The sequence below is a fragment of the Stenotrophomonas sp. AN71 genome, assembly GCF_050435725.1.
Classification (GTDB): Bacteria; Pseudomonadota; Gammaproteobacteria; order Xanthomonadales; family Xanthomonadaceae; genus Stenotrophomonas.
Map to the genome: position 1 here is coordinate 1 of NZ_JBNDKU010000012.1, position 56,295 is coordinate 56,295.

At 67.3% G+C, this 56,295-nt stretch carries 49 protein-coding genes and 2 tRNA genes (1 of these 51 only partly in view); 28 read left to right on the forward strand and 23 right to left on the reverse strand.

Annotated elements, in window-relative coordinates:
* Positions 1 to 397: 397 nt before the first annotated feature.
* Positions 398 to 1,729, reverse strand: coding sequence for an exodeoxyribonuclease VII large subunit (gene xseA, locus ABH900_RS16730; protein ID WP_429624261.1), 1,332 nt, complete (start codon positions 1,727 to 1,729; stop codon positions 398 to 400).
* 44 nt (positions 1,730 to 1,773) lie between these two features.
* The gene (queG, locus tag ABH900_RS16735; RefSeq protein WP_429624262.1) at positions 1,774 to 2,844 is read right to left on the reverse strand and encodes a tRNA epoxyqueuosine(34) reductase QueG; all 1,071 of its coding nucleotides are present in this window, start codon (positions 2,842 to 2,844) and stop codon (positions 1,774 to 1,776) included.
* Positions 2,845 to 2,867: 23 nt separating this feature from the next.
* Here queG and ABH900_RS16740 point away from each other — a divergent pair, with 23 nt between their 5' ends.
* From ABH900_RS16740 to ABH900_RS16765, 6 genes are all read left to right on the forward strand, one after another.
* Positions 2,868 to 4,352, forward strand: a complete 1,485-nt coding sequence (locus ABH900_RS16740; protein ID WP_429624263.1) for an NAD(P)H-hydrate dehydratase — start codon at positions 2,868 to 2,870, stop codon at positions 4,350 to 4,352.
* Entirely contained in the window at positions 4,349 to 4,831 is a 483-nt protein-coding gene (gene tsaE, locus ABH900_RS16745) for a tRNA (adenosine(37)-N6)-threonylcarbamoyltransferase complex ATPase subunit type 1 TsaE (protein WP_429624264.1), read from the forward strand. The genes ABH900_RS16740 and tsaE overlap by 4 nt, the downstream gene beginning before the upstream one ends.
* 82 nt (positions 4,832 to 4,913) lie before the next feature.
* Complete coding sequence (locus ABH900_RS16750; protein WP_429624265.1) at positions 4,914 to 6,482, forward strand: N-acetylmuramoyl-L-alanine amidase; 1,569 nt, start codon at positions 4,914 to 4,916, stop codon at positions 6,480 to 6,482.
* Positions 6,483 to 6,580: 98 nt separating this feature from the next.
* The gene (gene mutL / locus ABH900_RS16755; RefSeq protein ID WP_429624266.1) at positions 6,581 to 8,479 is read left to right on the forward strand and encodes a DNA mismatch repair endonuclease MutL; all 1,899 of its coding nucleotides are present in this window, start codon (positions 6,581 to 6,583) and stop codon (positions 8,477 to 8,479) included.
* 11 nt (positions 8,480 to 8,490) lie between these two features.
* Positions 8,491 to 9,420, forward strand: coding sequence for a DUF1684 domain-containing protein (locus ABH900_RS16760; RefSeq protein ID WP_429624267.1), 930 nt, complete (start codon positions 8,491 to 8,493; stop codon positions 9,418 to 9,420).
* 2 nt (positions 9,421 to 9,422) lie between these two features.
* On the forward strand, positions 9,423 to 10,367 hold the full coding sequence (locus ABH900_RS16765; protein ID WP_429624268.1) for a TraB/GumN family protein: 945 nt from the start codon (positions 9,423 to 9,425) through the stop codon (positions 10,365 to 10,367).
* Between the two features lie 74 nt (positions 10,368 to 10,441).
* On the opposite strand, the gene phaR is transcribed toward ABH900_RS16765, so the two are convergent.
* From phaR to gluQRS, 3 genes are all read right to left on the reverse strand, one after another.
* Complete coding sequence (phaR, locus tag ABH900_RS16770) at positions 10,442 to 10,990, reverse strand: polyhydroxyalkanoate synthesis repressor PhaR (protein ID WP_429624269.1); 549 nt, start codon at positions 10,988 to 10,990, stop codon at positions 10,442 to 10,444.
* Between the two features lie 189 nt (positions 10,991 to 11,179).
* Positions 11,180 to 11,920 (reverse strand): acetoacetyl-CoA reductase, encoded by a 741-nt coding sequence (gene phbB / locus ABH900_RS16775; protein ID WP_429624270.1) that lies wholly within the window; start codon positions 11,918 to 11,920, stop codon positions 11,180 to 11,182.
* Positions 11,917 to 12,858: a tRNA glutamyl-Q(34) synthetase GluQRS gene (gene gluQRS / locus ABH900_RS16780; RefSeq protein WP_429624271.1), complete on the reverse strand. Its 942-nt coding sequence runs from the start codon at positions 12,856 to 12,858 to the stop codon at positions 11,917 to 11,919. Before gluQRS ends, phbB begins: the two co-directional genes overlap by 4 nt.
* A gap of 93 nt (positions 12,859 to 12,951) precedes the next feature.
* Between gluQRS and htpX the strand changes: the two genes are divergently transcribed.
* Positions 12,952 to 13,818 (forward strand): protease HtpX, encoded by an 867-nt coding sequence (htpX, locus tag ABH900_RS16785; protein WP_429624272.1) that lies wholly within the window; start codon positions 12,952 to 12,954, stop codon positions 13,816 to 13,818.
* Positions 13,819 to 14,513: 695 nt separating this feature from the next.
* Here the strand turns inward: htpX and ABH900_RS16790 are convergent.
* Positions 14,514 to 15,341, reverse strand: coding sequence for an inositol monophosphatase family protein (locus ABH900_RS16790; protein WP_429624273.1), 828 nt, complete (start codon positions 15,339 to 15,341; stop codon positions 14,514 to 14,516).
* Between the two features lie 120 nt (positions 15,342 to 15,461).
* On the opposite strand from ABH900_RS16790, the gene ABH900_RS16795 reads away from it, so the two are divergent.
* The 3 genes from ABH900_RS16795 (at position 15,462) to ABH900_RS16805 (ending at position 19,334) form a co-directional block, all read left to right on the forward strand.
* On the forward strand, positions 15,462 to 16,232 hold the full coding sequence (locus tag ABH900_RS16795; RefSeq protein ID WP_429624274.1) for an RNA methyltransferase: 771 nt from the start codon (positions 15,462 to 15,464) through the stop codon (positions 16,230 to 16,232).
* A gap of 103 nt (positions 16,233 to 16,335) precedes the next feature.
* Complete coding sequence (locus tag ABH900_RS16800) at positions 16,336 to 17,211, forward strand: phosphate/phosphite/phosphonate ABC transporter substrate-binding protein (protein WP_429624377.1); 876 nt, start codon at positions 16,336 to 16,338, stop codon at positions 17,209 to 17,211.
* Positions 17,208 to 19,334, forward strand: coding sequence for a putative bifunctional diguanylate cyclase/phosphodiesterase (locus tag ABH900_RS16805; protein ID WP_429624275.1), 2,127 nt, complete (start codon positions 17,208 to 17,210; stop codon positions 19,332 to 19,334). The genes ABH900_RS16800 and ABH900_RS16805 overlap by 4 nt, the downstream gene beginning before the upstream one ends.
* Positions 19,335 to 19,468: 134 nt before the next feature.
* Here the strand turns inward: ABH900_RS16805 and epmB are convergent, their stop codons facing one another.
* On the reverse strand, positions 19,469 to 20,509 hold the full coding sequence (gene epmB / locus ABH900_RS16810) for an EF-P beta-lysylation protein EpmB (RefSeq protein ID WP_429624276.1): 1,041 nt from the start codon (positions 20,507 to 20,509) through the stop codon (positions 19,469 to 19,471).
* 98 nt (positions 20,510 to 20,607) lie between these two features.
* Between epmB and efp the strand changes: the two genes are divergently transcribed.
* From efp to ABH900_RS16835, 5 genes are all read left to right on the forward strand, one after another.
* The gene (gene efp / locus ABH900_RS16815; RefSeq protein WP_107230998.1) at positions 20,608 to 21,174 is read left to right on the forward strand and encodes an elongation factor P; all 567 of its coding nucleotides are present in this window, start codon (positions 20,608 to 20,610) and stop codon (positions 21,172 to 21,174) included.
* Positions 21,175 to 21,336: 162 nt separating this feature from the next.
* A complete protein-coding gene (locus ABH900_RS16820) occupies positions 21,337 to 22,680 on the forward strand; it encodes a TRZ/ATZ family hydrolase (protein WP_429624277.1) in 1,344 nt (447 codons plus the stop codon).
* Positions 22,681 to 22,705: 25 nt separating this feature from the next.
* A complete protein-coding gene (gene ubiG, locus ABH900_RS16825) occupies positions 22,706 to 23,422 on the forward strand; it encodes a bifunctional 2-polyprenyl-6-hydroxyphenol methylase/3-demethylubiquinol 3-O-methyltransferase UbiG (RefSeq protein ID WP_429624278.1) in 717 nt (238 codons plus the stop codon).
* Positions 23,419 to 24,114: a phosphoglycolate phosphatase gene (locus ABH900_RS16830; protein WP_429624279.1), complete on the forward strand. Its 696-nt coding sequence runs from the start codon at positions 23,419 to 23,421 to the stop codon at positions 24,112 to 24,114. Before ubiG ends, ABH900_RS16830 begins: the two co-directional genes overlap by 4 nt.
* 11 nt (positions 24,115 to 24,125) lie before the next feature.
* The gene (locus ABH900_RS16835; RefSeq protein WP_429624281.1) at positions 24,126 to 24,830 is read left to right on the forward strand and encodes a squalene/phytoene synthase family protein; all 705 of its coding nucleotides are present in this window, start codon (positions 24,126 to 24,128) and stop codon (positions 24,828 to 24,830) included.
* Between the two features lie 72 nt (positions 24,831 to 24,902).
* On the opposite strand, the gene ABH900_RS16840 is transcribed toward ABH900_RS16835, so the two are convergent.
* Genes ABH900_RS16840 through yidD form a run of 3 tightly spaced genes read right to left on the reverse strand, consistent with a single transcriptional unit; the run spans position 24,903 to position 27,353 of the window.
* Positions 24,903 to 25,751 carry a M23 family metallopeptidase gene (locus tag ABH900_RS16840; protein WP_429624282.1) on the reverse strand — a complete coding sequence of 283 codons (849 nt, stop codon included), beginning with the start codon at positions 25,749 to 25,751 and terminating at the stop codon, positions 24,903 to 24,905.
* Positions 25,751 to 27,097 carry a dihydroorotase gene (locus ABH900_RS16845; protein ID WP_429624283.1) on the reverse strand — a complete coding sequence of 449 codons (1,347 nt, stop codon included), beginning with the start codon at positions 27,095 to 27,097 and terminating at the stop codon, positions 25,751 to 25,753. The genes ABH900_RS16840 and ABH900_RS16845 overlap by 1 nt, the downstream gene beginning before the upstream one ends.
* Position 27,098: 1 nt before the next feature.
* The gene (gene yidD, locus ABH900_RS16850) at positions 27,099 to 27,353 is read right to left on the reverse strand and encodes a membrane protein insertion efficiency factor YidD (RefSeq protein ID WP_005417723.1); all 255 of its coding nucleotides are present in this window, start codon (positions 27,351 to 27,353) and stop codon (positions 27,099 to 27,101) included.
* Between the two features lie 271 nt (positions 27,354 to 27,624).
* On the opposite strand from yidD, the gene dksA reads away from it, so the two are divergent.
* A complete protein-coding gene (gene dksA / locus ABH900_RS16855) occupies positions 27,625 to 28,854 on the forward strand; it encodes an RNA polymerase-binding protein DksA (RefSeq protein ID WP_429624284.1) in 1,230 nt (409 codons plus the stop codon).
* Positions 28,855 to 29,102: 248 nt separating this feature from the next.
* Here dksA and ABH900_RS16860 read toward each other — a convergent pair whose 3' ends face one another.
* From ABH900_RS16860 to cysS, 3 genes are read right to left on the reverse strand one after another with little or no spacing between them, the layout of a single operon-like run.
* A complete protein-coding gene (locus ABH900_RS16860; protein ID WP_429624285.1) occupies positions 29,103 to 30,350 on the reverse strand; it encodes an MFS transporter in 1,248 nt (415 codons plus the stop codon).
* Positions 30,347 to 30,799, reverse strand: a complete 453-nt coding sequence (locus tag ABH900_RS16865; RefSeq protein WP_049458275.1) for a SufE family protein — start codon at positions 30,797 to 30,799, stop codon at positions 30,347 to 30,349. Before ABH900_RS16865 ends, ABH900_RS16860 begins: the two co-directional genes overlap by 4 nt.
* Before the next feature lie 54 nt (positions 30,800 to 30,853).
* Positions 30,854 to 32,230: a cysteine--tRNA ligase gene (cysS, locus tag ABH900_RS16870; RefSeq protein WP_429624286.1), complete on the reverse strand. Its 1,377-nt coding sequence runs from the start codon at positions 32,228 to 32,230 to the stop codon at positions 30,854 to 30,856.
* 188 nt (positions 32,231 to 32,418) lie between these two features.
* On the opposite strand from cysS, the gene ABH900_RS16875 reads away from it, so the two are divergent.
* The 11 genes from ABH900_RS16875 (at position 32,419) to ABH900_RS16925 (ending at position 43,778) form a co-directional block, all read left to right on the forward strand.
* Positions 32,419 to 32,982 (forward strand): hypothetical protein, encoded by a 564-nt coding sequence (locus ABH900_RS16875; RefSeq protein ID WP_429624287.1) that lies wholly within the window; start codon positions 32,419 to 32,421, stop codon positions 32,980 to 32,982.
* Positions 32,983 to 33,301: 319 nt separating this feature from the next.
* Positions 33,302 to 34,312, forward strand: coding sequence for an N-acetylornithine carbamoyltransferase (locus ABH900_RS16880; protein ID WP_108769376.1), 1,011 nt, complete (start codon positions 33,302 to 33,304; stop codon positions 34,310 to 34,312).
* Between the two features lie 82 nt (positions 34,313 to 34,394).
* Positions 34,395 to 35,588: an argininosuccinate synthase gene (locus ABH900_RS16885; RefSeq protein WP_429624288.1), complete on the forward strand. Its 1,194-nt coding sequence runs from the start codon at positions 34,395 to 34,397 to the stop codon at positions 35,586 to 35,588.
* 125 nt (positions 35,589 to 35,713) lie between these two features.
* Positions 35,714 to 36,802 (forward strand): acetylornithine deacetylase, encoded by a 1,089-nt coding sequence (locus ABH900_RS16890; protein ID WP_429624289.1) that lies wholly within the window; start codon positions 35,714 to 35,716, stop codon positions 36,800 to 36,802.
* Positions 36,803 to 36,877: 75 nt separating this feature from the next.
* Entirely contained in the window at positions 36,878 to 38,206 is a 1,329-nt protein-coding gene (locus ABH900_RS16895; protein WP_429624290.1) for an acetylglutamate kinase, read from the forward strand.
* 3 nt (positions 38,207 to 38,209) lie between these two features.
* Complete coding sequence (locus ABH900_RS16900) at positions 38,210 to 38,812, forward strand: GNAT family N-acetyltransferase (protein WP_429624291.1); 603 nt, start codon at positions 38,210 to 38,212, stop codon at positions 38,810 to 38,812.
* The gene (gene argC / locus ABH900_RS16905) at positions 38,809 to 39,762 is read left to right on the forward strand and encodes an N-acetyl-gamma-glutamyl-phosphate reductase (protein ID WP_429624292.1); all 954 of its coding nucleotides are present in this window, start codon (positions 38,809 to 38,811) and stop codon (positions 39,760 to 39,762) included. The genes ABH900_RS16900 and argC overlap by 4 nt, the downstream gene beginning before the upstream one ends.
* A gap of 20 nt (positions 39,763 to 39,782) precedes the next feature.
* The gene (argH, locus tag ABH900_RS16910; protein ID WP_429624293.1) at positions 39,783 to 41,078 is read left to right on the forward strand and encodes an argininosuccinate lyase; all 1,296 of its coding nucleotides are present in this window, start codon (positions 39,783 to 39,785) and stop codon (positions 41,076 to 41,078) included.
* Positions 41,078 to 41,341: a YciI family protein gene (locus ABH900_RS16915; RefSeq protein ID WP_429624294.1), complete on the forward strand. Its 264-nt coding sequence runs from the start codon at positions 41,078 to 41,080 to the stop codon at positions 41,339 to 41,341. Before argH ends, ABH900_RS16915 begins: the two co-directional genes overlap by 1 nt.
* Positions 41,342 to 41,352: 11 nt before the next feature.
* Positions 41,353 to 42,510, forward strand: a complete 1,158-nt coding sequence (gene proB / locus ABH900_RS16920) for a glutamate 5-kinase (RefSeq protein WP_429624295.1) — start codon at positions 41,353 to 41,355, stop codon at positions 42,508 to 42,510.
* A 20-nt stretch (positions 42,511 to 42,530) separates the two neighbouring features.
* Entirely contained in the window at positions 42,531 to 43,778 is a 1,248-nt protein-coding gene (locus ABH900_RS16925) for a glutamate-5-semialdehyde dehydrogenase (RefSeq protein ID WP_429624296.1), read from the forward strand.
* A gap of 131 nt (positions 43,779 to 43,909) precedes the next feature.
* Here ABH900_RS16925 and pgaD read toward each other — a convergent pair whose 3' ends face one another.
* From pgaD to ABH900_RS16975, 10 genes are all read right to left on the reverse strand, one after another.
* The gene (gene pgaD / locus ABH900_RS16930; protein ID WP_429624297.1) at positions 43,910 to 44,380 is read right to left on the reverse strand and encodes a poly-beta-1,6-N-acetyl-D-glucosamine biosynthesis protein PgaD; all 471 of its coding nucleotides are present in this window, start codon (positions 44,378 to 44,380) and stop codon (positions 43,910 to 43,912) included.
* Positions 44,377 to 45,627 carry a poly-beta-1,6-N-acetyl-D-glucosamine synthase gene (gene pgaC / locus ABH900_RS16935; protein ID WP_429624378.1) on the reverse strand — a complete coding sequence of 417 codons (1,251 nt, stop codon included), beginning with the start codon at positions 45,625 to 45,627 and terminating at the stop codon, positions 44,377 to 44,379. Before pgaC ends, pgaD begins: the two co-directional genes overlap by 4 nt.
* A gap of 7 nt (positions 45,628 to 45,634) precedes the next feature.
* Entirely contained in the window at positions 45,635 to 47,521 is a 1,887-nt protein-coding gene (gene pgaB / locus ABH900_RS16940) for a poly-beta-1,6-N-acetyl-D-glucosamine N-deacetylase PgaB (protein ID WP_429624298.1), read from the reverse strand.
* Position 47,522: 1 nt separating this feature from the next.
* Positions 47,523 to 49,550: a poly-beta-1,6 N-acetyl-D-glucosamine export porin PgaA gene (gene pgaA, locus ABH900_RS16945; RefSeq protein WP_429624299.1), complete on the reverse strand. Its 2,028-nt coding sequence runs from the start codon at positions 49,548 to 49,550 to the stop codon at positions 47,523 to 47,525.
* 342 nt (positions 49,551 to 49,892) lie between these two features.
* The gene (locus ABH900_RS16950; RefSeq protein ID WP_429624300.1) at positions 49,893 to 51,098 is read right to left on the reverse strand and encodes a CynX/NimT family MFS transporter; all 1,206 of its coding nucleotides are present in this window, start codon (positions 51,096 to 51,098) and stop codon (positions 49,893 to 49,895) included.
* A gap of 221 nt (positions 51,099 to 51,319) precedes the next feature.
* A tRNA-Pro gene (locus ABH900_RS16955) sits at positions 51,320 to 51,396 on the reverse strand.
* A 140-nt stretch (positions 51,397 to 51,536) separates the two neighbouring features.
* Positions 51,537 to 51,613, reverse strand: a tRNA-Pro gene (locus ABH900_RS16960).
* A gap of 55 nt (positions 51,614 to 51,668) precedes the next feature.
* Complete coding sequence (cydX, locus tag ABH900_RS16965) at positions 51,669 to 51,785, reverse strand: cytochrome bd-I oxidase subunit CydX (RefSeq protein WP_006457009.1); 117 nt, start codon at positions 51,783 to 51,785, stop codon at positions 51,669 to 51,671.
* Between the two features lie 54 nt (positions 51,786 to 51,839).
* Positions 51,840 to 52,991 (reverse strand): cytochrome d ubiquinol oxidase subunit II, encoded by a 1,152-nt coding sequence (gene cydB, locus ABH900_RS16970; protein ID WP_429624301.1) that lies wholly within the window; start codon positions 52,989 to 52,991, stop codon positions 51,840 to 51,842.
* A 15-nt stretch (positions 52,992 to 53,006) separates the two neighbouring features.
* Positions 53,007 to 54,596 (reverse strand): cytochrome ubiquinol oxidase subunit I, encoded by a 1,590-nt coding sequence (locus tag ABH900_RS16975; protein WP_429624302.1) that lies wholly within the window; start codon positions 54,594 to 54,596, stop codon positions 53,007 to 53,009.
* 228 nt (positions 54,597 to 54,824) lie between these two features.
* Between ABH900_RS16975 and cydD the strand changes: the two genes are divergently transcribed.
* Positions 54,825 to 56,295, forward strand: the 5' portion of a protein-coding gene (gene cydD / locus ABH900_RS16980; protein WP_429624303.1) for a thiol reductant ABC exporter subunit CydD. Its footprint extends 275 nt past the window's final position; the window shows 1,471 of its 1,746 coding nt (coding positions 1–1,471); the start codon lies at positions 54,825 to 54,827; its stop codon lies off the right edge, out of view.

Genomic DNA, 56,295 nt, shown 5'->3' on the forward strand with positions numbered 1-56,295 from the left:
CTTGCGAAGCAATGCTTCGCAAGCAAAGCGCCCTCACCCATGTAAGCTCGGTCGCCGCTTGCTCGTGTGCGCAGTCCTGCGCACACGGCAAGACCAGGGTTGGGCGTCCTGCCCAACCCGCCCGAGGCATGCCTCGGGCCCATGCGGCTCACGCCCCCGCAACCGGACCCACCCCGCCTTCGACAGATTCCCACGATCTGCAGTAGATCTAGGCCATGCGTGGATGCGTTTCGATATCTATTCGAAAGATTCGATTCCGATGGAGATTCATCCACGCATGGCGTGGATCTACCGACTGCGGGAAACTGACACCGCCCCGCCATCCCTCGGAATGCCCGCTTCTGACGTTGCTCTGGCTTCGGCAGGTGCAGGGCTGCAAGCCCTGCCGAACAACCCTCTACTTGACCTGCACGTCGATCACGCCGTCGCCGACGCGCGCCTGCAGTGCATCGCCAGGCTGTACCTGATCGACCTTCCGCACCAGCGTACCGTCGTCGCTGCGGGTCAGGATGCTGTAGCCGCGGGCCACGGTGGCCAGCGGGCTGACCGCTTCCAGCGAACGCGCCAGCCCGCGCAGGCGCAGGGCATCGCGTTCCAGCAGGCGTTGCATCGCGACCTGCGGGCGGCCGCGCAGCGCGGCCAGGCGGCGCTGCATCGTGTCGAGCTGGCGCTGGGGATGATGCCCGCGCAGCACGGCGGCGGCATGACGCAGGCGCGCGGCGCGGCGTTCCTGCTGCTGCTTGAACGCCGCATGCAGGCGCCGGCCCAGGTCCAGCTGGCGGCGGCGCAACAGGTCCAGTCGCGCCTGCGGGCTCTGTGCATTCAGACGCAGCAGGGCACGGTCTGCGCGCTGCATGGCCTGCTGCATCGCGTGCCGCTGCAGCTGCACCATGCGCGCGGCCGTGCGGCGCAGGCGCAGCGCCAGTTCACGCTGGTCCGGGACCAGCAGTTCGGCTGCCACCGACGGCGTTGGCGCGCGCAGGTCGGCAGCGAAATCGCTGAGGCTGAAGTCGGTCTCATGGCCAACCGCAGATACCACCGGTGTGCGGCTGGCGGCGATCGCACGCGCCAACGCTTCGTCGTTGAACGCCCACAGGTCTTCCAGCGAACCGCCGCCACGGGTCAGCAGGATCACGTCGTAGCGGCCGCTGGCATCGGCGGCCTGCAGCAGGCGGGTGATCTGTGCGGCGGCGCTGGCACCCTGCACCAGGGTCGGCAGCAGGTCCACCTCCAGCATCGGGAAGCGACGGCCGAGTACGCTCAGCACGTCACGCACGGCGGCGCCGGTGGGTGAGGTGATCACTGCCAGGCGTTGCACGTGTGCGGGCATCGCGCGCTTGCGCGCTGGATCGAACAGGCCTTCGGCCTCCAGCCGTGCCTTCAGCTCCTCGAACGCGCGACGCAGCGCGCCTTCGCCGGCCTCTTCCATGTGGTCCAGCACCATCTGGTACTCGCCACGAGCGTCGTACAGGGTCACCTTGCCGCGCACCAGCACGCGCATGCCTTCGCGCGGAACGAACTTCAGGTACTGCGCCTTCATCCTGAACATTGCTGCACGCAGCTGGGCGCGCGCGTCCTTCAGGGTGAAATAGAGGTGTCCGGAGGCCGGGCGGGCCACGCTGCCCAGCTCGGCCTCGACCCAGATCGCCGGGAAGCTGCCTTCCAGCAGGTCGCGGGCCAGGGTGTTGAGCTGGCTGGGGGTGAGGATGTCGTTGTCGCGTGGCTGCATGGGAACGGCGTGCTGCGGGTGGAACGGGGGCTCAGGATCGCACGTCAGCGCGGCGCGTGCTGGCCCAGCGCCCACTGCACGTGCTCACGCACCAGCGGCGAGGGATCGTCGGCGCGGGTGTGCAGTGCGGCCAGCGTCTCCGCCGTGGTCGGCGCATTGCCCAGCGCCACCGCGATGTTGCGCAGCCAGCGCTCGTGGCCGCTGCGACGGATCGGACTGCCTTCGGTGCGGCGCAGGAATTCGGCTTCATCCCAGGCGAACAGCTGATCCAGCCGCGCCGTATCCAGCTGGTTGCGGGCGCGGAAATCGGCTTCGTCGGTGCGCTTGGCGAACTTGTTCCAGGGACAGACCAGCTGGCAGTCGTCGCAGCCGTAGATGCGGTTGCCGATCAACGGCCGCATCGCTTCGGGAATGGCGCCGTCGTGTTCGATGGTCAGGTAGGAAATGCAGCGCCGCGCGTCCAGCCGCTGCGGGCCGGTGATCGCGCGGGTAGGGCAGACATCGATGCAGCGTGTGCAGGTGCCGCAGTGCGCGGTGGCCGGTGTATCGATGGGCAGCGGGATATCGATGTAGATCTCGCCGATGAAGAACCAGGAGCCGCCATGACGGTCGATCAGGCAGGTGTGCTTGCCGATCCAGCCGAGCCCGGCGTTGCGCGCCAGTGCGCGTTCCAGCACGGGGGCCGAATCGACGAACACGCGGTAGCCCAGCGGTGCCACTTCGTCGTTGATCTGCGTGGCCAGCTTCTGCAGGCGGTTGCGCATCAGCTTGTGGTAGTCGCGGCCCAGCGCGTAGCGCGCCACATAGGCGCGGCCCGGGTCGGCAAGAGTCGCCCAGGCCTCGGTGTCGTCCTTGTGGCTGTAGTCCATGCCGACTGAAATCACGCGCACGGTGCCAGGCAGCAGCTCGGCCGGGCGCGCGCGCAGGGTGCCGTGGCGCGCCATCCAGTCCATCGTGCCGTACAGGCCCTGGCCCAGCCAGTCGGCCAGGTGCGCCTCATCCTCGCCCAGGTCGATGCCGGCGATGCCACAGCGCTGGAAGCCATGTGCACGTGCCAGTTCGCGGATGCGCAGCACGGCCTGGGTCGGATCGACAGGGGGAGGGGCGGGGGACATGTACACCAGTATAAAATCCCTGCATGGCCAACCTTGCCGATCTGTTCGATTCCGCTGCCGCGCGTGTGCTTGATGCGCAGGCCTCGGCGCTGGCTGGTGATGGGGGCTGGGGCTTGATGTCACAGGCCGGCCAGGCTGCCTGGCGCTGCCTGCTGCAGCATTGGCCGCAGGCGCAGCGGATCGGCGTGGTGGTCGGCGCGGGCAACAATGGGGGCGACGGCTATGTGCTGGCCCGCCATGCATGGCAGGCCGGGCGCGAGGTGGCGGTGGTCGCATTGCCGGGGAGATTGTCGACGACCGCATTGGCACAGCGGGCAGCCTCGGAATTCACCGCTGCGGGGGGAGCCGTCTCCGATTTCGACGGCGTGCTGCCCGAGGCCGATGTCTGGATCGACGCCCTGTTCGGGCTGGGTTTCGACCGCGCGCCGACGGGCGCGGCGCAGGCGCTGATTGCCGCGCTCAACGCGCAGGCGGCCCCGGTGCTGGCGCTGGATGTTCCCAGTGGCGTCGATGCCAACCGCGGTGCGGTGCCGGGTCTGGCAGTGCGCGCCGCGTGGACCCTGCAATTCATCGTGGCGCATCGTGGGCTGTATACCGGCGACGCGCTGGATCACTGCGGACAGAAGCTTCTGGCGCCGCTGCAACTGCCAGCCGCTGCATGGGCTGGCGTGTCACCGGCAGCGGAGCAATGGACGCAGGCCCATCTGCCGGCCCTGCTGCCGCCGCGCCGCGCCAACACCCACAAGGGCGAATCCGGCCACGTGCTGTGCGTTGGTGGCAACCACGGCAGCGGCGGGGCCATCGCGATGGCCGCCGAGGCCGCACTGCGCGCAGGCGCCGGGCTGCTGAGCCTGGGTACCCGCCGCGACCATGTCGGTCCGATGCTGGCGCGCCTGCCCGAGGCGATGACCCATGCACTGGAAGACAGCGGAGCCCTGCCGAGGCTGCTGGACAAGGCCAACGTGGTGGCGATCGGGCCCGGGCTGGGCCAGGACGAATGGGCGCATGCACTGTTCGCACGGGTACTGGCCAGCACCAAGCCGCTGGTGGTCGACGCGGACGCGCTGAACCTGCTGGCACAGGATCCGCGCGCGTTGCCCGCGGCCATCCTCACGCCGCACCCGGGCGAGGCCGCGCGCCTGCTCGGCTGCAGTACCGCTGAGATCCAGGCCGATCGTTACGCCTGTGCACAGGCACTGGCCGAACGTTTCCATGCTGTGGTGGTGCTCAAGGGCGCCGGCACCATCGTGGCGGCCTCCGGGCACAGGCCCCGCTTGATTGCGGCCGGCAACCCGGGCATGGCCGTCGGTGGCATGGGCGACCTGCTCACCGGCATCATTGCCGGCCTGCGCGCGCAGGGCCTGGCTGCCTTCGACGCCGCTGCGGCCGGTGCGCTGCTGCACGCGCTCGCCGGTGATGTGGCCGCCGCCAACGGCGCGCGCGGCCTGCTTCCTACTGATCTGCTGGCGCCGCTGCGGCGACTGGCCAACCCGGAACTCTCCACATGACCGAATTCTTCCTCGCCGACAGTGACGCCACCGAGCGGCTGGGGCAGTGGCTGGCGGCCACCCGGCCAGCGCAGGCGCTGATCGAACTGCGCGGCGACCTCGGTGCCGGCAAGTCCACCACGGCCCGTGCCCTGCTGCGCGCGCTGGGTGTGCAGGGCGCGATCCGCAGCCCCACCTACACCCTGGTCGAGCGCTACCCGCTGGCCAGTGGCGGCGAAGCATGGCACCTGGACCTGTACCGCATCGGCCAGGCCGGCGAGCTGGATTTCCTTGGCCTGGATGAGGGCAGTGCGGTGCTGTGGCTGGTTGAATGGCCTGAGCGCGGCGCCGGTGCGCTGCCGCCGACCGATCTGGTGGTCGCGCTGGAAATCGAAGGCCAAGGGCGTCGTGTTCGTCTCACCGGGGCAAGCGACGCGGGAGCTGAATGGCTGGAACGGCTCCCTCAAGGGGGCGACTTGCAGGCCATTTCTGCCGGCTGACGAGAACAAACACCGGCAGGTTACGGATTATTAAGGAAAAAGGTGTTGCATTCCGTTCAGCGCGGTGATTGAATCCTGAGCCATGCGCCCGGGGAACCGTCTCATCGCCATCTGTACTGCCGTCGGACTCGGTCTGGCGAGCATCAGCGCGTGGGCCGGCGAAGTCCGACAGGTACTGCTGGACACCGGCGCCACCGGCACCCGTGCCGAGATCTCGCTGGTCGGCAGTGGCGGCTACAAGACCTTGTCGCTGGCCGGCCCGAATCGGCTGGTGATCGATTTCCCCGACTCCAGCGCGGTGCGCAACCTGAAGATGCCGGCCGCGCAGGGCGTGGTCACGGCCGTCCGCACCGGACAACCGGTGCCGGGCACCTTCCGTGTCGTGTTTGACCTTGCTGAATCGGTGGCGCCGTTCCGCCCGCAGATGCAGCGTGAGGGCAATGAATCCAAGCTGGTGATCGAATGGCCGGGCGATGGCCCGGCCGTGGCCGCCAGCCGTCCGGCCGTGACGCCGACGGTGCCGCCGGTCGCTGCTCCGGCCCCGGCGCCAGGCGCGCAGTCGCGGACCGATGCCGCACGCGCCACCGCCCTGCTGACCGCGCAGGTACAGCAGCAGGCCAGTGCGACGGCCGCGGTACCGACCGCACCGACGCCGGCGCCCTCCACCGCACCGGTGCAGGTGGCCGCCGCAGGCACCACTGCCAGCAGCATGCCGACCAGCAGCACGCCGACGTCCTCGCCGGCCGCGATCCTGGCGGGCCAGCGCACCGCCGCGGTGGTCACCACGCCGCCGGCCACGGTCCCCGCACCGACACCTGTGCCGACGCCGGCTGAGCCGCCGCGCCCGGCCATGCCCAGCGATGCCTCGCGCATGCGCATGCAGCCCGGCATGCGCCACCTGGTGGTGGCGATCGATCCCGGCCACGGTGGGCAGGACCCGGGTGCGATCGGCCCGACCGGCAAGCGCGAAAAGGACGTCACTCTGGCCGTGGCACGTGAGCTGGCACGCCAGGTCAACGCCACGCCGGGCCTGAAGGCCTACCTGACCCGCGACAGCGACGTGTTCATCCCGCTGCCGATGCGTGCGCAGAAGGCGCGCGCCAACAAGGCCGACATCTTCATTTCGATCCATGCCGATGCGGCCGAGAACCGCTCGGCAACCGGCTCTTCGGTCTATGTGCTGTCGACCAAGGGTGCCTCGTCGCAGCGTGCCCGCTGGCTGGCGGACAAGGAAAACGCGGCCGACCTGGTCGGTGGCGTGCGCCTGCAGCAGACCGAGGGCACCCTGGCCAACGTGCTGCTGGATCTGGCGCAGAGCGGCTACATGAAGGCGTCCGAAGATGCGGCGGGCCACGTGCTGGGCGGCCTGAAGCGGATCGGCAACAACCACAAACCGAACATCGAACGTGCCAACTTCGCGGTGCTGCGCACCTCGGACATGCCGGCAATGCTGGTGGAAACCGCGTTCATCTCCAACCCGGATGAAGAGCGCCGCCTGATCGATCCGGCCTACCAGCGCAGGATCGCCGGCGCGGTGCTGGATGGCGTGCACACGTTCTTCAGCCGGCAGCCGCCGCCGGGCACGCTGTACGCCGCACGCGCCCAGGCCGAGATCGACGCGGCCGGTACCATGGCCGGCGGCAGCAAATAGCCCGCCCGACGCGTTGCGCAGGGTAGCGCCGGCCCATGCCCGGCGGACGTGTGCCTCGGCTATCATCACCCCATGAAGTCTGCTGCCCATTCCTTGCCATGAGCGCGCCCGGCCCGCGTCCGATCCGGCCGTTGCCGGACATCCTGATCAACCAGATCGCCGCCGGCGAAGTGGTCGAGCGCCCCGCATCGGTGGTCAAGGAGCTGGTCGAGAACGCGATCGATGCCGGCGCCAGCCGCGTCGATATCGACCTGGAAGAGGGCGGTGTACGCCTGATCCGCATCCGCGACAACGGCAGCGGCATCGCGCCGGAGCAGTTGCCGCTGGCGGTGTCGCGCCACGCCACCAGCAAGATCGCCGATCTGGACGATCTGGAATCGGTGGCCACGCTTGGTTTCCGTGGCGAAGCGCTGCCGTCGATCGCCTCGGTCAGCCGATTCACCCTGGCCTCGCGCCGCGCGCACGACGAGCATGGTTCCGCGCTGCAGATCGAAGGCGGCAAGATCGGCGAGATCACCCCGCGTGCGCATGCGCCAGGCACCACGGTGGAAGTGCGTGAGCTGTTCTACAACGTGCCGGCGCGCCGCAAGTTCCTGCGCGCCGAGCGCACCGAGCTGGGCCATATTGAAGAGTGGTTGCGCTCGCTGGCGCTGTCGCGGCCGGATGTCGAGCTGCGGGTGTCGCACAACGGCAAGGCTTCGCGCCGCTACAAGCCGGGTGACCTGTACTCCGATGCGCGTCTGGCGGAAACGTTGGGCGAGGATTTCGCCAACCAGGCTGTGCGCGTGGACCACAACGGTGCCGGCCTGCGCCTGCACGGCTGGATCGCGCAGCCGCACTATTCGCGGGCCAGCGCCGACCAGCAGTACCTGTACGTCAACGGCCGTTCGGTGCGCGACCGCAGTGTCGCCCATGCGGTGAAGATGGCTTATGGCGATGTGCTGTACCACGGTCGGCAGCCAGCCTACGTGCTGTTCCTGGAGCTGGATCCCACCCGCGTCGATGTCAATGTACATCCAGCCAAACATGAGGTGCGCTTCCGTGATTCGCGCCTGGTCCATGATTTCGTCTACCGCACGTTGAAGGATGCGCTGGCCGATACCCGTGCCGGCATGTCGGCGCAGGAGATCGGTTCCGGTCCGGCGCATGCCGTGGATGCAGCCACAGCGCCGATGACATCAGGCATGGGTGCATCCGGCTTCGGGCTGGTGCGCGGCCCCGCACCGGGTGCAGGGTCAGGTGGCGGTGGCTTCTCCGGGTGGCGGCCACAGCAGCCGCTGGGCCTGCAGGTGGCCGACGCGCCGGCGGCCTACGCTGCGCTGTACGCCGCGCCAGCGGGTGCTGATCGCGCAGCGGGGCTGCCGCCGATGGCGAGCGAGAACGGCCTGCCGGTGACCCGTGCCGACGCCGGCGTTCCGCCGCTGGGCTACGCGGTCGCGCAGCTGCATGGCATCTACATCCTGGCCGAGAACGCCGAAGGCCTGATCGTGGTCGACATGCATGCGGCGCACGAGCGCATCGGCTATGAGCGCCTGAAGAACGCGCACGATGGCATCGGCCTGCAGTCACAACCGCTGCTGGTGCCGATCACCCTGGCCGTGGGCGAGCGTGAGGCCGACACCGCCGAAGGCGAAGCCGAAACACTGGCAGCGCTCGGTTTCGAGGTGACGCGTGCAGGCCCCGGTTCGTTGCATGTGCGCAGCATCCCGGCATTGCTGGCACACGCCGAGCCGGAAGGGCTGCTGCGTGACGTGCTGACCGACCTGCGCGAGCACGGCCAGAGCCGTCGGGTGGCCAGTGCGCGTGACGAACTGCTGTCGACCATGGCCTGCCACGGCGCAGTCCGCGCCAACCGGCGCCTGACCGTGCCGGAAATGAACGCGCTGCTGCGCGACATGGAAATTACCGAGCGGTCTGGCCAGTGCAACCACGGCCGACCGACCTGGGCCCGTTTTTCGCTGGCGGAGATCGACCGCTGGTTCCTGCGCGGACGTTGAGGGGAGCATCGATGCGTTATCGGGGAATGGGCGGCCTGCTGGCCGCCTTGGTGTTGGCTGCCTGCAGCCCGGCGACGCCGCCGGCGCCGACGGTCGCTGAAGATCCTGCCTATGCGGCCGCGCAGCAGCAATGGCGTGTGGCGCGCTACCAGGACCTGACCCGGCCCGATGGCTGGACGGCGCTGGTGGGCCTGCACTGGCTGCAGAACAAATCGCACTTCGTCGGCAGCGGTGCCACCAATGGCATCCGCCTGGCGGTCGGTCCTGACAAGCTGGGCCTGCTGCGCCGCGAAGGGACGCAGTGGTGGTTCACACCTGAAGCGGGCGTTGATGTCAGCCATGATGGCCAGCCGGTACGTGGCCGGCTCCGCATCGACACCGACAAGGACCCGCAGCCGACGCTGCTGGCCTTCGATGGCGGCAAGGGCCAACTCAGCATCATCCGACGCGGTCCGCGCGATGCGCTGCGGGTCAAGCATGCCGATGCGCCCGCACGGCGTGATTTCGGCGGCCTGCAGTACTGGCCGGGCGGCGCCGACTGGCAGGTGCAGGCGCGCTTCATCGCGCATGCGCCGGGCAAGACGCTGCCGATCGTCGATATCACCGGCCTGACCACCGAGATGCCCAATGCGGGTGCGGTCGAGTTCGAGCGCGGCGGGCGCACCTGGCGCCTGGAGGCGATCGGCGCCCCTGGCCAGCCGCTGTTCCTGATTTTCGCTGACCGTACCAGCGGCCGCGGCAGCTACCCGGCCGGCCGCTATCTGGATACGGATGCCCCCAGCGCCGATGGCCGGGTGCGCATCGATTTCAACCACGCCTACAACCCACCCTGTGCGTTCACCGCCTACGCGACCTGCCCGCTGGCGCCACCGGAAAACCGGCTGGACCTGCGCGTGGAAGCAGGCGAGAAGGCCTACCACCTGCCTGAAGGAGACGGCTGACCATGCCGATCAGATACCTGTGCCGCGCCGCATTGCTGCTGCTGGCCGTTGCGGTCGCACCGCTGGCTGCGGCCCGTGATGCACCAGCCACCGATGCGGCGGCCAAGCCACCGGTGCCGCTGCTGTGGAAAGTGACCGGCCCCGGGGATGCGCGCGTGTACCTGCTGGGCTCGTTCCACCTGCTGAAGCCGCAGGACTACCCATTGTCGGCCGATGTCGACCAGGCCTTCGAGGCCTCGCAGCGGGTGCTGTTCGAACTCTCGCCGGAGGATATGCAGTCGCCGCAGCTGGCCAGCCGCATGGTGCAGGCGGCGACCCGCACCGATGGCAGTGAGCTCAAACGTGACCTTGACGCGGCGACCTGGCAGAAGCTGCAGGCCTTCGCCGCCCAGAACAAGCTGCCGCTGGCGCAGATGCAGGGCATGAAGCCCTGGTTTGTCGGCCTGAGCATTTCAGTGGGACAGATGCAGAAGCTGGGCCTGGACCCGGCGTTGGGCCTGGATCGCCACTTCATGGAGCGCGCGCAGAAGACCGGCCGCAAGACCGGTGGGCTGGAGGACATCGACACCCAGATCGGCATGCTCGACGGCATGACCGTGCAGGAGCAGCGGCAGATGCTGGCCGAGGCGCTGGACCAGGCCGGCAAGGCCGATGAGCAGGCACGCCTGCTGCATGATGCGTGGCGCCGCGGCGACGAGCGACTGCTGTGGACGAAGATGGCCGCGGACATGCGCCAGCAGTATCCGCAGCTGTACCAGCGCATCAATACGGGTCGCAACGATGCATGGGTGCCGAAGCTGCTGCCGTACCTGCAGGCCGGGCAGGGGGGCACCCTGGTGGTGGTCGGCGCGCTGCACCTGCTGGGCAGTGATGGCGTGGTCGAAAAGCTGAAGGCGAAGGGTTACAAGGTCGAGCGCATCTGCACGGGGTGCAAGACAAAGCGTTGACCCATTGCCAGCTGGATGCAAAACAAAACGGCGCGCCACTGGCGCGCCGTTTTCGTATCCGCGGTCGCTTCAGCTCAGCGGCGGGTTTTGCCGCCGGCGCCGGCGCCGGTGCCGGTTCCCGGTTCGCTGGGCTTGCTGCTGCCGGTACCGGTACCCGTGCCGGTACCGCCCGGACGCGGGCCACCGAAGCCAGTGCCCATGCTGCGCTGGAATTCCTGCCACAGTTCCAGGTTGCGCTCGGTCAGCTGGTTCATCATCGCCCAGGGGGTCTGGCCCAGCAGGTTGCCCATCTGCTGGCGGAACTGCTGCTGCTGGTCGAGGAAGACCTGCATGCTGCGCTCCAGGTAGTTGCCCATGAAGCCCTGCAGGGAATCACCGTAGAAGCGGATCAGCTGGCTCAGCAGCTGCGTGGACAGCATCGGTTCGCCGTCCTGTTCCTGGTCGGCGATGATCTGCAGCAGGACCGAACGGGTGAGGTCGTCGCCGCTCTTGGCGTCACGGACTTCGAAGTCTTCACCGTCCAGGATCAGCTGGCGCACATCCTCGATGGTGATGTAGCTGGAAATTTCGGTGTCGTAGAGACGGCGGTTCGGATACTTCTTGATGATGCGGGTCGCAGCCATTGAAGCGGTCACTCGTCACAGTAGGTGCGCAGCATGGCGCAGTGCAGCAGCCGTTGCAACCGCCCGAGCCCCCGCCAGGCTTGGCTTTCGGCGCCGATCATGTTGCGCAACAAGGCTTTGCGTGCTGCGCAGCATGACCATCGGCAGGGGCGGGCGTCGGCACGTGCCGTGGTGGCCCCTTTGCATCGCTTACCAGCCCATGTGGTGGCCGCCGTTGATGTCCAGGTTGCTGCCGGTGATCCACGAGGCCTCGTCGGCCACCAGGAACGACACGCCGTAGGCGATTTCCTCCGGCTTGCCGAGGCGGCCGGTGGGGATGTCGGCGATGATCTTGGCCCGCACGTCCTCCGGCACCGCCATCACCATGTCGGTAGCAACGTAACCTGGCGAGATGGTGTTGACGGTGATGCCGAAGCCCGCATTCTCGCGCGCCAGTGAGATGGTGAAGCCATGCATGCCGGCTTTGGCCGCCGCGTAGTTGGCCTGCCCGTACTGGCCCTTCAGGCCATTGATCGAGCTGATCTGGATGACCCGGCCCCAACCACGGCGGCGCATGCCCTCGATGACCGGGCGGGTGACGTTGAACACCGAATTGAGGTTGGTGTTGATCACATCGTGCCACTGGTCCGCGCGCATGCGATGGAACGTCGTGTCGCGGGTGATGCCGGCGTTGTTGACCAGGATCTCGACCGGGCCCAGCTCCGCTTCCACCGCACGAATCAGCGCTTCGGCGCTGTCCGGGTCGGAGACATCGCCCGGGAAGATCGACACGTCGCAGCCGCGTTCGGTCATCGCCTGCTTCCAGGCGCGGGCCTTGGCCTCGTCGCGGTAATTGGTGGCGACCCGGTGGCCCTGGCCGGCCAGACGTTGGCAGATGGCGGTACCGATGCCGCCGGTTCCGCCGGTGACCAGTGCGACGCGAGATGTCATGGAGTGCTGTCCGGGTGTCGGGTGGGGGAACAGGGATTCTGCAACATCGGCGCGGAAAGTGCGCCGGGGGGCAGCAGCAGGTCGGCGCGCGGCAGTTGTACCGGGTCGAAGGCCCGTTGCGCAGCGTCCAGCAGCGTATCCCGGTCATCGGCACCTTCCAGTGCGGCAGGCGCCTGACCCAGCAGTTGCCACAGTTCGCGCAGTACCGGCACTGGCCGTGCGCTGTCCACCGGCAGCGATGCCAGCGATTTGGACAGTTTGTGGCCGGGGGCATCCAGCAGCAGCGGCAGGTGCCAGTAGCGCGGCACCGCCAGCCCCAGCGCCTGCTGCAGCAGGATCTGCCGCGCGGTGGAATCGAGCAGGTCGGCGCCGCGCACCACTTCGGTCACGCCCTGCGCGGCGTCATCGACCACTACCGCCAGCTGATAGGCCCAGCAGCCATCGGCTCGGCGCAGCACGAAGTCGCCAACGTTGGCGTGCACATCCTGCTGCTGCGGGCCGCGCAGGCCATCGTTGAAGCGGACCACGCTGCCGGGCGGTACACGGAAACGGACAGCCGGGTCCGGTCGTGGCTGCCGTGCCACGCAGCGATGGTGGATGCCACCACGGGCGGCCAGCTCGCTGCGGCTGCAGTGGCAGACGAAGGCGAGGTCGCTGGCCAGCAGAACGTCCAGCGCAGCCTGATAGGCCTGGCCGCGCGTGCTCTGCCAGAGGATCGGGCCGTCGTGGGCGAGACCGAAGGCAGCCAGGGTCCGCAGTTGTGACTCGGCGGCACCGGGCACGGTGCGTGGCGGATCGACGTCTTCGATGCGCAGCCGCCACAGGCCGCCATGATGGCGGGCGAGCAGCCAGCTGCCGAAGGCGGCGAGCAGGGATCCAGGGTGAAGCAGGCCGGTCGGCGAGGGTGCGAAGCGGCCGCAGGGGGCAATGGCGGTCATGCAGGCTGAATCGTCGGTCAGGTTGGCGCTTGAATTCAAGCTGAGCGCACCGCAAATTGACGGATATCGACCCCTTCCGAGCCGGATTTTCCCATGTTTAGCCGTATTGCCCTGTTCCTGGCGACCAACCTCGCGGTCCTGATCCTCGCCGGCATCGTCATGTCGATCCTGGGTGTGGACTCGCGTTCGATGAGCGGCCTGCTGGTCATGGCCGGCATCTTCGGTTTTGGTGGTTCCTTCATCTCGCTGCTGCTGTCCAAGTGGATGGCCAAGCGCTCCACCGGTGCGGTGGTGATCACCGAGCCGCGCAACCAGACCGAGCGCTGGCTGCTGGCCACGGTCGAGCGCCAGGCCAAGGCGGCCGGCATCGGCATGCCGGAAGTGGCGGTCTATGACGGCCCGGAAATCAACGCCTTCGCCACCGGTGCGAACCGCAACAACGCGCTGGTGGCGGTGTCCACCGGCCTGCTGCAGAACATGAGCGAAGACGAGGCCGAAGCGGTGCTGGGCCACGAGATCGCCCACGTCGCCAACGGTGACATGATCACCATGGCGCTGCTGCAGGGCGTGCTGAACACCTTCGTGATCGTGCTGGCCCGCGTGGTTGGCGGCGTCATCGACAGCGCGCTGTCCGGCAACCGCGAGGGCGGTGGCCGTGGCTTCGCCTACTTCATCATCGTGTTCGTGCTGGAGATGGTGTTCGGCCTGTTCGCGACGATGATCTCGATGTGGTTCTCGCGTCACCGTGAGTTCCGTGCCGACGCCGGTGGTGCCTCGCTGGCCGGTCGCCAGAAGATGATCGCCGCGCTGGAGCGCCTGCAGCTCAACCACGGCCAGAGCACGCTGCCGACCCAGATCGCCGCGTTCGGTATTGCCGGTTCGACGGCCCGCAAGCTGTTCATGAGCCACCCGCCGCTGGAAGAGCGCATCGCCGCGCTGCGGGCTTCTACGGCGGCGTAAGCCTTTGCTTCCAAGGTAATGCAGGAACGCCTGGCCTCGCGCCGGGCGTTTTTGTTTGCGCGCCGATGCATCGGTGCATCGGGCTATGTCCGGGGATCATTTCCGCGACCGCGGAGGGGTGTCACTTTCTTTGCTCGTGCAAAGAAAGTAACCAAAGAAACACGCCGCCGGGGCGCGAGCCGACGTGCTGCGCACGCCGGTGCCCTGCGCTCCTCGGTCCGTCGAGGGACGGCGCGGGAACTCGCTGCGCTCAGACACCCGCACCTCTTCGCCCTCGCCGGACCTGCGGTGCTCGGCTCGCTCAAGGCGGACCCAGGGTCAAATGCCACAGCTGCACCCGGTAGATCCACGCCACGCGTGGATGCTGTTGCCGTTGATCTTGACCTTCCAGTCCGCCTTGAGCGAGCCGAGCATCGCAGGGGAATCAGGGGCGAAGAGGCGCCGTTGTTTGAGCGCAGCGAGTTCGGCGCCGTCCCCTGATTCGCCGAGAAGCGCAGGGCACCGACGCGCAGCGACGGCTCGCGGCTGGCGGAGCGTTTCTTTGGTTACTTTCTTTGCGCGCAAAGAAAGTGACACCTCTCCGCAGGCGCGGAAACGATCCGCCGGGCATGGCCTGGCGCTACCCGCGTGCGGGCGCACAAACGAAAACGGCACCCTCGCAGGTGCCGTCTCCATGAACCGCTTTACACGAAATCTCAGAACTTCGCGTCGAACTCGGCGGCGTAGCCGGTGTTGACCAGCACCTTCTGCAGCGACTCGGCCACCTTCAGGTTGCCGGCCACGATCTGGTGGTTGTCCGGGCCGCGGTTGTCCATGCGGCCCAGGGTCGCGCCCTTGAAATCGCAGACCTTGCCGCCGGCTTCGCGCACCAGCAGCAGGCCGGCCGCGATGTCCCACGCCTTCACGCCGGCCTCGAAGTAAGCATCGGCACGGCCACAGGCCACGTAAGCCAGGTCCAGTGCGGCCGAACCGGTACGACGGATGTCCTCGCCGTGCACCAGCAGGGCATCGATGGCCTTCAGCTGGGCGCTGGCACGGCTGCGCTCGCGCGGGGCGAAGCCGGTGTGGATCATGGTGCCTTCCAGATCCTTGCGATCGGCCACGCGGATGCGGCGGTCGTTCAGCACGGCACCGGCGCCACGGCTGGCGGTGAACAGTTCATTGCGCAACGGGTCGAAGATGACCGCATCGGTCGGCTCGCCGTTCTCGACCAGGGCGATCGACACGCAGTAGTGCGGTACGCCGCGCAGGTAGTTGCTGGTGCCGTCCAGCGGGTCGATGACCCACATCTGGCGACGCTCGCTCTGCACGCCACCTTCCTCGCCGAATACGCCGTATTCGGGGTAGGCGCGCTTGAGCTCCTTGACGATGACCTTTTCCGCATCGGCATCGACTTCGCTGGCGTAGTCCATGCGGCCCTTCTGCACCACGTTCAGCGCCTCGAGCTTGTTGATGTTGCGCAACAGGACGTTGCCGGCGAGGCGGGCGGCCTTGACCATGACGGTTACGGCGGGTTTCTGCATGGCGTGGGCTCCCGGAAAGGCAGAAGAGAAAGGCTGGCGGGGGAAAAGAGCGGGTCCGGCGCAGTGGCCGGCCGCACAGTTTACCATTGGTCTTCGTCCAGCTCGACCTTTTCCCTGTTCATGTCCCAGTTTCCCACCGCAACCCGCCTCCGATTCGTCCTGGTCGGTACCCAGCACCCCGGCAACATGGGGGCTGCCGCCCGTGCCCTGAAGACCATGGGCCTGGCCCGCCTGGTGCTGGTCGCCCCCGAAAAGCCATTGGACGAGGAGGCCTTCCGCCGCTCGGCCGGTGCCGAGGACGTGCTCGGCGATGCCCCGGTGGTTGCGACCCTGGCCGAGGCCGTGGCTGACTGCCGCCTGGTGCTGGGCTGCACCGCCCGTGCCCGTCGCGTCCAGCTGGAGGAGTATCTGCCGGCCGATGCCGCTGCCCGTGCGGTCGCCAAGGCTGGCGAGGGCGCTGAGGTGGCCCTGGTGTTCGGCCGCGAACGTACCGGCCTGACCAACGAGGAACTGCAGCTGTGCCATGCAGCGGTGCACATCCCGTCCGATCCGGACTTCAGCTCGCTCAACCTGGCCGCTGCCGTGCAGGTGCTGGCCTATGAGACGCGCATGCAGCTGCTGGGCACGCAACCGGTGGCCGAGGCCGAAGCGGGCGTGCGCGAACAGGCGGCGAGCCACGAGCAGATGGAGAGCTTCTTCGCCCAGCTCGGCGACACCCTGGACGAGATCGATTTCCATAAGGGCCGGGCACCGGAATCGGCGATGCGCAAGCTGCGCCGCCTGTTCCTGCGCAGTGAGCCGAGCGAGCAGGAGGTACGCCTGTTGCGCGGCATCCTGGCCGACACCCAGCGCATGGCGCGACTGGCGCAGGCGGGCAGGAAGGACAGCTGACGACGTTCTCATTTTTTCGGGTAGTCTGTCCGGATACCCAGGGGGGATGAAGCCTGTGTCGGGTCTGCGGAAGGCAGTGCAGAGGGGACTGCTGAGCCTGGTCATGATCCTGCTGGCCGGGACGGTGCACGCAGCGCCGGACCCGGTGCTGGTGCTGGGCCGGATCAGCGATGATCCCAAGGCCCATTACGAGCAGCTGCAGCCATTGCTGGACTATGTGGTGGCCCGCATGCACGACGTCGGTATCAAGGAGGGGAGGATCCTGATGGCGCGCGATCCGCAGCAGATGGCCAGCTATCTGCGGCGGGGTCGGGTCGACTGGGTCACGGAAACATCGGGTACGGCAGTGGCGCTGGGCCAGCGTAGCGGCGCACGCCCGCTGCTGCTGACCGAACGCAATGGGGTGCGCGAGTACCAGACCGTGTTCTTCGTGCGCCGCGACAGCCCGATCCAGCGCATGCAGGACCTGCGTGGACATCGCCTGGCGTTGCAGAACACCGCCTCCACCAGCGCCTATCTGGTGCCGGTGATGACGTTGCTGCAGGAGGGGTTGGCGCCGCAGATCCTGGCCGGTGTGTGGGACGTGCCGGGACGGGAGAGCGTGGGCTATGTGTTCGCGCGCAGCGAGTTGAACATCGCCACGTATGTGCACAAGGGCGTGGTCGAGGTGGGCGCGGTAAGCAGTGTGGACTGGGACGACGAGCGGAGGGTACCTGCCGCATTCCGGCGCGACTTCCGCGAGCTGCTGCGTACCGAACCTTACCCGCGTGCAGTGGAGGTGGTGCGTGCCGACCTCGACCCGCGGGTGCGTGACCGCCTGCAGGAGGTCCTGCTGCAGGCGGCCAGTGATCCGCAGGCACAGGGGGCGTTGCATCGGTTTTTTGGCACTTCCGGGTTCCACCGCGTCGATGCGCATGCGCAGCAGCGGCTGGATGAACTGAAACAAGGATTGACGCGCGTGCGGATGGAAGTGGAATGAAGTGGCTCGGCTCGGGGATGCAGGCCCGGTTCCTGCTCGCGATGGGCGGGGCCATGGTGGTGGTGATCGCGATCCTGGCGGTGCTGCTGGGACGGCAGACGGCGATGCAGGGTGAGGTGCGCAACCTCAGTGGCGGCGTCATCCATGAACTGTTCGACCGCAGCGTGCGCAGCCGCGGCGAGGCGATGGCGCGCGAGTTGTCCGACGCGCTGGCCAACCCGCTGTACTACCGTGACCTGGACCAGGTCGGCGCGCTGGTGCGCAGCACTGCGCGGCAGCCGGTGGTGCGCTACGTGCTGGTGTTCGACGAGCGGGGCCGGCTGGTGCACGACGGCTCGGTGGAGGTGTCCGGCTTCGGCCAGCCGATGGCCGATCCGCTCGCTCCCAAGGCTGCGGTCGCGCAGGCCTTGGTCGTGCAGGAATCGCCTAAGGTGCTCGACAACAGCATGCCGATCATGGTCGGCAACCAGCGCATCGGCGGCGTTCGCGTCGGCATGGCGCTGGACGAGGTGCAGCAACGTGAGCAGGCCGCCAACGCCACACTCGGCGAGCGCCTGCAGCAGGTTGGCAGCCGCCACCTGGGCTGGCTGCTGCTGATGCTGGGCCTGCTGGTGGTGATCGGCGTGGTGGTGATCCTGTATGTGCAGCGCACCCTGGTCGCACCGATTCGTGACCTGGCGGCCGCGGCGCGCCGCATCGAGGCCGGGGACTACCAGACCCCCCTGGCCGAGAACACCAGTGATGATGAGGTGGGCGAACTGGTGCGCGGCTTTGCCCGCATGCGCGATGCCATCGCACGGCATGACCGCGAAGTGCGGCGCATGGCCTATACCGACGCGCTGACCGGCCTGACCAACCGGCTGGCGTTCCGCGAAGCGCTCGACCATCGCCTGATGGCAGCGCGCGCGTCCAACCATCGGCTGGGCCTGCTGTTTGCCGACATCGACGATTTCAAGCGGGTCAACGATACGCTCGGCCATGAGGCCGGCGATGAAGCGTTGCTGCAGTTCGCACAGCGCATCGGCCGTGCGGTCACCGAGGCCGGAGGCGATGAGGCCCTGCTGGCCCGCTTCGGCGGCGACGAGTTCGTGATCCTGGTGGGCGATGGCGATGTGGCGGCGAACGCGCGGCTGCTGGCTGAAGTGCTGGTACGCGAGCTGGGCAAACCGTTGGTGGTGCAGGGCAGGGAGCTGTTCCTGGGTACCTCGATCGGCGTGACCCTGTTCCCTGACGATGCGGCTGACGCGACCACGCTGCTGAAGAACGGCGACATCGCCATGTACCAGGCGAAGATGGCCGGCAAGAACTGCTATCGCTACTACAGCCGGGCGATGGATCACGCGGTCGAGCGTCGCGTGCACATGGAGCAGGAGCTGCGCGGGGCGTGGGAGCGCGGCGAGCTGCGCCTGGCCTACCAGCCGATCTTCCGCATGCGTGACCGCCGCATGATCGGCGTCGAAGTACTGCTGCGCTGGCAGCACCCGACGCTGGGCACGATTCCGCCCTCGGTGTTCATCGAAGTGGCCGAGCAGAGCGGGCTGATCGAGATCATCGGCCCGAAGGTGCTGCGTGCGGCCTGCATGGAGGCTTCGCAGTGGCCGCGCGGGGCGGGCGGGGACGATCTGTTCGTGTCGGTCAACGTGTCGCCGCGGCAGCTGCGTGGCGGCGAACTGCCAGCGCTGGTGGCGCAGTGCCTGCACGAGTCCGGGCTGCCGGCCTCGCGCCTGCACCTGGAGCTGACCGAAACCGCCGTGATCGGTGACGAGATGGTGGCCGCGCAGCTGCTGGACAAGCTGCACCGCACCGGGGTGAAGGTCTGGCTGGACGATTTCGGCACCGGCTTCTCCGGCCTCAGCCACCTGCGCCAGGTGCCAGTGGACGGCGTGAAGATCGACAAGAGCTTCGTGGCCGACATGCAGCGCGATCCCGACGACCTGGCGTTGACCACAGCGATCATCGCCATGGCCCATGCACTGGGCATCACCGTGGTGGCCGAGGGCATCGAGCAGCAGGCCCAGTTCGAACTGCTGGCCCAGCGTGGCTGCGACCTTGGCCAGGGCTACTGGTTGAGTCACCCGGTCACCGCCACCGAAGTGGTGCGGATGATCGAATCAGGCCTCTGACGGTAGATCACGCCACGCGTGGATGAGCCGTCCCAGTAGATCCACGCCATGCGTGGATGGGCTTTCCTGGCCAAAGCATCCACGCATGGCGTGGATCTACTGCCGTTCTGGTGGGATCCGACCCCGGCGCCGCGTTACAGCGGGCGCTTGCTCGGGTCGCCGGGCAGTTCGCGCACCAGCTTCGGAACCAGGTAACCGGACAGGCGGGCGGTCAGGCCGGCGATCAGGGCCTTGGCCTGGGTGTCGTCCACTTCGAAGTGGGCCACGCCCTCGACCCGGTCCAGCTGGTGCAGGTAGTAGGGCAGTACGCCGGCGGCGAAGCTGCGCTCGCTCAGGTCCTGCAGGGCCTGTACGCTGTCGTTGACCCCGCGCAGCAGCACTGCCTGGTTCAGCAGCTGTGCGCCGGTGTCGCGCAGGTGAGCCATCGCCGTGTCCACGCTGGCATCGAATTCGTTGGCATGGTTGGCATGGAGCACGATCGCCAGTGGCCAGGGCAGGCTGCCCAGCCAGGCCAGCAGCTCCTCGTCCACGCGCTCGGGCAGCACGATCGGCAGGCGGGTGTGGATGCGCAGGCGGCGGATATGCGGGATCGCGCGCAGCGCGTCGGTCAGCTCGACCAGCTTGTGGGTGGCCAGCGACAGCGGGTCACCGCCGGACAGGATCACCTCGTCGATGTCCGGGTCGGCCGCAATGGCGGCCACCGCTTCCTGCCAGCCGCCCTTGGCGGCGTTCTCCGCGGCATAGTCGAAGTGGCGCCGGAAGCAGTAGCGGCAGTTGATCGCGCAGCTGCCGGTGGCAACCAGCAGGGCGCGGCCGCGGTACTTCTGGATCACGCCGGTGGCCTTCCTGGCAGCGCCGTCGCCCACCGCGTCGAAGCTGAATCCGGGTGCCGGGCGCATTTCCTCATCGATCGGCAGTACCTGCCGCAGCAGCGGATCGGTGGCATCGCCCTTGCGCATGCGGGCCACGAAACCTTCGGGAACGCGCAGCGCGAACTGGGCCATGGCGGCCTCCGACACACCCAGCGCGACCGGGTCCAGTTCCAGCCTGGCCAGCAGCGCGCGCGGGTCGCGCAGCGCCTGCCGCCAGAGCTGCTGCCAGCGCGCGGGTGCGCCTGGCGACTGGGGCCGGGGGAAGGCGGAAAGCTGCATGGAGAGGGGGCCTGCGGTTATCATGGGGGCAGAAAAACTGTCGCCCACCGACCTCCGGTGGGCTTTCCATTCTATCCGGCTCGCCGCACGCGCGGCGGATTCGCCAATTGAGGAGCTTGAGCATGGCCACTGCGGGCATGAACGATGTCAAGAACGGGATGAAGATCCTGGTCAACAATGAACCGGCCGTCATCTCCGAGACCGAGTTCATCAAGCCGGGCAAGGGCCAGGCCTTCACCCGCGTGCGCTATCGCTTCATCAAGTCGGGCCGCACCGTGGAAATGACCATGAAGGCCACCGACGACGTGGAAGTGGCCGATGTGGTCGATACCAACATGAACTACATGTACAGCGATGGCGAGTACTGGCATTTCATGGACCCGGAAACCTTCGAGCAGGTGCAGGCCGACAAGGCCGGCATGGGCGGCGCCGAGAAGTGGCTGAAGGGCGAAGAGTCCTGCATCGTCACCCTGTTCAACGGTTCGCCGATCTTCGTGCAGCCGCCGAACTTCGTCGAGCTGAAGATCACCGAGACCGACCCGGGCGTCCGTGGCGATACCTCGGGTGGTGGCGGCAAGCCGGCCACCCTGGAAACCGGCGCCGTCGTCCGCGTGCCGCTGTTCGTCAACCAGGATGAAATCGTCAAGGTCGACACCCGTTCGGGTGAGTACTCCGCACGCGTGAAGTAATCCGGCGCAGCCGGATTACCTGTAAAGCCGAGCCATGCTCGGCTTTACGTTCCGGCCCATCTGGCGCCGGAACGCACAGCAGCCGAGCATGGCTCGGCGCTACATGGCCACGATCCACCCCGGTGGATCGCAGGCCCACCGCCCCCCAGCCAGTGAGCCCGCATGAGCGATAGCCCGCACCTCCCCGAAGCCTGCGACCTGCTCATCGAAGCCGGTTATGTCGTTCCGATCGAGCCGCATGCGGTGGTGCTGGAAGACCATGCGGTGGCCGTGCGTGGCAGCGAGATCGTGGCCATCCTGCCGCGAGCCGAGGCCCGCGCGCGTTTCCGCGCGACCCAGGTGGTCAGCCGGCCGGATGCGGCGCTGATGCCCGGCCTGGTCAACGCGCATACGCACAACCCGATGACTCTGCTGCGTGGCGTCGCCGACGATCTGCCGTTGATGACCTGGCTGCAGCAGCACATCTGGCCGGTGGAAGCGGCCGTGATCGGGCCCGAGTTCGTCGCCGATGGCACCACCCTGGCCATCGCCGAGATGCTGCGCGGAGGCACCACCTGCGCCAACGAGAATTACTTCTTTGGCGACGTGCAGGCCGCGGTCTACAAGAAGCACGGCTTCCGCGCGCTGGTCGGCGCGGTCATCATCGATTTCCCCACCGCCTGGGCCAGGACCGACGACGAGTACTTCGCCAAGGCCGGTGAACTGCACGACCAGTGGCGCACCGACCCATTGATCGGTACCGCGTTCGCGCCGCATGCGCCGTACACGGTCAACGATGCCAACTTCGAGCGGGTGCGCATGCTGTCCGACCAGCTCGACATGCAGGTACACCTGCATACGCATGAAACCGCGCAGGAAATCACCGATTCGATCAAGCTGTATGGCCAGCGCCCGCTGGCACGGCTGGATCGTCTCGGGCTGGTCAATGACCGCCTGATCGCGGTGCACATGACCCAGCTGACCGACGCGGAAATCCACCTGTGCGCCGAGCGTGGCGTCAGCGTGGTGCATTGCCCGGAATCGAACCTGAAGCTGGCCTCCGGTTTCTGCCCGGCCTGCGCCCTGCAGCGCGCCGGCGTGAACCTGGCCATTGGCACCGACGGCTGCGCCAGCAACAACGACCTGGACATGTTCAGCGAGAACCGCACCGCGGCGATCCTGGCCAAGGCGGTGGCCGACGATGCCACCGCGCTGGACGCGGCGACCACGCTGCGCGCGTCCACACTGGGCGGCGCCCGCGCGCTGGGCTTCGGTGATCGCATCGGTTCGATCGAAGTCGGCAAGCAGGCCGACCTGGTCTGCGTCGACCTGTCCGCGCTGGAAACCCAGCCGCTGCACAACGTGCTGTCGCAGCTGGTGTACGCCACCGGCCGCCAGCAGGTCAGCGACGTCTGGATCGCCGGCAAGCCGAAGCTGGTGCAGCGCGAGCTGGTCGGCATGGACCTGCCAGGCATCATTGCCAACGCGCGCCAGTGGCGCGAGCGCATCCGCCATATCCGCGCCTGAACCCCAGCGCTGCAAGGACCCCCTCATGACTGCCCCCCACGCTTCCTCCAATTTCGATCAGGCCGAGCTGGACAAGTTCGCCGCACTGGCCAACCGCTGGTGGGACGCGGACGGCCCGCAGAAGCCGCTGCATGCGCTGAATCCGGTACGCCTGCAGTACGTGGCCGAGCGCGTGCCGCTGCGCGGTGCACGCGTGCTCGACATCGGCTGCGGTGGTGGCCTGCTGAGCGAAGCGCTGGCCCAGGCTGGCGCCGACGTCACTGCCATCGACCTGGCTCCGGAACTGGTCAAGGTCGCACGCCTGCACGCGCTGGAAAGCGGTGCCAAGGTCGACTACCGGGTGCAGGCCGCCGAAGATCTGGCCGCCGAGCAGCCGGGTAGTTTCGATGTGGTCACCTGCATGGAGATGCTCGAGCATGTGCCCGACCCGGGCGCGATCATCGAGGCTTGCAAGCGCCTGCTGAAGCCGGGCGGCCACCTGTTCCTGTCGACCATCAACCGCACGGCCGCTGCCTTCGCGGTGGCGATCGTCGGTGCCGAGTACGTGGCACGGTTGTTGCCCAAGGGCACCCACCACTACCAGGAATTCATCAAGCCGGCCGAGCTTGCGCGATGGCTGCGCGAGGCTGACGTGCAGCTGGTGGATGTGAGTGGCATGGCCTACGAGCCGTGGCGCAACCGCGCCCGCCTGAGCAGCCGCACCGACATCAACTACCTGGCCTACGCGGTCAAGCCGGCATGAACCACGCAGCATTCCCGCGTGCCGTGCTGTTCGACCTGGACGGCACACTGCTGGACAGTGCCCCGGACTTCGTCGCCACCTGCGATGCGATGCTGGCCGAGCGCGGGCGCGCGCCGATCGACCCGGCACAGCTGCGCCCGGTGGTGTCGAAGGGCTCGCGCGCCATGGTCTCGGCGGCGTTCCCTGAACTGGACACGGCCGCGCGCGACGCGCTGGTTCCCGAATTCCTGCGGCGCTACGAAGCGTTGATCGGCCAGCACGCGGTGTTGTTCGATGGCGTTGCAGGCATGCTGGATGCGCTGGATGCCGCCGGCACAGTGTGGGGCATCGTCACCAACAAACCCGAGTACCTGGCACGGCTGATCGTGCCGCAGTACGGCTGGCAGCAGCGCTGCGCGGTGCTGGTGGGCGGTGACAGCCTGGCCGAGCGCAAACCGCACCCGCTGCCGCTGCTGCATGCCGCGCAGGTGATCGGCATCGCGGCCGAAGACTGCGTGTACGTCGGCGACGACGAGCGTGACATCGTCGCCGCGCGCGCCGCCGCGATGCCGTCGGTCGCGGCGCTGTGGGGCTATCGCCTGCACAGCGACGACCCGCTGGCCTGGCAGGCCGATGTGCTGGTCGAGAATGCCGAACTCCTGCAACTGGCCAGTCTCTGGCCGACCCGGCCGGCAGCCCCGGCCCAGCCGTAAGGAATCCCGTAGTGAGCAGTACCGCGCTGGACAGTTTCCTCGACAAGTGGCGCAGCCGTTGGCCGGAATGGTCGGTGGCCGCGCCATTCGTGGCCGAATCGCAACGCGAACTCGCGGTGGCGTGGTTCGCGCTGCTGCAGGAATTCGATGACATGCTCAACACCAGTGGCGACCCGCTGCCGGCCGACGCCAAGCTGGCGTGGTGGGGCGAGGAGCTGCGCAGCTGGGCGGCGCATCGTTCGCGCCACCCGCTGGGCCGCCTGCTGGAGCCGGTGAATGCGCCCTGGGCACAGCTGGCCGAGGCGCTGCCGGATCTGGTCGAAGCGCGCACGGTCGCGCTGGATGCGGTCAGTGCCGAACGCGCTCTGGCCAACTATGCCGAGGCGGTCGCCGCGGTGGAGGCGGCACTGTTCAACGACAGGCCGCGTACCGGCGCCGGGCGTGCCGTGCAGCTGCAGACCCTGGCGCAGCGTCTGCAGGATGCCGGCGTGGCCGGTGTGCCGCGCAGCCTGCTGGATGAGGACGCCAGCAATGCCGCGCAACGCTGGGCGCAGTATCTGGTGAAGGGATGGGGCAGCCGCGTGCCCGGTCCGCGCCCGCGCCGTGTCTGGTCCAGCCTGGCGCGCGCGCGCCTGGCCGCGCAGGCCGCAGGCAAGCCGATTGAAGCGACGCCGATGCGCACGCTGCTGCGCGTGTGGTGGGCCGCGCGCGGTTGATCGATTCTGGTGGGTGCGGACCTTGGTCCGCACGCTCTGCGGGATTGTGCCGACCAAGGTCGGCACCCACCGTCATTTCCGCTCCAGCACCAGCAGCGGGTCGATGCGGGTGTCGAACCAGTTCATGCCCCAGTGCAGGTGCGGGCCAGTGGCGCGGCCGGTGGCACCGACGGCAGCGATGACCTGGCCCTGCTCGACGCGGTCACCGACCTTCACGTCGATGCGCGACAGGTGCAGGAAGTTGGAGCTGACGCCGAACCCATGATCGAGCAGCAGGGTGCCGCCGGTCAGGTATAGATCCGGGCCGGCAAAGGTGACGATACCGGCGGCCGGTGCTTTCACCGGCGTGCCAGTGGGCACCGCGATGTCCATGCCGGAATGACCGGCACCGGGCTGGCCGTTGTACACGCGCGCATTGCCGAAGCGCCCGCTGATGCGGCCCTGCACCGGCCAGATGAAGGTCTGGGTGAAGTCGGTACGGTCGTCATCGCGGGCGCGCGCGGCGGTGACCTGCGCCTGTTCGCGCTTGATCCGTTCGGCGATCGCCGGCGGCGGATTGACCGTCTTCGGCGGCACGCCATTGACCCGTTCGGTCGGCCAGTCACGCGGCGTCACCGCGATGGCCACGGTTTCGCTGCCGCCGTCGGGACGTTGCACCTGCACGCGCAGCGGGCCTTTTTCATCGCGACCGATGCCGAACACCACGCTGCCGTAGCCACTCACCCGCAGCTGGCGGCCGGCGTACTGCACGCGGCTGCCGGCGGGAACCTTGCCGATCACCAGCGCGCCCTGCGACGCGCTGGCCGGGAACACCACGCGGCTGTCGATCAGGCTGCCGATACCATCCTGCGCCTGCACCGGAAATGCCGAAAACAAGGGGGCCGCCAGCAGCAGCGCCCCGGTCAGGAGAGCCGCGCGCATCAGCGGTCGTAGGTCATGCGCTGGCCGGCCGGTTCGCCTACCAGGCTGCTGCCGTCCCATACCAACTGGCCGTTGACCCAGGTCGAGGCCACGCGCGAACGGAAGGTGGTGCCTTCGAACGGCGACCAGCCACACTTGGACAGCACGTCCTCGCGCTTGACGGTGAACGGCACGTCTTCCACCAGCACCAGGTCGGCGAAGTAGCCTTCGCGCAGGAAGCCGCGCTCCTCGACGTCGAACAGCTGTGCCGGCGCATGCGCGAACTTCTGCACCACCTGCTCGCGGGTCAGCTTGCCCTCGTGCACGCGCTCCAGCGCGGCCACCAGCGCGTACTGCACCAGCGGCAGGCCCGACGGCGCCTGCGCGTAGGGCTTCTGCTTCTCTTCCCAGGTGTGCGGCGCATGGTCGGTGGCCAGCACGTCCAGCACGTCGTCGGCCAGCGCAGCGGTGATCGCCTCGCGGTCAGACACCTCCTTGATCGCCGGGTTGCACTTGATCAGGTTGCCCTTGGTCGCGTAATCCGGGCGGGCAAAGTGCAGGAAGTGCACGCAGGTTTCAGCGGTGATCTGCTTGCGGCTGCCGTCGGCGCGGATCAGCGGGCCCTTCTCGAACAGCGCCAGCTCATCGGCGGTGGAGATATGCAGCACGTGCAGTCGGGTGCCGTGCTTGCGTGCCAACGACATCGCCAGGCGGGTCGACTTGATGCAGGCTTCGCGCGAACGGATGTCCGGGTGCATGTCCGGGGTCAGCGCGTCGCCGTATTTCTCCTGGAAGGCTTTCAGGTTGGCATCGATCATCGGCGTGTCTTCGCAGTGCGTGATGATCGGGGTCGGGCATTCGCGGAAGATCGCGTCCAGCGTTTCAGGGTTGTCCACCAGCATGTTGCCGGTGGACGCACCCATGAACACCTTCACGCCCGGCGCCTTCTTCGGGTCCAGCGCGCGGATCGCTTCCAGGTTGTCGTTGCTGGCGCCGTGGTAGAAGCCGTAGTTGGCCCAGGCGCGGCCGCGTGCGAGTTCGTACTTGGCTTCGAGGATGGTCGAATCCAGCGTCGGCGGATTGGTGTTGGGCATGTCCATGAAGCTGGTCAGGCCACCGGCCACGGCCGCCGCCGATTCGCTGGCGATGTCACCCTTGTGGGTCAGGCCCGGTTCGCGGAAGTGCACCTGGTCGTCGATCATGCCGGGCAGCAGCCAGCGTCCGGCAGCGTCCACCACCTGCTCGCCGTCGCGCGGCGCCAGCCCGCTGCCGATCTGCGCGATACGGCCGTTCTCGATGCGCAGGTCGCCATCGAAGGTGCGGCCTTCGTTGACCATCCGGGCGTTGGTGATGAGGGTGGAGGACATGTCAGTGTTTTCCTGTGCAACGGCAAGAGGGGGCGTGGGTGGATTCGGGCACTGGATCGAAGCCGCCGGGGTGGAACGGATGGCAGCGGCCCAGCCGGCGCGCCGCCAGCCAGCTGCCGCGCAGCGGGCCGTGCCGGGAGATGGCATCCATCGCGTATTCAGAACAGCTCGGCACGAAACGGCAGCGCGGCCCCAGCAGGGGGCTGATGAAGCGCTTGTAGAAGCGCAGCAGGGCGATGAGCAGGCGCGAGATCACCCAGTCATCTTATGCCAGTTGGCATGAAGGCCGCATTTGTGCAGGATGGGCCGTTGGTCGCATGTCGCCGATGGCCTGCGACCGGTACCAGCACCCTCGGGTGCTGGCCAGGTTCCGTACCGCGCAAGGCGGTCCGTGTTCGTCGGACTGCCGCTTGGGTGCCCTGACTCCAGGACTGAATGGAGCAGGCCGCCAAGGTTGCTGCTGCGGGTCGGGTAGGCTATAAAGGCCCGCTTTCCCGGGCCCCGGGGAATCCAAGGAAGAGCGTTTCGTGGCTGCTAAAAAAACTGCAAAGAAGGCCGCAACGGCCGCCAAGAAAACCGCCAAGCCTGTTGTGAAGAAGTTGGCGGCAAAGCCCGTTGCCAGGAAACCGGCCAGCAAGCCGGCGACCAAGGCGGCGTCCTCGCAACCGGCGGCCAGGAAGGCCACCGCAACGAAAACGCCGGCCAAGGCAACCAAGCCGGTGGCGAAGAAGGCCGCCGCGCCCGCCAAGGCCAAGCCGGCCGCTGCCAGCAAGAAGGCGCCGGTGGTGAAGAAGGCCGTCAGCAAGGCCGCGCCGGTGAAGAAGGCCGCCACCAAGCCGGTGGCAAAGAAGGCCGCAGCCAAGCCGGCGCCGAAGGCGGTGGTGAAGAAGGTTGCAGCCCCGCCGGTTGCCAAGCCGGTGGCGAAGAAGGTTGCCGCGGCCAAACCAGCCGCCAAGCCTGCCGCTGTAAAGAAAGTCACCAAGAATGTCGCCGCGCCGGCCACCAGGCCGGCGCCGGCTCCCGTAGTGAAGTCCGCACCGAAGCCAGCTGCCAAGCCGGCTCCGGCCAAGCCTGTCCCGGCCAAGACCGTGGCAGTGGCAGCAGCCCAACCGGCCACCAAGCCGGCGCCGGCCGCCGCTCCTGCTGCATCGAAGGCCCCGCAATCCAAGAATCCCGTGCCCGTTTCGAAATCGCCTGCCAAAACCGCCGTGAAATCCGATTCCGCCCCGAAGACCGTGTCGCGCCCTGTCGGCAAGGTCGCCGTCGCTGTCGCCGCCCGTTCGGCGGCACCGGCCCCGCGCAGCAAGTACAAGGTGGTCGAATACAAGACCGACGAAGCCACCGGCCGCCCGATCCTGCCGGCCGGCTACAAGCCGTCCTCGGAAGAGGAATACATGAGCTCGCTGCAGCAGGAGTATTTCCGCCAGCGCCTGCAGAACTGGCGTGCGGACCTGGTGGAAGAGTCCAAGCAGACCATCGAGAACCTGCGTGAGGAAGTGCGTGACATCGGCGACGAAGCCGAGCGCGCGACCCGCGAAACCGAGAACTCGCTGGAACTGCGTACCCGCGACCGCTACCGCAAGCTGATCGGCAAGATCGACAGCACGCTCAAGCGCCTGGAAGCCGGTGACTATGGCTACTGCGTGGACACGGGTGAAGAAATCGGCCTGGAGCGCCTGGAAGCGCGCCTGACCGCCGAGCGCACCATCGACGCCCAGGAGCGTTGGGAGCACCTGCAGAAGCAGCAGGGCGACTGATTCCTGATCGTTGTCTGGTCATACGAAAAACCCGGCTTCGGCCGGGTTTTTTATTGGGTGGTCGCTGGCACGAGGCCGTGGTTGGCACGGCCGGCTGTGGCCGTTGACTCGGGTCCGGCTCGCGGATGGCGGCGCGTTTCTTTGGTTACTTTCTTTGCGCGCGCAAAGAAAGTGACAAGCCCATTCATCGAGAGAGAGTGACGGGGCCAGTCAAATGCCCGGCACCGCCGAACCCGCTCGCTGCAGGATCACTGCAGGTCGCGAAGATTCAATTTCCGCAGCGTCGGGTTCTTCCATGCGGTGATCCCGGCCACGCTCAGCACCGCGAACCCGCCCAGCACCACTGCGGGTACCAGGCCGAGCAGCTTCGCCATCGTGCCGGCATAGAACGCGCCCAGTTCGTTCGACGAACTGATGAAGATACCGTTGATCGACGACACCCGTCCGCGCATTTCTTCCGGCGTGGCCAGCTGCAGGATGGTCGAGCGGATCACCACTGACACGCCGTCGAATGCCCCGTAGAACAGCAGGATCAGCGCCGACAGCCAGAAGTGCTGCGACAGTCCGAAGCTGATCACGCACAGGCCGAAACCGGCCACCGCGAACAGCAGTACGCGGCCGGCATTGCGGTGCAGCGGGTGGCGGGCCAGCCACAGGCCCACGCATACCGAGCCCAGCGCCGGCATCGCGCGCAGGATGCCCAGGCCTTCCGGGCCATGGTGCAGGATCTCGTGCAGGAACGCCGGCAGCATCGCCACCACACCACCCAGCAGCACCGAGAACATGTCCAGCGCCATCGCGCCGACCATGATCCGGTTGCCGACCACGAAGCGTGCGCCTTCGGCGATGCTCTTGAAGATCGGGGCGGCCGGACCGGTATGCACCGGCTCTTCCACCTTCAGCGTGGCCAAACAGCCCATCGCCACCAGCGCGAAGGCGGTGGCCACCGCATAGGACAGGCTCTTGCCACCAAAGCCGACCATCACGCCACCCAATGCCGGGCCGGCGATCATGCCGGCCTGGAACACCACGGCGCCAAGTCCGGCTCCACGGGCGAACTGATCACGGGCCAGCACACGGGCGAACAGGGCGTTGTAGATCGGCGACAGGAAGGCGCGGACCATGCCGGTCAGCGCGATGGCCGCATAGATCGGCCACACGCCGTCAATCGGCAGCCAGCCCTTGGCCACGCTGGTCAGCACCAGCGCGGTGGCGACCAGGCCGGAACAGGCGACCATGCCCAGCCGGCGGCGCGGCAGGTGGTCCACCAGGTAGCCGGCGAACGGGGCCACGCAGAAGAACGGCAGCACCTCGGCCAGGCCGATCAGGCCCAGCGAGAATGGATTGCGGGTGACTTCATAGATATGCCAGCCGACGGTGACCGCGACCACCTGGTAGGACAGCATCGCGAAGATGCGGTAGGCCAGCAGCCTGGCGAAACCAGGCCGGGACAGCAGGCCCAGCGCGGTATCTTCGGCTGTGGCAGGTTCGCTCACGAAGGGTCGCGCTGCAGCTGGGCCTGCGCGGTCTCGCGGATGAAGGCCAGCATCGCTGCCACGCCGTTGCTGCGGGTGGGCGAAAGGTGGCGGGCCAGGCCGATGTCCTGGATGTAGCTCGGTTCGGTATCCAGGATCTCCTGTGCCGAACGCCCGGAGTACACGCGCAGGGCCAGGAAGATCAGACCGGAGACGATGGCCGAATCACTGATGGCGTGGAAACGCAGCGACTGCGCATTGCCTTCCGGCACGATCCAGACCATCGACTGGCAGCCGAGCAGGCGATGCTCTTCGGTCTTCCATTCTTCCGGGAAGGCCGGCAGCTTGCGGCCGAGGTCGATCAGGTACTGGTAGCGCTCGGACCAGTCGCCGAAGAAGCCGAATTCCTCGGCGATGGCGGTCTGGGCCTCGGCGGCGGTGGGTTCAAGCGGGAACGGGGAGTCGGTCACAACAGTCTCTACGGTGGGGGCGTGGCCGGCGTACCGGCCACGGGGCAGGGCGGATCAGCTGCGCTTGCGCGACCAGCGGACGCCCTGCGGGGTGTCTTCCAGCACGATGCCTTCAGCGGCCAGCTGGTCGCGGATGGCGTCGGAACGGGCGAAGTCGCGTGCCTTCTTGGCGGCGGCACGTTCGTCGATCAGGCCCTGGATGCGGGCATCGTCGCCGTCATCGCTGGCGGCGGTGCCGAACCACTGTGCGGGATCGGCCTGCAGCAGGCCCAGCGCCAGGCCAGCGCCAAGCAGTTCGCTCTTCAGGCGCGCCTGTTCGGCCGGATCGGTGGCACGCCGTGCATCGGCCGCGATGCGGGCCACCTCGGCCAGCGCCTGCGGAGTGTTCAGGTCGTCGTCCAGGGTGGCCTCGACGCTGGCCGGAATCACCGCGGTGGCTTCGATCGACGCCAGTTCGCGCAGAGTGCCGTACAGGCGGTCCAGGGTGCGCACCGACTGTTCGATGAGGCCATCGGACCAGTCCAGCGGCTGCCGGTAGTGGGCCGACAGCAGCGCCAGGCGCAGGGCTTCCGGCGGATGCTGGCGCACCAGGTCGTGCACGCGTTCGATGTTGCCCAACGACTTGCTCATCTTGGCGCCGCCGAAGTTGAGCATGCCGTTGTGCAGCCAGAACCGGGCGAAGATCTTGCCGCCGTGGGCGCATTCGCTCTGCGCGATCTCGTTCTCGTGGTGCGGGAACTGCAGGTCGACGCCGCCGGCGTGGATGTCGATGGTCTCGCCCAGATGGGCGGCGGCCATCGCCGAGCATTCGATGTGCCAGCCCGGGCGGCCAAGGCTCCACGGCGACTCCCAGCCGGGCAGGTCGGCGGTGGATGGCTTCCACAGCACGAAATCGCCGGGGTCACGCTTGTACGGGGCGACGTCGACGCGGGCGCCGGCCAGCATCTCTTCCGGATCGCGGCGCGAGAGCTTGCCGTAGCCGTCGAAGCTGGCGACCGCAAACAGCACGTGGCCTTCGGCGGCATAGGCGTGGCCGTTGGCGATCAGCTGCTCGATCATGGTGATGATCTGTGGCATGTGCGCGGTCACTTCCGGCTCGATGTCCGGCGGCACCACGCCCAGCGCGGCCATGTCTTCACGGTAGGCAGCGGCGAAGCGGTCGGTGATGGTGCTTATCGGCACCCCCTGCTCGCGCGCGGCGGTGTTGATCTTGTCGTCCACGTCGGTGATGTTGCGGGCGTAGCGCAGTGCACCGAAGCGGCGCCGCAGCAGGTCGGCCAGCACCCCGAACACCACCGGGCCACGGGCATTGCCGATGTGCACGTAGTTGTAGACCGTCGGGCCGCACACATACAGGGTCGGACAGGCCGGGTCGAGCGGAGTGAACGGTTCGAGCTGGCGAGTCAGGTTGTTGTGCAGGCGCAGGGTCATGGGGCTGTGGCTGGGGGACAAGCCTGTGATTTTAGAACGTGTCGGCCCCCTTTGGGGGCGCTGGTTGCCACCGGTGGACGCCACGCCCTGCCAGGGTGGGGTGGGCAGGAGCGGCGCGGACGGGTAATGTTCAGCCCCTTGCGCTCGCCACTGCCTACACTATTGCCGTGTCCTTGCTCCCGTCGCCAATGAAATCCACCGCGCTGCTGACCCTGGCTTGCCTGTCGGCACTGCCCGCCGTGGTCCTGGCGCAGGAGGCCGAGCCGCGCAACCGGGTGGTGATCGTGGAGAACGTGAAGTTCGACTACGCCCAGGTGCTGAACGTCGAGCCGGTGTTCCAGACCCTGCGCGCGACACGCACCGAGGAGCACTGCGAGCCGATCTCGACCCGCACCCTGGCCCCGGTCAATGTCACCGGGGAAGAGCCGGTCGAGGACAAGGGCCGGATCGGCCGCTTCTGGGACTCGGTGCGCTCGATGTTCAAGCGCAGTGATGAAGAGGTCTCCGAGGAGACCGCCGCCGAGACGCCGGCGCCGGCGCCGGCCAGCAGTGGCCCGATGCTGACCCGCGACTGTCGCATCGTGCCGGTCGGGCGTGAATTCCGCCGGCCCATCGCCTATGACGTGGATTACGTCTACAAGGGCACCAAGTACCGCTCGCGGCTGCCGGAAGACCCCGGCAACCGGCTGAAGATCCGGGTCTCGATCACCCCCTGGGTCGGCCCCGAGCAGGGCACCGCCAGCAATCCCTGATTCTGCGCCCCCGGCCCCTTGCGCCGGCCCCGGCCGCATGCAAAGATGGTTGGCCATGAAGCTCACCGACTTCCAGCACGACAGCAGCGCCGCCCGCCAGGCCACTGGCATGACGTCGCGTGCCCGTCGACCGGAACCCCACATTCTCGCTGGGTAATCCGGAGCTTTCTGCTGTTCGTCCGAAAAAAACCCAGCCACCCGGCTGGGTTTTTTCGTTTCCGGGTCATGAACGCTTCAATTGAAACTTTTCCGTACCACCTTGGTTCCTGCTTTTCCCTTCCACCGCGTCGAACCCGGCGCTGCCACGCAAGGAAAGATGATGTCCCCCAAGCACTTCCTGAACACCCAGGACTGGAGCCGCAGCGATCTTGATGCGCTGCTGACCCAGGCCGCGCTGTTCAAGCGCAACAAGCTCGGCGACCAGCTCAAGGGCAAGTCGATCGCGCTGGTGTTCTTCAATCCGTCCATGCGCACCCGCACCAGCTTCGAGCTGGGCGCGTTCCAGCTGGGGGCCCACGCGGTGGTGCTGCAGCCGGGCAAGGATGCATGGCCGATCGAGTTCAACCTCGGTACGGTGATGGACGGCGATACCGAAGAGCACATCGCTGAAGTGGCCAAGGTGCTGGGGCGTTACTGCGACATCATCGCCGTGCGTGCGTTCCCGAAATTCCAGGACTGGGCGTACGACCGCCAGGACATCGTCCTCAACAGTTTCGCCAAGTACTCGCCGGTGCCGGTCATCAACATGGAGACCATCACCCACCCGTGCCAGGAACTGGCGCACGTGATGGCCCTGCAGGAGCACTTCGGCACCCAGGATCTGCGCGGCAAGAAGTACGTGCTGACCTGGACCTACCACCCCAAGCCGCTGAACACCGCTGTGGCCAACTCCGCACTGACCATCGCCACCCGCATGGGCATGGACGTGACCCTGCTGTGTCCGACCGCCGACTACATCCTCGACGACCGCTACATGGGCTGGGCCGAGCAGAACGTGGCCGAGAGCGGCGGTTCGCTGAAGATCAGCCATGACATCGACAGCGCCTATGCCGGCGCCGACGTGGTCTACGCCAAGAGCTGGGGCGCGCTGCCGTTCTTCGGCAACTGGGAACCGGAAAAGCCGATCCGCGACCAGTTCAAGCACTTCATCGTCGACGAGCGGAAGATGGCACTGACCAACAACGGTGTGTTCAGCCACTGCCTGCCGCTGCGCCGCAACGTTAAGGCCACAGACGGCGTGATGGATTCGCCGCAGTGCATCGCCATCAACGAAGCCGAAAACCGCCTGCACGTGCAGAAGGCGATCATGGCGGCGGTTGCCGGGCGCTAAGAAGCATCCGTCGAGCATGGCTCGACTCTACATAGACGAAGTCGAGCATGGCTCGACGACACAGACGAACAGGACCTACCCCATGAGCAACAAAGACGTCGTCCTCGCCTTCTCCGGCGGCCTCGATACCAGCTTCTGCGTGCCGTACCTGCAGGAGCGCGGCTACAACGTGCACACCGTGTTCGCCGATACCGGCGGCGTGGATGATGAAGAGCGCGATTTCATCGAAAAGCGCGCGGCCGAGCTGGGCGTGACCAGCCACGTCACCGTCAACGGTGGCCCTGCGATCTGGGAAGGCTTCGTCAAGCCGTTCGTGTGGGCTGGCGAAGGCTACCAGGGCCAGTACCCGCTGCTGGTGTCGGACCGCTACCTGATCGTCGATGCCGCACTGAAGCGTGCTGCCGAGCTGGGCACCAACATCATCGCCCACGGCTGCACCGGCATGGGCAATGACCAGGTCCGCTTCGACCTGGCGGTGAAGGCGCTGGGCGACTACCAGATCATCGCGCCGATCCGCGAGATCCAGAAGGAGCACACCCAGACCCGCGCCTACGAGCAGAAGTACCTGGAAGAGCGTGGCTTCGGCGTGCGCGCCAAGCAGCAGGCCTACACCATCAACGAGAACCTGCTGGGCCTGACCATGTCCGGCGGCGAGATCGACCGCTGGGAAGCCCCGGGCGAGGGCGCACGTGGCTGGTGCGCGCCGCGCAGCGAGTGGCCGGAGCAGGCGCTGACCGTCACCCTGAAGTTTGTCGAGGGCGAAGCCGTCGAGCTGAACGGCAACGCGCTGCCGGGCGATCAGATCCTGGCCCAGCTCAATAAGCTGTTTGCCCCGTATGGTGTTGGCCGTGGCGTGTACACCGGCGACACCGTGATCGGCCTGAAGGGTCGCATCGTGTTCGAGGCACCGGGCCTGGTCTCGCTGCTGGCCGCACACCGCGCGCTGGAAGACGCCGTGCTGACCAAGCAGCAGAACCGCTTCAAGCCGGACGTGGCGCGCAAGTGGGTGGAGCTGGTGTACGAAGGTTTCTACCACGATCCGCTGAAGACCGACATCGAAGCCTTCCTGAAGTCCTCGCAGGCCAAGGTCAACGGTGAAGTGGTGCTGGAAACCCGCGGTGGCCGCGTCGACGCGGTGGCGGTGAAGTCGCCGCACCTGCTCAACACCAAGGGCGCCACCTACGCGCAGTCGGCCGACTGGGGCGTGGAGGAGGCCGAAGGCTTCATCAAGCTGTTCGGCATGAGCTCGACGCTTTACGCGCAAGTCAATCGCTGAGCGATTGAATTGCGCGCGCGTCTCCCGCGCATTCCACCTAATCCCCGCCCCGTTGGCGCGCCCCCTTGAACATCAAGGGGGCTCTCCTCCAGCCGGTACACGTTGTACTGAAGGATCTTTGATTCATGCTTGAACAGACGATCTCGCATCTGCAGGCGCTGGTGTCCTTCGACACCCGCAACCCGCCGCGTGCGATCACCACCGGTGGCATCTTCGATTACCTGCGCGCGAACCTGCCCGGGTTCACTGTGGAGGTGATCGACCACGGCGCCGGTGCGGTCAGCCTGTACGCCGTGCGCGGCACGCCGAAGTACCTGTTCAACGTGCACCTGGACACCGTGCCGGACTCACCGCACTGGAGTGCCGACCCACATGTGATGCGCCGCCTGGATGACCGCGTGGTCGGCCTTGGCGTGTGCGACATCAAGGGCGCCGCCGCTGCACTGGTCGCGGCCGCCAATGCCAGCGACGGTGATGCCGCCTTCCTGTTCTCCAGTGACGAGGAAGCCAACGACCCGCGCTGCATCGCCGCGTTCCTGGCCCGTGGCCTGCCGTATGAAGCGGTGCTGGTGGCCGAGCCGACCATGAGCGAAGCGGTGCTGGCGCACCGTGGCATCAGTTCGGTACTGATGCAGTTCGCCGGCCGCGCCGGTCACGCCTCGGGCAAGCAGGATGCCGCCGCCAGCGCGCTGCACCAGGCCATGCGCTGGGGCAACCGCGCGCTGGACCATGTGCAATCGCTGGCCTCGGCGCGCTTCGGCGGACTGACCGGCCTGCGCTTCAACATCGGTCGCGTCGAAGGCGGCATCAAGGCCAACATGATCGCGCCGGCTGCGGAAGTGCGTTTCGGCTTGCGTCCACTGCCGTCGATGGACATCGATGCGCTGTTGGCCACCTTCGCCGGCTTCGCCGAACCGGATGCGGCACTGTTCACCGAGACCTTCCGTGGCCCCAGCCTGCCGGCCGGTGACATCGCCGAAGCCGAGAACCGCCGCCTGCTGGCGCGCGACGTGGCCGATGCGCTGGACCTGCCGATCGGCAACGCAGTGGACTTCTGGACAGAAGCCTCGCTGTTCTCGGCGGGGGGGTACACCACGCTGGTGTTCGGGCCGGGCGACATCGCCCAGGCCCACACCGCCGATGAGTTCGTGACGCTGGACCAGCTGCAGCGCTACACCGACGCCGTGCACCGCATCATCGCCGCTGGCGCCTGATCGACCCCACAACGCCGCCCGGCCCTGGCCTGGCGGAACTGCAACGCGGCGACCGCCGCCTGTGACGAAACCGAAATGTCTCCTGCCCTCCAGCCTCACCGCCAGACCCGCCAGACCATCGTGCGCCTGCTTTCCAGCATGGCCAGCGCGAAGGAGATCAGCCAGTACCTCAAGCGCTTTTCGCAGCTGGATGCCAAGCGCTTCGCCGTGGTCAAGGTCGGCGGCGCGGTACTGCGTGATGACCTCGACGCGCTGACCTCCTCGCTGTCGTTCCTGCAGGAAGTCGGCCTGACCCCGATCGTGCTGCACGGCGCCGGCCCGCAGCTGGATGCCGAGCTGTCGGCCGCCGGCATCGAGAAGCAGACCGTCAATGGCCTGCGGGTGACCTCGCCGGAAGCGCTGGCGATCGTGCGCCGGGTGTTCCAGCAGTCCAACCTGCGCCTCGTCGAAGCGCTGCAGCAGAACGGCGCGCGTGCCACGTCGATCACCGGTGGCGTGTTCGAAGCCGAGTACCTGGACCTGGACACCTACGGGCTGGTCGGCGAAGTGAAGAAGGTCAACCTGGCGCCGATCGAAGCCAGTCTGCGGGCGGGGTCGATCCCGGTCATCACCAGCCTGGGCGAGACCGCTGGCGGCCAGATCCTCAACGTCAACGCCGACTTCGCCGCCAACGAACTGGTGCAGGAACTGCAGCCCTACAAGATCATTTTCCTGACCGGTACCGGCGGTCTGCTGGACGAGGCGGGCAATGTGATCGATTCGATCAACCTGTCCACCGAGTACGACCATCTGATCGCGCAGCCGTGGATCCACGGTGGCATGAAGGTGAAGATCGAACAGATCAAGGATCTGCTGGACCGCCTGCCGCTGGAATCGTCTGTGTCGATCACCCGGCCGGCCGACCTGGCCAAGGAACTGTTCACCCACAAGGGGTCTGGCACGCTGGTGCGCAAGGGCGAGAAGGTGCTGCGCGCCACCGCCTGGGACGAACTGGACCTGCCGCGCCTGAAGGGCCTGATCGAATCCAGCTTCGGCCGCACCCTGGTGCCCGGCTATTTCGAGAAGACCAAGCTGCTGCGCGCCTACGTCAGCGAGAACTACCGCACGGCGGTGATCCTCACCGATGAGGCCGAGGGTGTGTACCTGGACAAGTTCGCCGTGCTTGACGACGCGCAGGGCGAAGGCCTGGGCCGCGCGGTCTGGAACGTGATGCGCGAGGAAACCCCGCAGCTGTTCTGGCGTTCGCGCAATGGCAATCCGATCAACCATTTCTACTACGCCGAGTCCGATGGCTGCTACAAACAGGGTCATTGGAAGGTGTTCTGGTATGGCGCCGACGGTATCGACCGCATCAGGACCTATGTCGATCACTGCGCGCAGCGCGCCCCGAGCCTGCAGGGCTGAGCGATGAGCATCCCCGACGTCTGGAACACGGTTCCCACCCTGCGTGGCCAGCACGTGACGTTGCAGCCGCTGCAGCGTGACCATGTGCCTGGCCTGCGTGCCGCGCTGGAAGGCAGTGGCCTGGACCAGCTCTGGTACACCCAGGTGCCGTCGCCGGAGCGGGCCGAGGCCTATGTGCAGGCCGCGTTGCAGGCGCAGGCCGAAGGCAAGGTGCTGCCGTTCGTGATCCGCGATGCGGGCGGTGACATCATCGGCAGCACGCGCTTCTACGGCCTGGAAGCAGACGTCCCGAAACTCAGCCTCGGCTATACCTGGTACACGCCGCGCGTGCAGCGCACCGGCGCCAATACCGAAGCCAAGCTGTTGCTGCTGCAGCACGCTTTCGAAACGCTGGGCTGTATCAGCGTGGTGCTGGAAACCAGCTGGTTCAACTTCATTTCGCGCACCGCCATCGCCCGCCTGGGTGCCAAGCAGGACGGCGTGCTGCGCAACCACAAGCGGCATGCCGATGGCACCCCGCGCGATACCGTCATCTTCTCCATCATCGACGCGGAATGGCAGGGCGTGAAGCGCCACCTGCAGTACCGCCTGGACAGCCACGCATGAACGATTCTACTTTCACTCTGGGCATCGTCGGTGCCCGCGGCCATACCGGCGCCGAACTGATCAAGCTGGTGGCTGCGCACCCGCGGCTGCAGCTGGCCTTCGTGTCCTCGCGCGAGCGTGCCGGGCAGCGCCTGTCCGACCACCATCCCGAGTTCCAGGGTGACCTGCAGTACGAGAACCTGGACGCCGATGCGGTGGCTGCCAAGGGGGTGGACGCCGTGATCCTGGCGCTGCCCAATGGTCTGGCCGCATCCTTCGTGGCCGCGCTTGAAGCAGCGAAGCCGGACACCGTCATCGTCGATCTGTCGGCCGACTACCGCTTCGACAACAGCTGGTACTACGGCCTGCCGGAGCTGACCCGCGGCCGTTACAACGGCCAGAAGCACATCAGCAACCCGGGCTGCTATGCCACCGCGATGCAGCTGGCGGTGCATCCGCTGCTGGACCTGCTGGCCGGCCCGCCGCAGTGCTTCGGTGTGTCCGGTTACTCCGGTGCCGGTACCACGCCGTCGGACAAGAACAACGTCGAGCTGCTGGCCGACAACCTGATGCCATACGCGCTGACCAACCATGTGCATGAGCGCGAGGTGTCGGTACAGCTGGGTGTGGCCGTGGAGTTCATGCCGCATGTCGCGCCCCATTTCCGTGGCATCACGCTCACCGCCAATCTGTGGCTGAACCGCGCGCAGACACGCGAGCAGATCGTCGAGCGCTTCCAGCAGGCCTATGCCGGCGAACCACTGATCGAGGTGGTGGATGAAGCGCCGTGGGTCAGCCGCATCGCCGGTCGCCACGGCGCCCAGGTCGGTGGCTTCACCCTGGCCCCGGGCGGCAAGCGGGTGGTGGTGGTGGCGACCCTGGACAACCTGCTGAAGGGTGCGGCCACCCAGGCCATGCAGAACCTCAACCTCGCGCTGGGCATCGACGAACTGACGTCGATCCCGCACTGAACACGCATACCGGAGCCCCCATGGCAGACCTTCTTTGGCAGAAGCCCGGCGTCGCTGTCGACGCCCAGATCCAGACCTTCCTCGCCGGCGACGACGTGATTCTCGACCGCGAGTTCTTCCTGCATGACATCGCCGCCAGCGCCGCGCATGCGCAGGGCCTGCAGCACATCGGCATCCTCAGCGCCGATGAACTGGCCGGCCTGCTGCGCGAACTGGAGATCCTGGCGCAGGACTTCCGCGAAGGCCGCTTCGTGCTGGATACGCAGTACGAGGATGGTCACTCGGCCATTGAGGCGCGGCTGACCGACCGCCTGGGCGATGCCGGCCGCAAGATCCACACCGGCCGCAGCCGCAACGACCAGATCCTGGTCGCTACCCGCCTGTGGCTGAAGGAGAAGCTGCAGCGCCTGGCGCAGCTCAGCACCGAAGTGGCCAAGGTCGCGCTGGATCGTGCGCAGGCCGAGAAGGATCTGCCGATTCCCGGCTATACCCACATCCAGCGCGCCGTCGTGTCCTCGGCGGGCATGTGGTGGGCAGGTTGGGCCGAAGCCTTCATCGACAACGCGGTCCGTGCCCGCCACACGCATGCGCTGGTTGATGCCAATCCGCTCGGCACCGCTGCCGGCTATGGCGTGAACCTGCCGCTGGACCGCGAGCACACCACCGCTGCACTCGGCTTCGCGCGCATGCAGATCTCGCCGATCTACGCGCAGCTGTCGCGCGGCAAGTTCGAACTGGCTGCGCTGGAAGCGCTTGGCGGTGCGACGCTGGATCTGCGCCGCATCGCCTGGGACCTGTCGCTGTTCACCAGCGCCGAGTTCGGCTTCGTTGCCTTGCCGGCGCAGTACACCACCGGCAGCTCGATCATGCCCAACAAGCGCAACCCGGATGTGATCGAGTTGATGCGCGCCACCCACGCCAGCGTCGCTGCGGCGCGCACCGAGATCGAACAGCTGCTGTCGCTGCCGTCGGGCTACCACCGTGACCTGCAGTCGTCGAAGGGCGCCATCTTCCATGGTTTTGGCCGCGGCCTGGCCGCGCTGGAACTGCTGCCGGCCCTGCTGGCCAATCTGGAATGGCGCGACGACAAACTGCGCGCAGCGATCGACTCGGGCATGTACGCCACCGACGTTGCGGTGGAAGCGGCGGTCGCCGGCGTGCCGTTCCGCGAGGCGTACAAGGCGGCTGCGGCAGGCGCCGACAGCGCGGGGCAGGGGCGTACGCCGGAAGGCAGTCTGGCCGCGCGCGTGTCGCCGGGCTCGGCCGCCGACCTGCGCCTGGATGAACTTCGCGCGCGCTGGCAGGCGCTGGCCTGATGGCCGGTACCGTCTACCTGGTGCTGGCGATGCGTCGGCCCGACTTCAACGCGGCGGCGGTGCAGCCGCACCGCGATTTCCTTGACGCGTTGCAGGCGCAGGGCAAGCTGGAGTTGACCGGTGGATTCGCTGACGGCAGCGGTGGCGCCTACGTGCTGTGCAACGTGGACGGCCTGGCACAGGCGCAGGCCATCGTCGCCACCGATCCGCTGGTGACGATGCAGGCCTCCGACCTGATCGTGCACGAATGGAATACCCGCTGAGGCCCTGAACGATGACCCTGCCTGCCCACCAGATCGCTTCGCCGTTCCCGGAACAGGGGCTGCCGCCGTGGCGGCGGGCAGTGCTGAAGGTCGGCAGCAGCCTGTTGGCGGCCGATGGTGGCGGCCTGTCACCGCGCCACGCGCTGGGCCTGGCCCAGTTCGTCTCGGCCAACGTACTGGCCGGGCGCGAAGTGGTGATTGTCTCGTCCGGTGCGGTGGCCGCTGGACGCGCGATCCTGCCCCGAGCCGATGAACCCGGCGCGGCGATGGCGGCGCGGCAGGCATTGGCGGCCCTTGGCCAGGCCCAGTTGATCGGCCTGTGGCAGCGCTTCTTCGAACGCCCGGTGGCGCAGGTGCTGTTGACACACGACGATCTGCGCAACCGACGCCGCTACCTCAACGCACGCGCCACGCTCAGCGAGCTGCTGCGGCTGGGGGCACTGCCGGTGGTCAACGAGAATGACACGGTGTCGGTGGACGAGCTCAAGCTCGGCGACAACGACAACCTGGCGGCCACGGTGGCGGCGCTGGTCGATGCCGATGCGCTGTTCATCGCCACCGACATCGACGGACTGTACAGCGCCGACCCGCGCACGGTGGCCGATGCACGGCCGCTGCACGACGTGTTGGAACTGAATGACGAGGTGCTGGCAATGGCCGGCGGTGCGGGCTCACGCGCCGGTACCGGTGGCATGCGCACCAAGCTGGAGGCGGCGGCCAAGGCCGGCCGCCTCGGTATCGAGACCTATCTGTTCAATGGCCGCAGTGGCGAGGTGGTGCGTGCACTGGCGCAGGACCGGTTGTTCGGTACCCGCATCCACGCCGCGCGCAGTCGCGAGGCCGCCCGCAAGCATTGGCTGCGGCATGCGCCGCTGGCCGAAGGCGCGATCGTGATCGATGCCGGTGCGGCGCAGGCGATGCGCGAGAAAGGTGCCTCGCTGCTGCCCGGTGGCATCACCGGTGCGGACGGCGCTTTCCGCCGTGGCGACATGGTGCAGGTGTGCTGGGACGCGCCGCAGGGCCGCGTCTGCGTCGCCCGCGGCGTCAGCCAGTACGCGGCCGATGACGTGCGCCGCATCGCCGGACGCCATTCGCGCGACATCCAGGCCGTGCTCGGCTACAACTACGGCGGCAGTGTCGTCCATCGCGACGATCTGGTGCTGCCTTGACCGGAATGAAGGACATCCCGATGAGCGACATCGAAGCGCAGGCCCGTGCCTGTCGTGACGCGGCCCAGGTGGTTGCCGGCCTGGACAGCGACGCCCGACGCGTGCTGCTGCTGGCCATGGCGCAATCACTGGAAGCGAACGCCGGGCTGATCCTGGCCGGCAACGCACGCGATCTTGCCGCCGCGCGCGAAAAGGGGGTGGGCAGCGCCATGCTCGATCGCCTGGCGCTGGACCCGGCACGCCTGTTCGCGATGGCCGAGGCCGTACGCGAGGTTGCTGCGTTGCCCGATCCGGTCGGCCAGGTGACCCGGGACGACGTGCGCCCGAACGGCATCCGTGTGCAGAAGGTGCGCGTGCCGCTGGGCGTGATCGCGATGATCTACGAAGCGCGCCCGAATGTGACCGCCGAAGCGGCGGCGCTGTGCCTGAAGGCCGGCAATGGCGTGATCCTGCGCGGTGGCTCCGAAGCGATCCACTCCAACACCGCCATCGCCCAGGCGCTGGCCGGCGCGTTGCAGGCCCATGGCGTGCCGCCGGCTGCGGTGACCGTGCTGACCGATCTGCGCCGCGAAGCGATGCTGGAACTGTTGCAGCTGCACGAACTGATCGACCTGGCGATTCCGCGCGGCGGCGAAGGGTTGATCCGTTTCGTTGCCGAGCATGCACGGGTGCCGGTGATCAAGCACTACAAGGGCGTCTGCCACCTGTTCGTGGACGCCAGCGCCGACCTTGGCAAGGCCATCGACCTGCTGGTGGACGGCAAGTGCAGTCGCCCGGCCGCCTGCAATTCGCTGGAGACGCTGCTGGTGCATCGTGAGGTGGCCGGGTCGTTGCTGCCACGCGTGGCGCAGTCGCTCGGCGAACGCGGTGTGCAGCTGCGCGCCGATACGGAGGCACAGGCGCTGCTGCCGGGAAGTACGCCGGCCACCGAAGACGACTACGCCGCCGAGTTCCTGGATCTGGTGCTGGCAGTGCGTGTGGTCGACGACCTTGATGCGGCCATCGCCCATATCCGCACCTATACCTCCGACCACACCGAGGTGATCGCCACCGAGGATGCCGCCAATGCCGAGCGCTTCGTCAACGCGCTGCGCTCGGCGGTGGTGATGGTCAATGCGTCCTCGCGCTTCTCCGACGGTGGCCAGCTCGGCCTCGGCAGCGAGATCGGTATTTCCACCACGCGCCTGCACGCTTACGGCCCGATGGGCCTGGAAGCGCTCACCGTCGAACGTTTCGTGGTGCGCGGCGAAGGGCAGATCCGCACCTGAGCGCAACGGCCGCCGGGCACGGCCCGGCGCTACCCCGCGCATGAGCCAGCAGATCCACGCCATGCGTGGATGCTCCACCCGGTGGGCTACGGTGCCGACCAAGGTCGGCATCCACCGGGCGAAGCGCAGGCTCACACCACCTCGCGGCGGATGCCTACCGGACGCGCATGCTCATCCATGTGCAGCGTGGCCGCCTTGCAGCCGATCAGGCGCTCGGCCAGCCCGGTGCTGGCGCCGAGATCGGCCGCCACCTCGTTGAGACTGGCCAGCGGGCGCGGCAGTCGCCGATCGTGGCCGCGGAAGCGCGCGCGGTTGTACTCGGCCCAGGAGATCAACAGCACGGCCGCGCACAGCAGCATCAGTGGCAAGGCCACCAGCACGTAGGCATCGAGCTGGTTCTGCCGTTCGTACAGTTGATGCCAGGCCAGCTGGCCGCCGATCAGCCACGAGAACAGGGTCACCAGCGGTGCCCACAGGTAGAAGTAGAAGCCCCAGAACGCCAGGGTGACAAAGCCCCAGGCAGTGCGCTGGAAGCGCGGCTGGCGGTGCGGCTTGCGGATCATCCGCGAGTCGAAACGGTTGGACGGGTGCTGCGCGTTCATTGGATCCCCCGGTCAGGACTGGTCCAGGTGGCGCGCTTGCTGCGACGGCGCAGCAGGGTCTTCGGCAGCGCCACCAGGGTGGTGGAGAGACTGATCAGCCAGTACGCCATCGGGTACCAGATGACCCAGAAGTAGTTGCGTCCAATCTGTGTTTCGTAACGACGGTCGATGATCAGGCTGCTGGCGAACTGCAGCAGGCAGACCAGGGCCAGAATCACGCCATGCCACTCGGGCAGCAGGCTGGCGATGTGCAGTTGCGGGGGCAGTTCGATGAATTTTCCCAGCGCCCACAGCAATACGATGAAGAGCATGGTGTAAGCCCAGATCACGCTCAGCACGTACTCGACCAACACCCCCCACATCCGGCGCTCCTTCCAGTGCAGCAGCGAGCGGGCGTGGCGCAGCATCACCTCCACGCCCCCTTGTGCCCAGCGCAGCCGCTGCCGCCACAGGCCCTTGAGCGTCTCCGGCATCAGGATGAAGCACAGTGCATTGGGTTCGTAGCGGATATCCCAGTGCGCGCGCTGCAGGCGCCAGCTGATGTCGATGTCCTCGGTCACCATGTCATCCGACCACCATCCCACCTGGTGCAACGCGGTGCGGCGGAAGCCGGCGATCACCCCGGAAATGGTGAAGATGCGGCCATACACGCGCTGGGCGCGCTTGATCATGCCGATGATCGAGGAGAATTCAGCCACCTGCAGGCGGCCGAGCAGGGTGGAACGGTTGCGGATGCGTGGGTTGCCGGTGACCGCGCCGACCCGGTTGCCACTGACCAGGTGCCAGACCATCCAGTGCAGGGCATGTTCTTCCAGCATCGCATCGCCGTCGATGCACACCAGGTACTCCGAACGCGCGGCCAGCGCGCCCATGCGCAAGGCGTTGGCCTTGCCCAGGTTGCGGTCCAGGTGCAGTACGCGCAGGCGCGGGTGCCTCGCCGCCAGCGCATCCAGGCGCGCGCCGGTATCGTCGCTGCTGCCATCGTCGATGGCGATGACTTCATAGTCGGTGGGGTATCGCTGCGCCAGCGCCGCACCCAGCGTGTCGTCCAGGTTGTCCGCTTCGTTGTGGCAGGGAACCAGCAATGTGGCGAACGGCGGATCGACCATCAACGGAGGATCATTGCGCGGACGCGAATGGCGCTCGCGCCGGAAGTAGTAATACAGGCCACCGGACATCCAGAAGAACGCCATCACCATCGGATAGTAGAAGGCGAACTGGAACAGGACCTGCAGCAGCGGATGCATTTGCACGTCACTTCTCCGGGTACGGGAAGGTGCCGGCGGACATCGCCGCACGGGCATCGCGGGTGGAGGGCTGGTCGGCGATGAAGTCATCCGGATACCAGGCGAAGTGGTGCACGCCCTGTGCCTGCAGCTGACGGATCTGCGCACGCAGGCGGTCGGCGGGAATCGGCTTGCCGGTGCGCCAATCGACGGTCTGCAGCTCGAACAGGGTGTGCTGCAGCTGCGGGTCGTGCGCGCGCACCGCCACCAGCAGCTGATCCAGCCACTGCTCCGGGTGCGGGCTGCTTTCCATCCACGGCATCGCCATCAGCGCGGTCTGGTCGTACGCCTTGTTGAACAGATCCAGGCGCTGCGCGAACCAGGCTTCGCTCTGTGGACGAAGCACCGGCTCGGCGTACAGGTTGCGCACGGTTGCCAGCTTTGGCCGCCAACGCTGCGCACTGTCGCGCAGGGCCAGAGTGAAATCGATGAGCGCTTGGGTACGTGCGCTGCCATCCCGACCGGCCGTCAGCGCTGGCAGTTCGGTATCGCGCAGGTAGCCATCGTCATGGAACAGCAGGCCTTCGAAGTAGGAGTTGACCGCCAGGTCCTCGTAGATGTCGAGCATGATCTGGCGTGCCTTCGGGTTGGTGAAGTCCAGCCGGTACATGCCGTCTGCATCGCCGTTGCGGATCGCCAGCGCCTTGCGCTGTAGCGGGTCGGGCAGTTCGAAGCCGAGCACCGGCAGCCAGGCGTAGACCTTCACTCCCGCGCGGGATTTCAGCTGCCAGGCAACCCGGCTGAACAGGTCCGCCCGCATCGGCATGTGCCGGTTCGGGAAGTACAGGGCGTCGGCAGTGTTGTTGCCATCCGGGTCGGCGAAGGCCTGCAGGTAGACATGGGTCGGCGCGATGCGCTTGACCCGTTCGATCAGTGCGTCGAGATTGCGCGCCTGCTGTGCCGGGTCGGGGTCGTACACATCGTCCAGGTCGATCTGCAGGGCACGGATGCCATCGAGGGCGACGTCGCGGCGCAGCTCGTAGGCCAGGCCTTCCACGGTCGGGTTGTCGCTCACCAGCAGTCGTGCGAGGCCATGCAGGTCGCTGGCCACCGGCGTGCTGCGGCCCTCGAGGTCGAACGAGACCGGCATGCCCAGCTGTTCGGCGATATCGTTGCTGAGCTGGTTGTAGGCGGCATATGGCCAGACGATCGCACGCGGGCGTACGCCCAGGTGCTGCTCGATGCGCTGCACGCTGCGGCTGAGATCGGCGCGCAGGCGTTGCTCGTACTGCGCTTCGGTTTCGTAACCGTGCGTTGCCGGCGTGTAGATGCGGGTGACTACCGCGGGCGTGGAGTTGCCCTGCGGGTTGGCGAGCACGCCGTGATGCAGGTCGTCGGTGTGGCTGGCCACTTCGATCAGGCCACTGTCGTGCATCTGCTTCAGCTGCGCCCAGGTGACGAAGTCGTCATGGCCGAACGGACGATAGCCATAGTCGATGGTGCGGCCCGGTGCCATGTCCACGTAGTCGGTGATCACCGCCACCAGCGCCGGATAGTGGTAGGCCTGCAGCAACGGAAACGCTTTGTCGTAGACGCTGCGCAGGCCGTCGTCGAAGGTCAGCAGCACCGGCTTCGGCGGCAGTGTGGCGCGGCCCTGTGAGGCCTCGATCAGCTGCGACAGTGACACCGGGTGGTAGCCGTGCGCGCCCAGCCAGTCCAGGTGCGCGGCGAAGTTCTGCGTGCTGACAGCGTAGCTATCGGCATCACCCTTGGCCGCCACCTGGTCGCGGATGTCGTGGTAGCTGAGGATCAGCAGGCCGTTGTCGATCGCGTCGAGATGCAGGGCCTGCTGCGCGAACGCCGGTGGCATCACAGCCAGCAGCAGGAGCACGATCAGTCGCAGGATGCGGGTCATGTCAGTCTCCCCAGCGCAGTGCGGCTTCGAAGCCGATATGGCGCTCGCGGTGGCCGTCGTAGACCGGCCGCGACCAGCGCACGCCGTACTCGAGCGCGCGGCCCGGGCCCAGCTGCCACTCGTGCATGTAGGACACAGATGGCACCAGTGCGCTGCCGAAACCGTCCTGCCAGTAGTCACCCAGCGAGACGGTCAGGCGATGCCGGAAGTGGCGCTCGTAGTGCCGCCACAGCTGCTGGTCGATGCGTAGGCCGACCTCGACCATGCGGTCGCGCCTGGGGTTGAAGTAGGGCGCATCTTCGCGGCTGCCGCGACTGGTATAGGCACTGGCCAGGCCATCGATCAGCCAGCGCGGACGGGTCAGCAGGCGCTGTTCGAGACTGGTGCTGAACAATTCGCGCTGGTTGCCATCGTCGTAGCGGAACCGGCTGGCGCCGAACGCCCAGTGGGTCAGCTCGTTGCGCCGGTAGTCCACCTGCGCGGTCACGCTGTCGGCGGTGATGCCGGCCGCGCGTGCCTGCATCGAGGCGTCCGGATCGTTGCGCGCGGCCACCAGGCCGGCGTGCCAGTAATCGTTGAATTGCCAACCCAGGCCGAGGCGCAGGCCGGTATCGCCGATGTGGTCGTTGGCGCGAAGCACCGCAGCTTCCGCATCGAGCTGGCCGAAGCGATAGCGCACGCCCGCACCCAGCCACAGCGGATCGATGCGCTGGTCCTGGAAGTCGGTCGAGCGCCGGTCGGCGAAAGCGAACAGCCGCCAGCGATCGTCGAGGATCGGCGTCTGCACTTCCATGCCATAGCGGCGATCGTTGTTGCCCAGCGGTGAGGTACCACCGCCGCCGGAGCTGTGGCCGATATCGGTCCAGGCTTTCAGCTGCCAGCCGCGATGCGCGCGCCAGGCCTGGTCCATGCGCTCCACGGCGGGTTGGGTGGGGTAGCGCGCGACCAGGTCGTCGTGCAGTGGCCGTGCCAGGTCATCGCGCTGAAGAGCAACGAAAGCCTCTTCCATGCCCAGCCGCGGTTCGATGTCGCGCGGGTCCAGCGCATGTGCCATCTGCTGCCGCTGCAGTGCCATGCGCGGCCAGCCGCGCATCATGTAGACGCTGCCCAATGCACTCTGCAGGCCGCCGTTGCCGGGAGCGATGTCGACCATCGACTGCAGGTCATGCTGCGCGGTGCGCAGGTCACCGCTGTAGGCGCGCACCATCGCCAGGTTGAGATCGGCTTCGTAGCGCGACCAGTTCGCGTATGGCGACCTGCCATTGCTCCAGCGCCACGCCGGCTCCTTGTCGCGCCACGCCTGCAGCAGGTCGATGGCCTTTTCCTGCTGCTCGCTTTCCAGGTAGGCGTAGGCCAGTTCCGAATGCGAGGCATCGCGTGTCGGGTCGCCGGCCACTGCAGCCTGCAGCACCGGGATGGCTTCTTCCGGGTGCAGTGTCCCCATCAGCGAATCGCCCACTGCCGGCAGCACGTAGTCGGGCAGCACGTGGCCTTCGGCCTGAAGGGCCCGCGCTTCATCGCGCACCTGTGCATGGCGACCCAGCCGGTTGAGCAGGATCAGCCGGTCCATGCGGATGCGCAGTGGCGCCTGTGAGGACGGGGTGCCCTCGCTGCCGAGGTAGCGCTGCATGCGGGCCAGGGTCGACTCGGCCTCTTCCAGGCGGCTGTCTTCGCTGCTGCTGTAAGCCAGGCTCCAGACCACCAGTTTGGCCAGGTAGTCGCCTTCCAGGCGCTGCCGTTGGGCATCGTCGAACAGTTGCGGCCGCTGCTGGTACAGCTCCCAGGCGCGCCAGGCATTGCCGATGTCGCCCAGGGTCAGTACGCGCAGTTTGAACAGCAGGTCGTCATCGGGCTGTTGCTGGCTGGCGCGCTCGATCGCGCCCAGTGCGTCCAGCCAGCGGGCCTGGTCGCGGTAACGGCCGATCTCGGCCAGCGCTGCTCCACGGTCGGGCGGGGCGGCGCTGCTGGCCCAGGCCAGGGCGGTGCAGGCGAGGCCGACGCACAGCGCCAGCCGACGGTGGACAACCATTGGGGACCCCCTTGGCTTCCGAACCAGACAACCTTGAAAAATGTGACGCACATCACATGCCAGATTTCGGGATGGCCGTGGCCTGCGTCACTCCCTTCGTGCACACCCGCCCAGTCAGGACGGATACAACCCGGACAGCGACCTGCAATGTCTGTCTGAAACGAAAGTCCCCCGCACACCGAGTGGTGGCCTGGACGGCGGAGCCGCCCCCATGCCCGATGCCGGCACGCGGCAAGGATGGGCATTCGTGGGCACTATCCGCCCCGAATTGTCAGCCCGGCGTCAACGTACGGGACAGGGCCGGGCGGCCATGGATGAGGCCGCCAGAGCGGCCCGCCTGGCTCACCAGAGGTCTTCCAGCTTGCGGGGCTTGCAGGCCACCCAGGAGGCGCACAGCATCAGGGTGGCGCAGCCGAACAGGAAGCTGAAGGGGAGCGTCCAGCCATTGCTGACCGTGTGCAACCAGCCCACCAGGAACGGGCCCAGGCAGCTGAAGCTGTAGCCCACGCCCTGCATGAAGCCGGACAGCGCCGCCGAGCCGGTGGGCGTGCGGGTGCGCAGGTTGATCAGGGTCAGCGCCAACGGGAAGGTCGATGGGCCGACGCCCAGCAGGCACGCCCACAGCAGCGGTGCCTTCATCGGCGCCAGCAGCAGGCCGGTGAACGCGATCACGAACGACAGGAAGCCGATCAGCACCAGCGGGAACGGGTTCTGCAGGCGTACCGCCATCGACGGGATCACCAGCGACGGCAGCAGGCCCAGCGCCGAGAACACCGCCACCATCACGCCACCGAAGGCGGGTGTGCCACCGGCCTCGACCACGATGCGCGGCAGCCAGGTGAACATCGAATAGGTCATCAGCGAGGTCATGCCGAACATCAGCGTCATGCTCCAGCCCAGCGACGTGCGCCAGACCTTGCCATGCGGCTGCGCGGTGGGGTCGGTGGCGTCGGCCTGCGGCTTCGGCGCCTGCCTGGCCAGTACCAGCCACGGCAACGCGGCGGCCAGTGCGAGCAGTGCCCACATGCCCAGCGACACACGCCAGCCTGCAGCGTTGGCGACCGGCACCGCCAACAGCGCCGGCAGCATCGTGCCCAGCTGCAGCACGCTGATGTAGAGCGTGCTCATGGTGCCGACCTTGTTGGCGAAATAACGTTTCACCAGCGGCGGCACCACCACGTTGCCGATGCCCATGCCGGCCAGGGCCAGCACCGAGCCGAGCAGCAGCGTGCCGACGTTGCCGGCGCTGGAGCGCAGCAGCAGGCCGGCCATTGCCATCACCATCGCCAGCAGGGTGGTGCGTTCCAGGCCCAGGCGCCGCGCCAGTGCCGGGGTGGCCACGCCGAACAGTGCGAACGAGGCAGTCGGCAGCATGCCCAGCACGCCGGTCATGGTGGTGCCGAATCCGAACTGCTGGCCGAGTACATCCAGCAGCGGTGTGATCGAGGTGACCGCAGTGCGCAGGTTGACCGCTGCCAGCAGGATCGCGGCGAAGGCCAGAACGCGGCCGTGCAGCAGCGACGGCGAATCGGTGGTGGTGGAGCTCATCGGTGGTCCTTGCAGGTGTCGCACACCGCGAACGTGGCGTGCAGCGCCGACATCGGGCTGCGCCGATGCGGCAGGTGGGGGAGTGGCTGCAGGTGGGCCGGCAGCGCGGCCATTGTACGTGCGTGGTCCGGCAAGGTCCCGTCATGCGGGTATGCCGGGCGCTGGATACAAAAAAACCCGGAGGACGTTGAGTCTTCCAGGCTTCTTGGTGACCACCGGAGTGGTCGGGGAGACAGGATTCGAACCTGCGACCTCTACGTCCCGAACGTAGCGCTCTACCAGACTGAGCTACACCCCGAAGGGAGCCGCCTATTCTAGCGATTTACCCCGATGGCGGCAAGAGGTAAATGCTGTTTTCTTCACACTGCCGAAGCAGTGCCACTTCAGGGAACAAAAAAGCCTGGACGACTTCACCAGGCTTCAATGCGACCACAATCGTGGTCGGGGAGACAGGATTCGAACCTGCGACCTCTACGTCCCGAACGTAGCGCTCTACCAGACTGAGCTACACCCCGAAGGAGCCGCCTAAGATACCGTGTGAAGGCCAAGGCGGCAAGGCTTTTTTACGGCTCAGTGACGATTTTCCTTGTCGATGCGGTTCTGCTCGCGAGCTTCGAACCACATGCCGTTGAGGATGGCCACCGTCGAGGCGAGGCCGGCACCAAGAATCCAGGCGAAATACCACATGTTCAATCTCCTGTGTGCAGGGCAGGTGCCGGCCTTGGGCCGGCACACTGGCAATCAGTAAGCGTTCGGGTTGTTGCCCATTTCTTCGCTGGTGGTCTTGCCCTTCAGCACGCGGTACACCCAGGTGGTGTAACCGATGATGATCGGCAGGAACAGCGCCGTGGCCAGCAGCATGATCCACAGGGTCAGATGGCTGGACGAGGCATCCCACACGGTCAGGCTGGAGGTGGGCTGGCTCGAGGACGGCAGCAGGAACGGGAAGATGGCGAAGCCGACGGTGAAGATGATGCCGGCGATGGCCGCACCGGAGGCGATGAACGCCAGGCCGCCGCGACGGGCACGCAGCAGCACCGCGCTGGCCAGCAGGCCGATCAGGCCCGCCAGCGGGGCCAGGATCGTGGCCGGCATCGCGCTGTAGTTGCGCATCCAGCCACCCGCGGCACCCAGTTCGGCGGTCTTCAGCAGCGGATTGGTGGCGCCATCGGTGACCACCTGCGAGGTGATCTGGTAACCCGGCAGACCGAAGGCGACCCAGGCACCACCCGCAGCGAACAGCACGAAGGCAATCACCGCGGCGATGCTGCCGAAGCGGGCGGCACGTTCGGCCACCGGGCCATCGGTCTTGAGCACCAGCATGGCGGCGCCGTGCGCGACCAGCATCGACACGCTGAGCAGGCCGGCCAGCAACGCGAAGGGCATCAGCAGGCCGAAGAACGAGCCGGTGTAGAAGATGCGCATGCTGTCATCGAAGTGGAACGGCACGCCCAGCAGCACGTTGCCCACCGCCACGCCCATGATCAACGCCGGGATGAAGCCGCCGATGAACAGCGCCCAGTCCCAGGTGCTGCGCCAGCGCTCGCTGGGCATCTTGCTGCGGAACTTGAAGCCGACCGGGCGCAGGATCAGCGCGAACAGGATCACGAACATCGCCAGGTAGAACCCGGAGAAGCTGACCGCATACAGCGGCGGCCAGGCAGCGAAGATCGCACCGCCACCGAGCACCAGCCACACCTGGTTGCCTTCCCAGACCGGGCCGATGGTGTTGATCACCAGCCGGCGCTCGGCATCATTGCGGGCGACGAAGGGCAGCAGGGTGCCCACGCCCAGGTCGAAACCATCCATCACGGCGAAGCCGATCAGCAGCACGCCGAGCAGCAGCCACCAGATCACGCGCAGCGTGGTGTAGTCCAGAAGAATGAAATCCATCGTGGTTCTCCTGCCTCAGGCCTGGCCGGCGGCGGGCGCCGAGGCATTGTGGGAAGCATGCGGCGCAGGCGACTGCAGCGACGGCAGCACCTCGTCCGGACCCTTGCGGATCGCCTTGAGCATCAGCTTGATCTCGACCACGATCAGCGCGGTGTAGATCGCGGTGAAGCCGGCCAGGGTCAGCACGATTTCGTGCAGGGCCAGGCCCGATGCTGCGTAGAAGGTCGGCAGCACGCCATCGACCGCCCACGGCTGGCGACCGTACTCGGCTACGAACCAGCCGCATTCGATGGCGATCCACGGTGCCGGCAGCGTCCACAGGGCCACCTTCAGGAACCAGCGCTTGTCCTGGAAGTTGTTGCGGCACGAGTAGTAGAAGGCCAGTGCGAAGAAGGCGATCAGGTAGAAACCGAGGCCGGCCATCACGCGGAAGGTCCAGAACAGCGGCATCACGCGCGGCACGGTATCCATCGCCGCCTGTGAGATCTGCTGCGGGGTGGCGTTGAGGATGTCATCGCGGTAGCGCTTGAGCAGCAGGCCGTGGCCCAGATCCTGCCAGTGGCGGTCGAACATCTCGCGGGCTTCGACGTCGTTCTTGTTGGCACGCAGGCGTTCCAGTGCACCGTAGGCCAGCTGGCCACCACGCACGCGGTGTTCGGCGCGGTCGACCAGTTCCAGGATGCCCGGGATCGGCTGGTTCAACGATCGGGTGGCGATCAGGCCCATCAGGTACGGGATCTTCACCGCGTAGTCATTCTGGTGGGTCTGCTGGTTGGGGATGCCGAAGGCGGTGAAGTCGGCCGGCGCACGCTCGGTTTCCCACATCGCTTCGATCGCGGCCAGCTTCATCTTCTGGTGTTCGCTGGCGGCGTAGCCGCTCTCGTCACCCAGCACCACCACCGACAGCGAGGACAGCAGGCCGAACGCTGCGGCCACCGCGAACGAACGGCGGGCCAGATCCTTGTGCTTGTTGCGCAGCAGGAACAGCGCGCTGATGGCCATCACGAACACCGCGCCGGTCACGTAGCCGGCACTGACGGTGTGCACGAACTTGGCCTGTGCCACCGGGTTGAACACCACCGCCATGAAGTCGACGACTTCCATGCGCATGGTTTCCGGATTGAACACCGCACCGGTCGGGTTCTGCATCCAGCCATTGGCGATCAGGATCCAGATCGCCGACAGGTTGGTGCCCAGTGCCATCAACCAGGTCACCATCAGGTGCTTGACCTTGCTCAGGCGGTTCCAGCCGAAGAAGAACAGGCCGACGAAGGTGGCTTCCAGGAAGAAGGCCATCAGGCCTTCGATGGCCAGCGGCGCACCGAAGATGTCACCGACGTAATGGCTGTAGTAGGACCAGTTCATGCCGAACTGGAACTCCATCACGATGCCGGTGGCCACGCCCATGGCGAAGTTGATGCCGAACAGGACGCCCCAGAACAGGGTCATCCTGCGCCATATGTCCTTGCCGGTCATCACATAGACGCTCTCCATGATGGCCACCATGAAGGACAGGCCAAGGGTGAGCGGTACGAATAGGAAGTGGTACATCGCGGTCAGCGCGAATTGCAGCCGCGACAGTTCTACGACTGTCTGATCAATCATGGCCTGGCTACCTCGTTGGATAGTGCCGTTGCAGGTGGCGGGAAGGGTGGTCTACGACGTGAATGATGTGACCGACTACTTCAAACAGCCTTGATCCAGATCAATGTATGAACAGGTACGCGAAGGGATCGTATGCGAACCCGATGCAGACTGCGACCGCCGGCCGCAGGGGCGGGCTGTTGCCTGCGCCTACAATGCCGTGTATCCCCCGTGACCCGTGAAGACCCCTTGAGCGCTGCCGAAACGACCCCTGACGGCCTTTCCCAGGATGCTGAATCCGCTCGCCAGCGGCGTGCCCGCACGGCCTGGCTGGCCGATCTGGCGCGCTCTGCCCGAGGCCGCCAGCGCGTCGCGGCGTTGTGCATCAGCGTATCCGGCGGGTTGCTGATCGGCCAGGCCGCAGCCATCGCCTGGCTGGTGCAGCAGGTCCTGGTGGATCGCGCGCCGCTGGCCTCGGGTGTGCCTGTGCTGGCAGCGTTGGCGCTGATCCTGGTGCTGCGCACGCTGCTGGGCAGCGCTACCCAGGCGGCGGCAGGCGATGTGGCCGACGCTGCGCGGCTGGCACTGCGCGAACGCGTGTTCGCGCGCCTGCTGGGTCACGGCCCGCTGTGGCTGCGCCAACGCCGCACCGGCGAACTGGGCGAGCTGATGCTGCATCACGGCGATGCGATCGAGAGCTATTACAGCGGGTTCCTGCCGGTGCGCACCGAGGTGGTGGTGGTGCCGCTGCTTATTCTGGCCGCCGTAGCCTGGGTCGACTGGGTGGTGGCGCTGATCCTGTTGTTCACCGCGCCGCTGGTGCCGTTCTTCATGATGCTGGTGGGGTGGGGCGCCGAAGCTGCCGGCCGCGCCCAGCTGGGGGAGTTGGCGCGGATGAGCGGGCACTTCGCCGACCGCATCAAGGGCCTGGGCCTGCTGCGGCTGTACGGCCGTGGCGAGGCCGAGCTGGCCGGGGTCGAGGCGGCGGCCGAAGGCGTGCGCCTGCGCACCCTGAAGGTGCTGCGGATCGCCTTCCTGTCGTCCACCGTGCTGGAATTCTTCGCGTCGGTCAGTGTGGCGATGGTTGCCCTGTACCTGGGCCTGAGCTATCTGGGCATGATGTCGCTGCATTCGACCGTGCCCACGCTGGGTGCGGGCCTGTTCTGCCTGCTGCTGGCGCCGGAGTTCTATGCACCGCTGCGCCGGCTGGCCGCCCATTATCACGACCGTGCCAATGCATTGGCCGCGGCTGCCGAAGTGGAGCGCCTGCTGCACTCGCTGCCTGATGAGCAGGGCCTGATCGAGAACGAGATCGCGCCGCAGGCGGTGGAGCCGGCCGAGGCTGCGTTGCCGCCGCTGCGGGCTCAGGGGCTGGTGCTGCGGCCGTTGGGTGCGCCGGATGACGTGCTGCAGGATCTGGATGTGCTGCTCGAGCCGGGCCAACGGCTGGCCCTGGTCGGCCCCAGTGGCAGTGGCAAGAGCACGCTGCTGGAAGCCCTGGCGGGCTGGTTGCCGCCGCGCGCCGGCAAGCTGCAGCTGCGCCCCGGCGTGCAGGTGGCCTACGCCAGCCAGCGCCCTTACCTGTTCCACGGCAGCATTGCCGACAATCTGCGCCTGGCCGATCCCGGAGCCAGCGATGCGCGCCTGCGCGCGGTGGCCGAGGCCGCGCAGGTGCTGCAGTTCGCCCAACGCCTGCCACAGGGCCTGGATACGGTGATCG

What these genes read in the sequence shown, in the direction of transcription:
- xseA (WP_429624261.1), bottom strand. Translation starts at nt 1,729, where the DNA reads ATGCAGCCACGCGACAACGACATCCTCACCCCCAGCCAGCTCAACACC.
- queG (WP_429624262.1), bottom strand. Translation starts at nt 2,844, where the DNA reads ATGTCCCCCGCCCCTCCCCCTGTCGATCCGACCCAGGCCGTGCTGCGC.
- ABH900_RS16740 (WP_429624263.1), top strand. Translation starts at nt 2,868, where the DNA reads ATGGCCAACCTTGCCGATCTGTTCGATTCCGCTGCCGCGCGTGTGCTT.
- tsaE (WP_429624264.1), top strand. Translation starts at nt 4,349, where the DNA reads ATGACCGAATTCTTCCTCGCCGACAGTGACGCCACCGAGCGGCTGGGG.
- ABH900_RS16750 (WP_429624265.1), top strand. Translation starts at nt 4,914, where the DNA reads ATGCGCCCGGGGAACCGTCTCATCGCCATCTGTACTGCCGTCGGACTC.
- mutL (WP_429624266.1), top strand. Translation starts at nt 6,581, where the DNA reads ATGAGCGCGCCCGGCCCGCGTCCGATCCGGCCGTTGCCGGACATCCTG.
- ABH900_RS16760 (WP_429624267.1), top strand. Translation starts at nt 8,491, where the DNA reads ATGCGTTATCGGGGAATGGGCGGCCTGCTGGCCGCCTTGGTGTTGGCT.
- ABH900_RS16765 (WP_429624268.1), top strand. Translation starts at nt 9,423, where the DNA reads ATGCCGATCAGATACCTGTGCCGCGCCGCATTGCTGCTGCTGGCCGTT.
- phaR (WP_429624269.1), bottom strand. Translation starts at nt 10,990, where the DNA reads ATGGCTGCGACCCGCATCATCAAGAAGTATCCGAACCGCCGTCTCTAC.
- phbB (WP_429624270.1), bottom strand. Translation starts at nt 11,920, where the DNA reads ATGACATCTCGCGTCGCACTGGTCACCGGCGGAACCGGCGGCATCGGT.
- gluQRS (WP_429624271.1), bottom strand. Translation starts at nt 12,858, where the DNA reads ATGACCGCCATTGCCCCCTGCGGCCGCTTCGCACCCTCGCCGACCGGC.
- htpX (WP_429624272.1), top strand. Translation starts at nt 12,952, where the DNA reads ATGTTTAGCCGTATTGCCCTGTTCCTGGCGACCAACCTCGCGGTCCTG.
- ABH900_RS16790 (WP_429624273.1), bottom strand. Translation starts at nt 15,341, where the DNA reads ATGCAGAAACCCGCCGTAACCGTCATGGTCAAGGCCGCCCGCCTCGCC.
- ABH900_RS16795 (WP_429624274.1), top strand. Translation starts at nt 15,462, where the DNA reads ATGTCCCAGTTTCCCACCGCAACCCGCCTCCGATTCGTCCTGGTCGGT.
- ABH900_RS16800 (WP_429624377.1), top strand. Translation starts at nt 16,336, where the DNA reads ATGATCCTGCTGGCCGGGACGGTGCACGCAGCGCCGGACCCGGTGCTG.
- ABH900_RS16805 (WP_429624275.1), top strand. Translation starts at nt 17,208, where the DNA reads ATGAAGTGGCTCGGCTCGGGGATGCAGGCCCGGTTCCTGCTCGCGATG.
- epmB (WP_429624276.1), bottom strand. Translation starts at nt 20,509, where the DNA reads ATGATAACCGCAGGCCCCCTCTCCATGCAGCTTTCCGCCTTCCCCCGG.
- efp (WP_107230998.1), top strand. Translation starts at nt 20,608, where the DNA reads ATGGCCACTGCGGGCATGAACGATGTCAAGAACGGGATGAAGATCCTG.
- ABH900_RS16820 (WP_429624277.1), top strand. Translation starts at nt 21,337, where the DNA reads ATGAGCGATAGCCCGCACCTCCCCGAAGCCTGCGACCTGCTCATCGAA.
- ubiG (WP_429624278.1), top strand. Translation starts at nt 22,706, where the DNA reads ATGACTGCCCCCCACGCTTCCTCCAATTTCGATCAGGCCGAGCTGGAC.
- ABH900_RS16830 (WP_429624279.1), top strand. Translation starts at nt 23,419, where the DNA reads ATGAACCACGCAGCATTCCCGCGTGCCGTGCTGTTCGACCTGGACGGC.
- ABH900_RS16840 (WP_429624282.1), bottom strand. Translation starts at nt 25,751, where the DNA reads ATGCGCGCGGCTCTCCTGACCGGGGCGCTGCTGCTGGCGGCCCCCTTG.
- ABH900_RS16845 (WP_429624283.1), bottom strand. Translation starts at nt 27,097, where the DNA reads ATGTCCTCCACCCTCATCACCAACGCCCGGATGGTCAACGAAGGCCGC.
- cysS (WP_429624286.1), bottom strand. Translation starts at nt 32,230, where the DNA reads ATGACCCTGCGCCTGCACAACAACCTGACTCGCCAGCTCGAACCGTTC.
- ABH900_RS16875 (WP_429624287.1), top strand. Translation starts at nt 32,419, where the DNA reads ATGAAATCCACCGCGCTGCTGACCCTGGCTTGCCTGTCGGCACTGCCC.
- ABH900_RS16880 (WP_108769376.1), top strand. Translation starts at nt 33,302, where the DNA reads ATGTCCCCCAAGCACTTCCTGAACACCCAGGACTGGAGCCGCAGCGAT.
- ABH900_RS16885 (WP_429624288.1), top strand. Translation starts at nt 34,395, where the DNA reads ATGAGCAACAAAGACGTCGTCCTCGCCTTCTCCGGCGGCCTCGATACC.
- ABH900_RS16890 (WP_429624289.1), top strand. Translation starts at nt 35,714, where the DNA reads ATGCTTGAACAGACGATCTCGCATCTGCAGGCGCTGGTGTCCTTCGAC.
- ABH900_RS16895 (WP_429624290.1), top strand. Translation starts at nt 36,878, where the DNA reads ATGTCTCCTGCCCTCCAGCCTCACCGCCAGACCCGCCAGACCATCGTG.
- ABH900_RS16900 (WP_429624291.1), top strand. Translation starts at nt 38,210, where the DNA reads ATGAGCATCCCCGACGTCTGGAACACGGTTCCCACCCTGCGTGGCCAG.
- argC (WP_429624292.1), top strand. Translation starts at nt 38,809, where the DNA reads ATGAACGATTCTACTTTCACTCTGGGCATCGTCGGTGCCCGCGGCCAT.
- argH (WP_429624293.1), top strand. Translation starts at nt 39,783, where the DNA reads ATGGCAGACCTTCTTTGGCAGAAGCCCGGCGTCGCTGTCGACGCCCAG.
- ABH900_RS16915 (WP_429624294.1), top strand. Translation starts at nt 41,078, where the DNA reads ATGGCCGGTACCGTCTACCTGGTGCTGGCGATGCGTCGGCCCGACTTC.
- proB (WP_429624295.1), top strand. Translation starts at nt 41,353, where the DNA reads ATGACCCTGCCTGCCCACCAGATCGCTTCGCCGTTCCCGGAACAGGGG.
- ABH900_RS16925 (WP_429624296.1), top strand. Translation starts at nt 42,531, where the DNA reads ATGAGCGACATCGAAGCGCAGGCCCGTGCCTGTCGTGACGCGGCCCAG.
- pgaD (WP_429624297.1), bottom strand. Translation starts at nt 44,380, where the DNA reads ATGAACGCGCAGCACCCGTCCAACCGTTTCGACTCGCGGATGATCCGC.
- pgaC (WP_429624378.1), bottom strand. Translation starts at nt 45,627, where the DNA reads ATGCATCCGCTGCTGCAGGTCCTGTTCCAGTTCGCCTTCTACTATCCG.
- pgaB (WP_429624298.1), bottom strand. Translation starts at nt 47,521, where the DNA reads ATGACCCGCATCCTGCGACTGATCGTGCTCCTGCTGCTGGCTGTGATG.
- pgaA (WP_429624299.1), bottom strand. Translation starts at nt 49,550, where the DNA reads ATGGTTGTCCACCGTCGGCTGGCGCTGTGCGTCGGCCTCGCCTGCACC.
- ABH900_RS16950 (WP_429624300.1), bottom strand. Translation starts at nt 51,098, where the DNA reads ATGAGCTCCACCACCACCGATTCGCCGTCGCTGCTGCACGGCCGCGTT.
- cydX (WP_006457009.1), bottom strand. Translation starts at nt 51,785, where the DNA reads ATGTGGTATTTCGCCTGGATTCTTGGTGCCGGCCTCGCCTCGACGGTG.
- cydB (WP_429624301.1), bottom strand. Translation starts at nt 52,991, where the DNA reads ATGGATTTCATTCTTCTGGACTACACCACGCTGCGCGTGATCTGGTGG.
- ABH900_RS16975 (WP_429624302.1), bottom strand. Translation starts at nt 54,596, where the DNA reads ATGATTGATCAGACAGTCGTAGAACTGTCGCGGCTGCAATTCGCGCTG.